This is a genomic window from Pseudooceanicola nanhaiensis, from assembly GCF_020171315.1.
Taxonomy (GTDB): domain Bacteria; phylum Pseudomonadota; class Alphaproteobacteria; order Rhodobacterales; family Rhodobacteraceae; genus Pseudooceanicola; species Pseudooceanicola nanhaiensis_A.
Genome location: NZ_JAIUZP010000008.1, coordinates 1 through 57,309 on the forward strand (window position 1 = coordinate 1; position 57,309 = coordinate 57,309).

Below are 57,309 nucleotides of genomic sequence, written 5' to 3' on the forward strand. Positions count from 1 at the left end.
GGCGGCAACGACACCCTGCTGGGCGGCGGCGGCAAGGACACGCTGGAAGGCGGCATCGGCGACGACCTCCTCACCGGCGGCGGCGGCCCGGACCTCTTCGTCTTCCACGACGACTGGGGTAACGACACGATCACCGACTTCGCCGTTGGCAACGGTGAGAAGATCGACCTCTCCGGCGTCACTGCGATCACCGGCTTCTATGACCTGCTGAACAACCACCTCGTGGATGACGGCGGGACCGCGGTGATCCAGGTCGGAAGCAATACGATCACCTTGGGCGGGGTGCTCTTCTCCGACTTCGGCTTCTCGGGCCTCTACTCGGGGAACGACTTCCTGTTCTGAGGACGTCGGGCTTCTGGTGAACCGAAAAAGGCCCGCCGTGGTGTCGCGGCGGGCCGTCCCGTCTGTGCCTCCCGCCCTGCGGCCGGGGGCTGTGTCGCCGGTGCGGATCAAGGGGACCAGCCTTTTGGGGCCTGAGCCTAGGCAAAGGTCATGTTGAAGGCTGGTACAGATCATGCGCCGGATCAGAACCGAAGCTCCGGTTTGACCGGAAGGGCCGGTTCAAATTCCGTCGGCGCGGAGAGAGTGCTCACGTCGCGAACGGTCGGCCGACAGATCACCGTCCAATTCCCTTTGAATGCACGGAAAAATCCGGCTTCAAGTGAAACGGTGAAACGATGTCTTAAGGGAAAATGGCGGAGAGACAGGGATTCGAACCCTGGAGACGGTTTCCCGCCTACACACTTTCCAGGCGTGCGCCTTCGACCACTCGGCCACCTCTCCGGTTTGGCTTCAATAGCCGAAGCACGGGGAAAGGTTCAAGAGGAGAAGCGACGCTTTCCGCAGGGAAATTTCCGTTTTTTTCGGACACCCTGAAACCGCCCCGAAATGGCCCCTCAGAGGACCGGCCCCATCATGGCGATCGTGTTGTAATAGGCCCGCTGCCACAGGCCCCAGTCGGTCACATCCTTGGCGGTCACCGGGTCAGAGACGTCAATATAGCTTTGCTGGCGGGCGCGCAGCTGCGCCGTCACGCCGCGATCTTCCAGCAGGATGTTGTTCTCGTAGTTCAGCTCGAAGCTGCGCCGGTCGAGGTTGGCAGAGCCGATAAGCGCGATCCGCCCGTCGAGGGTGAGGGATTTCGCGTGCAGCAGCCCCTCGGTGTATTCGTAGATCTGGACGCCCGCCTTCAGCAGATCGACGTAGTAGCTGCGGCTGGCGGCGGCCACGACGAAGGAATCGTTGCGCTCCGGCAGGACGAGAATCGTCCGCACCCCGCGCCGGGCCGCGCTGCAGAGCGCCGATTGCATCGGCTCCGTGGGGACGTAATAGGGCGTCGTCAGCACCAGCTCCTCGCGGGCACCGTGCATGAGCGCCTCGAAGACCTCGGGCATGGCGGTGGGGCGCACCGTGGGGCCGGTCCCGATCACCTGCGCGGTGATGCCCGGTTCGCGCAGCTCGCTGGACGGCGGGCCGATCAGGTCGCGCAGGTCGTCCTCGTGGTGGGCCATCCAGTCCTCGGCAAAGAGCCACTGGTTCTGGCGCACCACCGGACCCTCGAACCGCAGCATCAGGTCCACCCAGGGGCCGTATTTCTTCTTGGGAAGGAATTCGGCGTCGGCGCAGTTCTGGCTGCCGCAGTAGGTGATGCGCTTGTCGATCACCACGATCTTGCGGTGGTTGCGCAAATCCATACGCCCCCGAATCGGATGCAGCACCGGGTTGGACACCGGCAGCGCACGGGCCAGCCGCACCCCTGCCCCCTTCATCCGCGCCCAATGCTCGGAGCGGATCATCTTGCGCGAGCCGATGTCATCCGCCATGGCCCGGACGATGACGCCGCGCCCGGCGGCCCGGATCAGCGCCTCGACCACGGCGAGACCGCTGCGATCGGCCAGCCAGATGTAGAAGAGCACATGCACATGATCCTGCGCCGCATCGATATCGGCCACGATGCTGCGGATCGCGGCCTCTGAATCGGCCAGCAATTCCGCGCGGTTGCCACCTACCGGGCCAAAGCCGTTGATCGATTCCCCGGTGCGGAAGAGGTGCAGGTATTCGGCGCTCGGCAGGGTGAAATCCCCGCAGGGGTTCGGCGGCGTGTCGGGGTTGCGCAGGACCTCGGCCATCTCGCGGTAGCGTGCGGCGCGCCGGCTGCCGATGTTGGTCTCGCCGAAGAGCACATAGGCGAGGATCCCGAAGGCCGGCAGCGCCATCATCACGAGCAGCCACGCCATGCGGGACGAGGGTTCGCGGTTGGGGCGCAGAAGCGCGCGCAGGATGAAGCCGATCTGGATCGCGCCATAGGCCAGCAGCAGGGGCCAGCTGGTCAGGAAGGCGACGATATGCGGCCCCATCCCGCGGCCTCAGTCCAGGAGAAGCGAAACGCGGCGGTTCTGGCGGCCCTTCTTCTCGATCTTGCCGAGGCGCGCCGTGCCGATCTCGCCCGTTCGGGCGACATGGGTGCCGCCGCAGGGCTGAAGATCCACCTGTTCCGCCCCGTGGCCGATCCGCACCAGACGGATGCGTCCGGATCCGCGCGGCGGGCTGACGGACATGGTTTTCACGAGGTCGGGATTGGCGTCCAGTTCCGCATCGGTGATCCAATGCTCGGTCACCGGCAGGTCCCGGGCGATCAGCTCGTTCAGCGCGGTCTCCAGCGCGGCCTTGTCCTCCGGCGCTTCGGGCATGTCGAAGTCGAGCCGCCCCTTGCCGGCACCGACAGCGCCGCCGCTCACCGGCAGCGGGATCACGACGGAGAGCAGGTGCAGCGCCGTGTGCATCCGCATATGGGCGAAGCGCACGTCCCAGTCGAGTTCCTGCCGGACCGGCGCGCCGACGGGCGGCAGGTCCTGCGTCTCGTTCGGCACAAGGATGACCGCATCCCCCTCGCCTTTCACGGCGGTGGCGATATAGACCTCGCCCTTCTCCCAGATCACGGCCCCGCAGTCGCCGGGCTGGCCGCCGCCGTTGGGATAGAAGATCGACCGGTCGAGGATCAGCCCGCCATCGTCCGTATGCGCCACCACCGTGGCCTCGGCCTCGGCAAGGTACGGATCCGTACGATAGAGCTGCTCGGTCATCTGTCCTCTCCTCCGCCGTCGTCGGTGCCGATGTCATCGGAGGTCATATGTTGCGCTGCATCAGGCAACTTGTCCACCGCGTCGCGCTTTTCCGGGCCCTGTGCGGCGGGCGCCGGATCCGGTTGCGCCGGTCCGCTGCCGCCGGAGGTCGGCGCGGGGTGCAGTTTCTCGGGGTTGCGGATCCACAGATCGCGCTGTGCGAAGGGGATTTCGATCCCTTCCTCGGCAAAGCGTTCGGCGATGGTGTGGTTCAGCTCGGTCTGGATCGGCAGGCCCCAGAGCACGTCGCGGATGATCAGCCGCACCTCGAAGTCGAGGGAGCTTTCCCCGAAGCCCTTGAAATAGACGAAGGGCGCCGGGTTATCGAGGACCATGGGATGCGACTTGCCGATCTCCAGCAGGATCTCCTCCACCCGGCGGGTGTTGGTGCCATAGGCCACGCCCACGGTCAGGATCACCCGGCCGATGTTGTTGCCCCGGGTCCAGTTCGTCACCGTCCCCGAGATGAGATCGGCATTGGGCACGATCACGTCGGTGCGGTCGAAGGTCTCGATCCGGGTGGAGCGCACGGAGATCGACTTCACGATGCCCATCTGCCCGTTCACTTGGATCCAGTCGCCCTCGGAAATTGGCCGCTCCACCAGCAGGATGATGCCCGAGACGAAGTTCTGGACGATGTTCTGCATGCCGAAACCGATACCGACCGACAGCGCACCGGCCACATAGGCAAGCGCCGAGAGGTTGATGCCCGCGGCGGTGATCGCGATGATCGCGGCGAGGAAGATCCCGACGTAGCCGAGCCCGGTGACGAAGGCCCGCTGTCCGCCGGCGTCCAGCTTGGTCTTGGGCAGGATCGTGGTGCCGAGCGCCCCCTGCGACAGCCGCGTCAGCCCGAGGCCGATGGCGAAGACGATCACGAAGGTCAGGAAGTTGCTGGGCGAAATCGTCGTGTCGCCGAGGCTGAAGCCCTGCATGAACTGGGACCAGAGCTCGGCGAGGTCGGTGGTGCGGGCGCCCCAGATCAGCGCGAAGACCGGCAGCGAGCCGAGGACCAGCAGCGCCGCCGCCAGCACCGGCGTCAGGGCCTCGTCCACGTGGGCCCGGTTGCGGGTGATCAGGACATAGATCTCGACGACGATGCGCTGCACCACGACGATCAGCGCCAGCAGGGCCAGCGACCGGATCATCGGCATCACGAGGGCGTCGGCCATGGCGAAATAGCCGATGGCGCCGGCCAGCGGGCCCAGAACGGCGATGGCGATGGTAAACCGGCCCAGCAGGAGGACCAGCTGCATCAGGAAGCCGATGCTCTCGGAGGGGTCCTGTTCGCTGCGGGCATGGGCCATCAGCAGCTGGCCGAGGCGATAGAGGACCGGCCCTGCCGCAAGCAGCAGCGGGAAGAAGATCACGTTGCGGGCCTCGGCGGACCAGTCGGCATAGGCCCCGGCGGCCACCAGCAGCTCGTAGACGAAGAGCAGCAGCCCGAGGAAGACCGCGTAGAAACGCCCCTCCAGCCTTTGCGGGCGGCTCAGGCGCAGGGGCGGATCGGTGACGTCGGACTTCGGGAACATTTGCGTCCCGAGCCAGAAGATGATGAAAAAGTTCACCCCGCCCTTGAAGGCCGCCCCCAGCAGCGCCTCGCCCTGTGGCCCCACGAGACCGGACATGAAGGAAGCGACGAGGATCAGCCCAAGACCGGCGGCGGGCAGGATGATCTGCCCCAGCGAGATCACCAGCCCCAGAAGCCAGCGTTCGGCGGTGCGGTTGCGGTCGCGCACCTTGTCGGACCAGCGCTCGACCCAGCTGCGCCCGCGCAGCAGCACGAAGCCGGCAAGCGCCAGCGACAGCAGCACGGCGGGCAGCGACCCGCGCAGGCTCTCGCTTCCGGCGCGGCGCCAGTTGCTCTGCACTTCTGCGACCAGCCCCATGAAGCTGCCGGTCAGGCTTTCCGCGGCGGTGGGCCAGTTGCCGGGGTTCAGGGGCGTCGGCCCCAGTTCCAGCAGCTGGTTCGCCTGCCGTTCGCGCAGGATGCGGTCGATCTCGCGGATCAGGGCATCGGCGCGGCTGTAGGCGACGCCTGCAGCGGTTCCGGGCGCGCGCAGCTCTGTCAGGCGGGCGGTGATCTCTTCGCGCTGCTGCGCGATCTCGGGCGCCTCTTCCCCGGTCTCGGGCGGGGCGCCAAGCGCGTCGAGCTGCGCCTGCACGCTGGTGATCGTGCTGGCGTTGATCTGCTCCGCGCCCTGAAAATGGTCGCGCCAGCTGACCAGTTCGGCCCGCAGGTCGCTCATGGTGCTGCTGGTGGCGGCGTTGTCCTCGATCGCCGTCTCGGCGCGTTCAGCGACCTTGTCCCAGTCGGCGTAGTTGAGCGCGCCATCGCCGCTTTCCCCGTCCTGCGCCTGAACGGCGGTCGGGTGGAACGGCGAGAGCACCCCTGCCCCGGCGCCCATCAGCGCCAGCAGGAGGATCAGAAGACAGGAGCGGAGGGCCCGCGGCAGCACGCTACGGCGGGCCGGGCTCATCACTCCGAGAAGACTCCGGGGATGGAGCGGGGGCTTTCGGTCATCCATGAGGGGGTCGGCAGGCCTTGGTCTTTGAGGAAACGCGGATTGAACAGTTTGGACTGATATCGCGTTCCGTAGTCGCAAAGCACAGTGACAATCCTGTGACCCGGTCCCAGCTCGCGGGCCAGACGCACGGCGCCCGCCACGTTGATCGCCGAGGACCCGCCAAGGCAGAGCCCCTCTTCCGACAGCAGGTCAAAGACGTAAGGCAGCGCCTCGGCATCCGGCACCTGGTAGGAGAAGTCGGGCGTGAAGCCTTCGAGGTTGGCGGTAATCCGCCCCTGCCCGATGCCCTCGGTGATCGAGGTGCCTTCGGAGGCCAGCTGACCGGTGGTGTAGAAGGAATGCAGCGCCGCCCCCATCGGATCGGCAAGGGCGATCTTCACGCCCTTGGGCTGCAGCGCCATGGCCACGCCCGCCAGCGTCCCGCCGGAGCCCACGGCCGCGACGAAGCCGTCGACCTTGCCGCCGGTCTGTTCCCAGATTTCGGGGCCGGTGGTCTCGATATGGGCCTGACGGTTGGCGACGTTGTCGAACTGGTTGGCCCAGATCGCGCCATGCGGCTCAGATGCCGCCAGCTTCTCGGCCAGACGCTGGGAATAGCGCACGTAGTTGTTGGGGTTCTTGTAGGGCGCCGCCGGCACCTGGACCAGTTCTGCGCCCGCGAGGCGCAGCATGTCCTTCTTCTCCTGAGACTGGGTCTCGGGGATGACGATAACGGTCTTGAAGCCCATCGAGGCGCCCACGAGGGCAAGGCCAATGCCGGTGTTGCCCGCGGTGCCTTCGACGATCGTGCCGCCCGGCTCCAGCGTACCGCGGGCGATGGCGTCCTTGATGATGTAGAGCGCGGCGCGGTCCTTGACCGACTGGCCGGGGTTCATGAACTCCGCCTTGCCGAGGATCTCGCAGCCGGTTTCCTCGCTGACTTTCCGCAGGCGGATCAGGGGCGTCTTGCCGACGGCATCTGCCAGGTCCTTGGCCACAAACATCACTGAACTCCTTCTCACGTCGCGGATGATCTGCCCGGAAGATGTAGACCCCGCAAAGGGCTAACTCAAGCCGGTGTGCGCAATCGGGGACGCTCGCGCTGAAGCCAGAACATCAGCAGGATCAGGGGCCCGTTATCGGCCTCGCCGGAGGACACCAGTTCCATGACACGTTCAAACGGCAGAATATGTGTCCGGATGTCCTCGCCTTCCCCTGCCACCCCGAAGCCCGTTCCGCCCTCGTCGGGCAGGTCTGCAAGACCCACGTAGGTGTGCAGCAGTTCGCTGATGCAGCCGGGCGACGGGTAATAGGTGTTCACATGGCGCAGATCGGTGATCTCCAGCCCCGCCTCCTCCACCGCTTCGCGCCGGGCACAGGCCTCTGCCGTTTCGCCGGGATCGACGCGCCCCGCGACGGGCTCCAGCGACCAGGGCCAGGGGCTGCCGTTGTTGTAGGGGCCCATGCGGAACTGTTCCACCAGCAGGACGGTGTCCTTCACCGGGTCATAGGGCAGGATCACCGCCGCGTCGGGCGCGATGAAGACCTCGCGGCGCAGCACCTCGGTCATGCCGCCGGAATAGAGCGGATGGCGCAGCTGCTGCACCTTGGTGAGGTAATAGCCCGCGTGGGTCGTCTCATCGGACAGCAGTTCGACCTGATCGGCGCGCCGTTCGCGGCCCAGCGTGGGCGCGGGATCCTGGGCTGCGCGCAGGCGGCTCAACGCCCGGGCCCGCACCTGCGGATAGCGCCAGCCCAGTTCATCGGGCGGGATCTGCCCGAAGTAGCCCATGCACTCCCGTGCGGCCATGCGCGCGGCCTCGGCCCAGCCTGCCTCCCACGAAGACAGTGACCAGGGCGTTTCGCAGGCGTCCTCGGCGCTTGGCGGCAGGTAGACCGACACGGCCACCTCCGCACCTGCCGCATCGTGGGCGACGCCGGGCCAGAGGTGATAGCCGAAGGCCTCCTCGTACCAGCTCACCCTGTCGAGGGCGGCCCCCTCCAGCGAGACGATGGCGCCCTTGGCCTTCTCCCCCTCCGCCGCGAGGCAGATCGGGTAATCCTCGCCCGCGACCGAGACGACCGTGTGATCCTTCAGGAAACCGGGCCGCAGCGTGACGGGCGTGCCCGCAACGATTTCCAGCAGCGGCTGATGCCGCAGCGTCCCGTAGATGAAAATGTCCGTCATGCTACCGCCAGCGGCGACCCGCCATGTTGGTGAAAATACCGGCCAGCATCCCGCCCACGGCGAGCGTCCAGAGGATATGCATATGCAACAGGTGCTGTCCGTAGTCGCCCGCGATCGGGAAGAGCGAAAGAAGCGCCTCCATCGGGCCGTCGAAGCGGCGTTCCAGCGACAGCCGGAGCGCCTCGTTCCCCGCCTGCAGGGCCACGGCCCAGAAGACAAGGACCGCCACCGCCGTGATGCCCATCACCGCGGCATTGCCGTGGCTGAGGCTGCCGTCCGCGCGCTTGCCGAGGGTCGTCCACCCCACCAGCAGCCCCAGCACCATGTTCAGCGGAAGCATCCAGCCGAAATTGGTCTCGTCGGGCATGACTTCCTGCACCATGCCGGAGACGACAAAGGCGAGGATGAGAAGGCAGATAGCACCGATGAGGCGCGCAGCAGTGGGCATCAGGAGGGCCGTGTGATGGTGATCTGGGTCACGTCGCAGTTCTCGGCCCGGAAGGTCGCGGCGCAGGAGGTGAGGTAGAAGTTCCACATCCTCTTGAACCGGTCATCGAAGCCAAGCTCGGCCACCTGATCCCATCTCTCGTTGAAGGTGTCATGCCAGCGCCGCAGCGTCTGCGAATAGCTCTGGCCGAATTCGATGTGGCGCGCGACTTGCATCCCCGCCTTCTCCACTTCGGCCTTCAGGGCCGTGGGGCTGGGAAGCATCCCGCCCGGGAAGATGTACTTCTGGATGAAGTCCACGCCCTTGCGATAGGTCTCGAAGCGGGCGTCGGTCAGGGTGATTATCTGCAGCGTGGCGTTCTTGCCCGGGCGCAGCCGGTCGCGCACGGTCTGGAAATACTGCGGCCAGTACTTCTCGCCCACGGCCTCGAACATCTCGATCGAGGCGATGCCGTCATAACTGCCGGTCTCGTCGCGGTAATCCTGAAGCTTGAAGGTCACAAGGTCGGAAAGCCCTGCCTTTTCAATGCGATCCTGCGCAAACTTCAGCTGTTCCCTTGAGATCGTCAGCCCGGTCACCTTCAGGCCACGTTCCTTCGCGGCATATTCCGCGAAGCCGCCCCAGCCACAGCCGATTTCCAGCACGTGATCCCCGGGCTGCACGCCCATCTGGTCCACCATGGAGGCGTACTTCTGGATCTGTGCCTTCTCGAGGTCCTCCTGCCCGGTCTCGAAGAGCGCCGAGGAATAGGTCATCGTCTCGTCCAGCCAGAGCCCGTAGAACTCGTTGCCCAGATCGTAGTGGTAGGAGATGTTCTTGGCAGCCTGCTTCTTGGTGTTGCGGTTCATCCAGTGCCGCATCCGCTCGTAGAGCTGTACGAACTTCATCCCCGGGAAGCCGCCGTAGAGGTCCTCGGCGGTGGCATCGAGGATCAGGTCCATGAAGGCCTGCAGGTCCGGCGTGGACCACCAGCCCTCGATATAGGCATCGCAGAAGCCCAGATCGCCCTCGCGCACGAGGCGCGCGAAGGTGTCGGGGTTGTGGACATGGAGCTCGGCCACGCGGCCCGGTGCCTTGCCCTCGGCGCGGAACACCCGCCCGTCCGGCATCCGGAAGTCGATCCGCCCCTGCTCGATCTCCTTGGCCATCTCGAAGACCTGCGCGAAGTAGCGCGGCAGGTCTTTTTGATTTCTGGTGTCGTTCAGGATCATCTTAACAACCTGTTCATATTTCCCATTGCTAGGACGGAAGGCCGATAGGTCGCAAGCGATTGTTCCGTCACGGGGCTTTGTCGCGGGACTCGTAGGCTTCCAGTGCCCGTTTCCTTCCCGAATCTAGTGCGATGAGGCGATCCGGATAGGGCGCGTCGGGCGACATGGCCCAGGCTTCAGGGATAGCGTTGAAATAGGCGCACGCCGTCGCGGGAGGCTGCGCGGATGTCTCCGCGATCCAGGTCCGTACATAGACGCCGTCGGGGTCGAACTTATGCAATTGTGTCTCGGGATTGAAGACCCGAAAATAGGGGGCCGCATCCGGGCCGCATCCTGCAACCCATTGCCAGCCCATGGCATTCGAGGCCGGATCCCAGTCCACGAGGCAATCCTCGAACCATGCCATGCCCACCCGCCAGTGCACCATGAGGTGCTTGGTCAGGTAGGAGGCGACGACCATCCGCGCGCGGTTGTGCATCGTCCCGGTGACATACATCTGGCGCAGCGCCGCATCCACGAAGGGCTCGCCTGTCCGGCCCTGTTCCCAGGCCTGCACCTCCTTCAGGCGCCGGTCCTCGCGCCAGGGGAAGCTGTCCCACTCGGGCCGCCAGTTGTCGGTCAGCATATGGGGGGTGTGGTACATCAGGTGGTAGGCGAACTCGCGCCAGACCAGTTCCTTGAGGAAGGTCTCGGCCCCCGCCTTGCCCGCTTCCTGCGCCCGGAGCCCCGCGTGCCAGCATTGGTGCGGCGAGATTTCCCCGAGACTCAGGTGCGCCGAGAGCATCGAGGTCCCGTCCCGGTCGACCCGGTCACGGTCGGATTTGTAGCTCTCCACCCCCTGCGCCATGAAATGCCCCAGCCGGCCCTGCGCGGCCGCTTCGCCAATGGGGGCATAGGCCTCCAGCACCGCCGCGCCACGCCGCATGGGTGCCTCCAGTTGCCAGTCCTCCAGCCGGTCACTCGCGGGCCATGTGGCGGGCGCCGGGATCGTCTCGGGCTTCGGCAGCGGTGCCTCCACCTCGCGGTCCTTCACGGCCCGCCAGAAGGGCGAATAGACCTTGTAGTAGCTGCCCTGCCCGGTCTCCACGGTCCAGGGTTCGAACATCAGGTGCCCGCCGAAGCTCTTCGCCTCGATCCCCTGATCCCGCAGCGCCTCCTTGACCCGCGCGTCACGCTCCTGCGCCTCCGGGTCATAGAGCCGCGTCCAATAGACCGCCTCCGCGCCGGTCTCCGCGACCAGTTCGTCCAGCACCTCACGGGCGGGCCCTGCCCTGAGGATCAGCCGGCTGCCCGCCTTGTCCAGCGCTTCAGAAAGAGATTGCAAGCCCTTGGAAAGGCGCCACTTTGGCGCGGCGCCGAGGGTATCTACCGAACCATCGCGGATATGCACCGGGATCACCGGCCCGCCGCGTTTCACGGCAGCTACGAGCGCGGGATGGTCTGTGAGGCGCAGGTCGCGGCGCAGCCAGAGCAGCGTGGGTGCAGGATCGGTCATGGAAGGCCCTTCAGTTTAGTCGGGATACGGCCCCCGGGCCGGATCGGATCGCTTGGGCGGGCGGAAAAAGACTTTTGAAGTAAAAGTCTTGGGAAAAGTCTTGGGCAAGACTTTTCGGCGCGGAGGGTCGGGCGTGGTGCGCGGCTGCGAGGGCGTTGGGGGGCCGTCTGCCCCCCTTGGCCCTGTCGGGCCAATTCCCCCCGAGAGTATTTCGGGAAAGATGAAACGCGGCTCAGAGCACCTGATCGAGGGCGGTGATCAGCTGGGTGACCTCCGCCGGCGTGGTGTAGTGGGTGAAGCTGAGGCGCAGAACCCCTTTCGCCGGGTCGATCCCCTGTGCCTGAAGCGCACGGACGGCGTAGAAATCCCCGCCCCCGGCCATGACCTTGTGGGCGGCCAACTGGCGCGCGACGGGCTCGGCGGCGCGGTTCAGGTCGACGGCGACCGTGGGCGCGCGGCTGGCGGCCGTTGCGGGGCCGAGCAGGCGCAGATCGTTCCGGTTGCCGAGGTAATCGAGCAGCGGGGCCAGCGTCGTGACCTCCTGCGCGCGCATCAGGTCGTGGACCGCCGCCGCGCGGGTGGCCGGATCGGCGGGCGCGTCATGGTGGTGGGCATAGAGCGCGTCGATATAGTCGGCCATCCCGGCACAGGCAGCCACCTGCGCGTGATCGGGGCCTGCGGGGGTGAAGCGCTTGTAGAGCGTCTCGCCGTTGAAATAATGCGCCTGGTTCGGCAGTTCGCGCGCCAGTGCCGGGCGGATCGCCATGATCCCCTGATGCGGGCCATAGGTCTTATAGGCCGAGAAGAGATAGATATCGGCCCCGAGGTCGCCGACGTTGGGGATGCCGTGGGGCGCATAGCTGACGCCGTCCACGCAGGTGAAGGCCCCGGCCGCATGGGCGATGGCGGTGATCTCGCTCACCGGGTTGATCTCGCCCACCACGTTGGAGCAATGCGGGAAGCAGACGAGGCGCACGCTCTCATCCAGCATCTCTTCCAGCCGCTCAGGGTCGAGGTGCCCCGTCGCAGGGTCGATCTGCCATTCGCGCACCTCGATCCCCGCCTCGGCCAGCCGCCGCCACGGGCCGGTGTTGGCCTCGTGGTCCTGATTGGTCACGATGATCGCCTCGCCCGGCTTCAGCCATGCCCGGACAGCCTGTGCCAGAGCGTAGGTGTTCGCGGTGGTGGACGGGCCGAAGGACAGGTCCTGCGTGTCGATCCCCATCATGGCCGCCAGCCTTGCCCGGGCCTCGTCCATCTCGGCGCCGCCGGCCTCGGAGGCCGGATAGGGCGCGTAGGGCTGCACCTTGCGTTCGCGATAGAAGCGCGTCAGCCGGTCATAGACCGGGCGGCACATGTAGGAGCCGCCCGCGTTTTCAAAGAAGGCCCAGCCATCCAGCGAGGGCTCCTCAAAGGCCGGGAACTGTGCCCGGACGAAGTCGAGATCGAGTGTCATATCTTGGGTCATGGGGCGCATCAAAAAGCGAAACCGCCCGCTGGCGCAAGGGCCAACGGGCGGTTCAGGTGTCACATCCGTGCGGGCGTCAGCGTCGTTCGGAGGCAAGCCCCTTGATGATGGCCCAGCACATGATCAGGAGCACGATCGTGAACGGCAGACCGGTGGAGATCACCATGGACTGCAGCGAGGCCAGACCGCCCGCCGAAAGCAGCAGCACGATGGCCACCGCGCCCTCGAAGACGCACCAGAACACCCGCTGCGGCACCGGCGCATCGACCTTGCCGCCCGCTGTGATCGTGTCGATGACCAGCGAACCGCTGTCCGACGAGGTGACGAAGAAGACGATCACCAGAACGATGCCCACCAGCGAGGTGATGCCGGTCAGCGGCAGGAAGTCGAGCATCTTGAAGAGCTTCAGCTCCAGCGCCGCGTCCTGTGCCGCGGTATAGCCTTCCTGCACGACCTGCTGGATCGCCACGCCGCCGAAGACCGACATCCACAGGACGCAGACCAGCGAGGGGATCAGCAGCACGCAGATGACGAATTCCCGCACCGTGCGGCCGCGCGACACGCGGGCGATGAACATGCCCACGAAGGGCGACCAGGAGATCCACCAGGCCCAGTAGAACGAGGTCCAGCCCTGCATGAAATTCACGTCCTCGCGGCCGATCGGGTTCGAGAGCGCCGGAAGGTATTCGATGTAGGCCAGCAGGTAGTCCCCGAAGCCCGTGAGGATCGCCAGCGTATGGCCTGCCAGCAGCGTGAAGAGCAGCAGTACGAAGGCGAGGCCCATATTGATCTCGGAGAGGATCTTCACCCCGCCGTCGAGGCCGCGCAGCACCGAGATCAGCGCCACCGTCGTGATGGCCGAGATCAGGATCACCTCCGTGGTCGAGCCGATCGGCACGCCGAAGAGCTCGTTCAGGCCCGCGTTCGCCTGCGTTGCCCCGAAGCCGAGCGAGGTCGCAAGGCCGAAGAGCGTGGCAAAGACCGCCAGCGTGTCGATGATGTGGCCCGGCCAGCCCCAGACCTTCTCGCCCAGGATCGGGTAGAAGGCCGAGCGGATCGTCAGCGGCAGCCCCTTGTTGAAGCTGAAGAGCGCAAGGCTCAGCGCCACGACAGCGTAGATCGCCCAGGGGTGCAGCCCCCAGTGGAAGATCGTCGCCGCCATGCCGAGGCGGATCGCCGCGGCCTCGTCGCCCTCGGCCCCGCCGAGCGGTGCCCAGTCGGTGCGCACGCCGTTCTCGACGGTGGTGCCGCCGAGGGAGGTCGAGAAGTGGGTCAGCGGCTCGGACACGCCGTAGAACATCAGGCCGATGCCCATGCCGGCGGCGAAGAGCATCGCGAACCAGCCGACATAGGTGTAATCCGGCGTCGCCTCCGCCCCGCCGAGCCGCACCTTGCCGAGCGGCGTGACGATGAGCACGAGGCAGAAGATGACGAAGATGTTCGCCGCGCCCAGGAAGAACCAGTCGAAGGACTTGGTCACCGTGTTGAAGAGCCAGGAGAAGACGGCGCCCGCCTGCTCCGGCAGGGCCAGCGTGTAGAACACGAAGGCCACGATGGCGACGCCCGAGATCAGGAAGACGGGGTTGTGGATGTCGAAGCCGAAGGGCCCGACGCTGCCGTCGATATTGTCCTGTCCGATCTCGTATTCGGTGTCGATGGCATTCACGTGGCCCTCTGGCTCTGGAATGCCCTGATTGGTGGAGTCTTCGGCCATGGCCGGTTTCCTCTCTTGTTGTTGGTCAGCCGCGCACGACGAGGACCGAGGCCTTGGAATGGCCCGCGATGGTCCCGCCGTTCGACGGCCAGATGTAATCGGTGAGATTGGGGAGATGGCTCGCCATGATGACGAGATCGGCCCCCACATCGTCCACCGCCTTGAGAAGCGTGCGGTCGAGGTCGATCGTGGGATCGTGGCTGGTCACCGCATGGGCGGTGGCCTCGTGGCCGTATTGCGCAGCCTGAGCGGCAGCGAATGCGTCCAGCTTGGCCGCGTATTCCGCCGGGTTGTGCGCGATCGGGCCGGGTTGCGGCGAGGTGACGCCGACATAGACGACCGGCGCACCGTAATGGCGCGCAAGGTCGGCGGCACAGGCAAGAGACCGGTCGAGCCGGTCTGCGTGGGTCAGGTCAACGGGGACCATCAACTTGGTAAACAATTTACTCCCTCCTGGTCCGCGCCCGCAGGATCTGGTGTCCCGGCTGGCGGCGCATGATCGGATCCCGTGTCCGCACGGGGCGCGTGCGGATCGTGGGGGCGGATGAAATGGATCGTCCGTTAACCCTACGTCGCCCAAAGGATGGGCGGAAACACGCGCACGGCACCACATAGGGGAAAAGCGACATTCGTCATGTCGATTTTCACGTTTCCGTCGAGGAAACGTGACTTTTACTGTCCGTTTGCTGAGACGCAGCCCGGCTCAGGCCCAGGGGCCGGTTTCCGGAAGAAAGGCGAGATCCGTCACGCCGGGGTCCTTGCCGATGGCCGTGAGAAGCCCGTGAATCTGTCCGCGATGATGGGTCTGGTGGTTGAACATATGCGTGATCAACTGCGCGCGGTTGGCCCGGACATCGGCCTTGATCGATCCGGAGTACCACGTCAGCTCACCGGTCACATCGGAGGCCTCGAGGCCTGCCGCCCAACCAAGGAGCGCCGCATCCATCTTCGCCCGCTCGGCCCGCCAGTCCTGCGCAGACGCGGTCAGGCTGCCGCTCTCCTTCTGGATCAGGTCCGGCTTCGGCAGGCCGGCAAAGCGCGACATCCACATCTGATCGGCCCAGAGGATATGGTTCGCCGTGCTGAGGAGAGAGCCGAAGAAGGCGCCCCTGTCCTCGTGCAGCGCGGCGCTGTCGAGGGTGTCGAAGACCTCGGCGATCTGCCAATTCTGCCACGCGTTGTAGCGGGCCATCATGAGGCAATAGGCTGGTGTGATCATCGGCGGACCTCCGGGGCGGCTGGAGGAAATGTGAGCGATGGTGCCTCGCGGTGCAAGAGGCGCCGCGCGGGACCGGTTTGGCCGAACATGCCCTGCGCGACGTCAAGGGCCCGTCGTGCCTCGGGCGGCGCGCGCCCGTCACCCTTTGGTCGAAAACGCTCTCGAGCTCCGGATGTCCGGAGCTTGGAAGCGGCCGCCTATGACCTATTTCTTTATTTACTTCAGCGCCTTGCGAGGAGCGCGTCATCCAGCAGCTTAAGCACGGCTTCGCGCGGCACATCCGCCGTCACGAAGGCCTGCCCGATGCCGCGCGCAAGGATGAACCGCAGCTGGCCATCCACCACCTTCTTGTCCTGCGCCATCAGCGCCAGCAGCCCCTCCGCATCCGGCAGATCGCCCGGAATGTCGGCAAGGTCCACCTTCATGCTCATGTCGCGCAGATGCGCCCGCACGCGGCTCGGCGCTTCCTGTGCGCAGAGCCCCAGCCGCGCCGACAGCTCGAAGGCCAATGCACAGCCCACCGCGACGCCCTCGCCATGGAAGAGCCGGTCGGAATAGCCCGTCGCCGCCTCAAGCGCATGACAGAAGGTATGGCCGAGGTTCAGCAACGCGCGGTCGCCCTGCTCGGTCTCGTCCCGGGCCACGATCTCGGCCTTCATCTCACAGGCGCGGGTCACGGCGGCGATCCGGGCCTCGATGTCGCCGGCGGCCAGCTTCGGGCCCATCTCTTCGAGCCAGTCGAAGAAGGCCTCGTCCCCCAGCAGACCGTATTTCACCACTTCGCCGTAACCGGCGAGGAAATCGCGCGGCGTCAGCGTGCCGAGCACGTCGATATCCGCCAGCACGAGGCTCGGCTGGTGGAAGGCGCCGACGAGGTTCTTGCCCGCCGCGACGTTGATGCCGGTCTTGCCGCCGACGGAGCTGTCCACCTGCGCCAGAAGCGAGGTCGGGATCTGCACGAAGCGCACGCCGCGCCGCAGCACGGCCGCGGCAAAGCCCGCAAGGTCACCGATCACCCCGCCGCCGAACGCCACGACCACGTCGCGCCGCTCGACCTTCTGCTCCAGCAGCCATTCCACCGTGCGGGTGAAATGGGGCCAGCTCTTCGTCGCCTCGCCCGCAGGCAGGGTCAGGGCCGTCATCTCGATCCCCGCCGCGGCCAGTCCGTCGCGCAGGGCGTCGAGGTGCAGCGCGGCCACGTTCTCGTCCGTCACCACGGCGACGCGCGGGCGTTTCAGAAGCGGCGCGATCTCAGCCCCGGCCCGGGCCAGCAGGCCGGTGCCGATGCGGATGTCATAGGCCCGCTCGCCAAGCTCAACACGCAAGGTTCTGGGATCGCTCATGATTTCTCCAGCACATCGGGCCGTGTCAGCAGCGCCTGCACCACGCGGTCGCAGGTCTGTTCGATGCTGAACTCCGGCTTCGTCTCAACCGTCAAATCGGCGAGCGCATAGGTCGGCACCCGCGCCTCGTAGAGGCCCTTGAGCGTGCCATAGGGATCCGGCGCGCGCAGAAGCGGCCGGGAATCGCGGTGTTTCACCCGCCGCCAGAGCAGATCGAGATCGGCCTTCAGCCAGACGGAGATCCCCCGCTGAGAGATCATCTCGCGGTTCTGCGGCTGCATGAAGGCGCCGCCGCCGGTGGACAGGATCCGTCCGCCCGCGTCGTCAAGCTCCAGCAGGCGACCGATCACCTGGGTTTCCTTCTTGCGGAAGAATCCCTCACCGTCCCGTGCAAAAATCTCGGAGATCGTCATCTGCGCCGCGGCTTCGATCTCCGCGTCCGAATCGACGAAAGGTGCCTCAAGAGCTGCCGAGAGGGCCTTGCCGACGGCCGTCTTTCCGGCCCCCATCATCCCAACCAGCACTACCGTTTTTTTCAGCGTCCAGCCCATGCCCCCCGCGCCGTTCTCGGCCATCATTTGCCAAATTTCCGTTACTCGCGCCTCAATGACGTGATCTTGTGCAAAAGGCCAGTTATAAGTTCCCGAAAGAAGCAGGCAAACCGGGGCAGATTTCATGTGGCGAGTCATCAAGTGGCTGTTTTATCTCGTAATCCTTCTATTCATTGCACTGGTCGCCTATGCCTATATCGGACCCTTCTTCGGCGCGGACTTCTCGCCGCCGGCGGATGAGATCCGGATCCCGGTGGAGCTCGATGCCCAATAGCGCCCAAGCGCTTTTCCTGACTGCGTTTCTGGCTGCCGCGTCTTCGGCGACGGCCCAGACGTCTGCGTCTCCGGCGTCGGCCTCTCCGGCGCAGGGCCCCTCGCCGATCTCCGCGATTGAATGGCTCTCCAGCCCGGCCGCGTTGCCCAAGCTGCCCGTGCCCGCCGAACCGCCGGTCAGCCGGACGGCGACGGCCCCCGACGTGGCGGTGACGCCGCTCGACGAGGTGCATCTGGGCGCCGTCGGCCTGCTGCCGCAGAGCGTGACGGGCCTGCCCGCCGACATCTGGCAACGGTCCGAGGCGCAGGCGCTGATCCGCCAGATCGCGGCGCTCGATGTCTCGCAACTGCCCGCGATGCAGTCGCTGCTCTATACGCTCCTCCTTGCGGAGGCCGAACCGCCGCTCGATGCCGGGCGCGGGGCGCCGCTCCTGATGGCACGGATCGACAAGCTGACCGAGCTTGGCGCGGTGAACCCGGCGCTTGCGCTCATTGAACGTGCGGGTCCGGAGGGTCATCCCGGCCTCTTCCGCCGCTGGTTCGACCTGTCGCTTCTGGCCGGTCAGGAAGATCTGGCCTGCGGCACCATGCGCCAGCGTCCGGACCTGGCGCCCTCCTATGCCGCCCTGGTCTATTGCCAGGCGCGGGGCGACGACTGGAACGCCGCCGCCGTCACGCTGGTGAGCGCGGGCGCCCTCGGTGATCTGAGTTCGGCCGAGAACCGTCTGCTGGGCCAGTACCTCGACCCGGCCCTGGCGGAAGAGGCGATCCCGCTGCCGCCGCCCGCGCAGATCACGCCGCTGATCTTCGCCCTGCAGGAAGCCGTCGGCCAGCCGCTGAGCGCCGCCACCCTGCCCCGGCCCTATGCCATGTCCGACCTGCGCGGCCTGTCCGGCTGGCGGGCCGAGCTTGAGGCCGCCGAACGGCTGGCCCAGACCGGCGCCATGTCGGAAAACCGCCTGCTGGGCCTCTATACCGCCCGGCGGCCTGCTGCCTCGGGCGGGATCTGGGACCGGGTGCAGGCCGTGCAGCGGTTTGACCGCGCCCTTCAGGCCAACGACACACCCGCGATCTCCGCGGCCCTCGGCCCGGCCTACCGCGCCATGGCAGAGGCCCGGCTGGAAGTGCCCTTCGCCCGGCTTTACGGGCCGCAACTGCGCGACCTCGGGCCGCTGCCCGGCCCTGCTGGCCGCAGCGCCGCCTACCGGGTGTCGCTGCTCTCGCCGGGATACGAGGCCACCGCCGCCGCCCTGCCGCCCGAAACCGCCGAGGAGCGCTTCCTCGCTGCCCTGGCCGCGGGAACCCCGGGCGAGGTCCGTGCCACCAGCCCGCTGGGACGCGCCGTGACGGCCGGTTTCGATCCCGCCACCCAGCCTCCCGAGGAGATCACCGAGCGGATCGCCTCCGGCCATCTGGGCGAGGCGATCCTGCGCGCCATGGCGCTCTATGGCCGGGCCGCCAGGGGCGATCTCTCCGACACGCCCGCAGCCATCGCGGCCTTCCGGGCCGTGGGCCTCGAAGACACCGCCCGTCAGGCCGCGCTGCAGCTGATGCTGCTCGACCGGCGCGGCTGAGGCCCCCGTTATGGCAACGGCTGACCACTGGATTTCCGCCTTTCTGGAAGCGCAGGCCGCCGAACGGGGCGCGGCCCGCAACACGCTGCTGGCCTATGGGCGCGACCTCTCCGACGCCGCCCGCTGGCTGGAGCGCAACGGCCCCGGCCTCCTGCAGGCGCAGCGCGCCGATGTGGAGGGCTACCTCGTCTCCTGCGAGGCGGAGGGGCTGTCGCGTGCAACCCGGGCCCGGCGGCTCTCGGCGCTCAAGCAGATCTACCGCTTTGCCTTCGACGAGGGTTGGCGCGGCGACAACCCGGCGATCCAGATCGCGGGTCCGGGCCGGGACAAGCGCCTGCCCAAGACGCTGACGGTGGAGGATGTCTCTGCCCTGCTCACCGCGGCCCGGGATCATGGCCGCAGCGCGCCCGACGCCATTCGCAACACCTGCCTCGTGGAACTGCTCTATGCAACAGGCATGCGGGTGACCGAACTGGTCTCGCTGCCGGTCTCGGCGGCCCGGGGCGATCCCCGGATGCTGCTGGTCATGGGCAAGGGCGGCAAGGAACGGCTTGTCCCGCTCTCCGATCCGGCCCGCGCGGCGCTCGCCCGCTGGCTCGTCACCCGGGACGCGGCGGAAGAGGCCGCGCGCCTCAAGGGCAAGACGGCCTCGCGCTTCCTCTTCCCCTCGCGCGGCAAGGAAGGCCACCTGACCCGCCACCGGTTCTACCTCTTGATCAAGGAAATCGCCCTCGTGGCCGGGATCAACCCCGACCGGGTTACGCCGCACGTGCTGCGCCATGCCTTCGCCACGCATCTGCTGGCCGGCGGCGCCGACCTGCGGGCGATCCAGACCCTGCTGGGCCATGCCGATCTCTCGACGACGGAGATCTACACCCACGTCCTCGACGAGCGCCTGCGCGAGCTGGTCGAAACCCACCACCCGCTCGCCCGCGATCCGCAGACACCGGACGGCGACTGATCTGCCCCCGGGGGAACGTGGCCTCAGCGCCACCTCTGCCCCCCTGCCTCACCCACGACCTTGAACGCCGCCGCCCCCGGCCCCATAACCGGGTGAGCCTCACGCACCTTTTTCGGGACCGACATGGAAGACATCACCTCTCAGATCGACACTGCCTTCTGGCTCACGACCGCGGCGATCCTCGGGCTTCTGGTGCTGTCCGCCTTCTTCTCAGGCTCCGAAACGGCGCTGACCGCCGCCTCGCGCGGCAAGCTGCGGGCGCAGGCCGACAAGGGCTCGCGCGCCGCCGAACAGGCGCTCTCCATCACCGAGGACAACGAGCGGCTGATCGGCTCGGTCCTCTTGGGCAACAACCTCGTCAACATTCTCTCCACCTCGCTGGCCACCGCGCTCTTCACCCGGGTCCTCGGCGACGGCGGCGTGGCGCTTGCCACGCTGGTGATGACGCTCCTCGTGCTAATCTTCGCCGAGGTGCTGCCCAAGACCTATGCCATCACCAATGCCGAGGTCGCCGCCGCCCGCGTCGCGCGCCCGATCTCGATCATCGTCAAGCTCTTCGCCCCCATCGTGGCGGCGGTGCAGATCCTCGTGCGCGGCGTGCTGCGGCTCTTCGGCGTACGGATCGACCCGGACAGCAACGTCCTCGCCGTGCGCGAGGAAATCGCCGGCGCCCTGAATCTCGGCCATTCCGAGGGCGTGGTGGAAAAGGAAGACCGTGACCGCATCCTCGGCGCGCTCGACCTCTCCGACCGCACGGTCGAGGAAATCATGCTGCACCGCTCCCAGATCGAGATGGTGAATGCCGACGACTCGGCCGAGGCGATCCTCGCCCAGTCGATCGAAAGCCCCCACACCCGCCTGCCGGTCTACAAGGGCGAGCCCGAGAACGTCATCGGCGTGGTCCACGCCAAGGACCTCGCCCGGCTCATGCACCGCCTTGCCATCGAGGCCAGCGATCTTGCCTCCAGCCTGAAGAACTTCTCGCTGAACGACGTGATGATGAAACCCTACTTCGTCCCCGACACCACGACGCTGGACGAACAGATGCGCCAGTTCCTGCACATGCGCTCGCACTTCGCGCTCGTGGTGGACGAATACGGCTCGCTCCGGGGCCTGATCACGCTGGAAGACATCCTCGAGGAGATCGTGGGCGAAATCACCGACGAGTTCGACCCGCTGGCCGAACATGCGATCCGCAAATCCGAGGACGGCCAGTTCGTCGTCGACGGTGCCATGACGATCCGTGACCTGAACCGCGCGATGGAATGGAGCCTGCCCGACGACGAGGCCAACACGATCGCGGGCCTCGTGATCCACGAGGCGCAGTCGATCCCCACCGTGGGTCAGGTCTTCTCCTTCCACGGCTTCCGCTTCGAGGTGCTCGGCCGCAAGGACAACCGCATCTCCCGGCTGAAGATCCGCCCCCTCCCGGTCGCGCTCTCCACCGACTGACATCCACTGTTCCCAAATATCCTCGGGGGTGAATTGCGGGCGGAGCCCGCAAGAGGGGGCCGATGGCCCCCAAAATTCTTCGAAGAATTTTGAGAAGAATTTTCGAAAATTCTTCTCGCCTCCGGGGAGAGAACCCGCAGCCCCAAGGGCCGCACCCCGCTCCCGGCCTTGCCCGTTTTCTTCGAAGAAAACGGACCGGAAAATGCGCATTTTCCGGCCAGTCTTCTCAGGTCAGCGCGCCAGGTGACGCGCCCGGATCACCCGCGGTTGGTGATCCAGCGGCACTGGTAGGGTGCGAAGGGAATGGGCCCGCCGGTGGGGTCGATTTCCTCGTCGCTCAGGATGTCGACCCAGGATTCCCCGTCGATCAGGTTGATGCTGCTGGGTTCCAGCTCCAGCGCCTCGTCCGAGACGTTGTGCAGGGCAAAGATCGACTGGTCGCGGTCGATCGACTGGCGCCAGAGGCCGAAGATCCGGTCATCCAGCTGCAGCGTGAACTGGGTCGCATTCGGGTGGAACCCGCGCTGACGGCGGCGGATCGCGATCCGCCGCTTCATCTCGGTCAGCACCCGGGCCTGGGTGCTCTCGGGGTCTTCCAGCAGCGCCTGCAGCCGCTCGTAGTCCCAGCGGTGCCGGTTGATCGCGCGGTTGTGGCCGGTCTTCTCGACGCCCTCGATGTCATTGGGCGTGCCAAGCAGAGAGTGGATGTAGAAGGCCGGGATCCCCTCCAGCGCCATGACCAGCGTCTGGGAGGCGAGGAAGCGCTCGAACTGGTGCCCGTCCTCGCCCTTGAAGGTGCCCTTCATGGCCTCGAACCAGGTGATGTTCAGCTCGTAGGGGCTCTCGCCGCCACCGGGCAGCGCCCGCATCGAGACCCGCCCGCCGTTGTCGCGCACGGTCTGGATCACCTGCTCCTGCTCCTCGGGCTTCAGGATGCCCTCGGCCGGGCGCATCCCGATCCCGTCGTGGGAGGCGGTGAAGTTCAGGTAGGCACAGCCCATCTGCGCCGGCGGCATCGAGCCCTGCCAGCGGATCAGCTTCTTCGCCGTGCCTGACATCATCGCATGCAGCACCAAGGGCGGCAGCGAGAAGTTGTAGACGGCATGGGCCTCGTTGCGGTTGCCGAAGTAGCTCAGGTTTTCCTGGTTCGGCACGTTGGTCTCGGTCAGCAGGATCAGCGGCTCGACCGCGAAATCCGCAAGGTGGCGCATCAGGCGCACGATGGCATGGGTCTGCGGCAGGTGGATCGACTTGGTGCCAATCTCCTTCCAGATGAAGGCCACCGCATCCAGCCGCACGATCCGCACGCCGTTCTGCATGTGCAGGCGCATGACGCGCAGGAATTCCAGCAGCACTTCCGGGTTCCGGAAGTCGAGGTCGACCTGATCGTGGCTGAAGGTGCACCAGACGTGGCGCGTGCCCATGGCGGTCTCGACCTCGCGCAGTAGCGGATGGGTGCGCGGACGGACGACCATCGACAAGTCATCCTCGGGCGAGGCTTCGAAGAAGAACTTGTCGTAGGGCGGATGGCCCTGCCGGTAGGCGTTGAACCAGTTCGACTGCGATGAGACGTGGTTCAGCACGAGGTCCGACATCAGCAGGAACTCGGTCCCGATGCGCTTGATGTCGCTCCATTCCCCCAGCACCGGGTTCACCGCCCGGTAATCGGTGACCGAGAAGCCATCGTCCGAGGTGAAGGGGAAGAACGGCAGGATATGCACGCCGTTGATCACGCCCGCCAGATGGGCGTGCAGGAAATCGCGTAGCAGATCCAGCGGCTTGTGCTGACCGTCGACGATGGAATTGCCGTAGGTGATGACGAGCGCGTCGCGTTCCGACCACTGGCGGTTGCCGGGCACCCGGCCCCGCTTGCGCATGGTCGTGCCCTCCGGCCAGAAGGCCTCCACGATCTTCTCGGCCAGCTCCCCGGTGTTCTCGTCGGGGTAGATCTGGCCCAGCAGGGCCGCGAGCTTGGCGTCGAAAGTGGAGGTGAGGTCTGCCATGTCTCTGGCGCTCCGTTGTTTTTTACTGAGTCTCAAAAGTCCCGGGGGGTTGCAAGGCTTTCCCATGGACGGGTCTGCAACTCAAGGCGACAGCGGACAAAACGGTCATTGCAGCGCCGCAAAGGCAGGGAGCCGCGCATCGCGCGCAAAAATCAGGAGCAGGGAAACCAGACAGGACAGCCGAAAGGGCCGGAAGCTCAAATCGGGCCGGACCCGGCGCAAAAGCGCCGGAGACGGCAGCTCCGGGCGAAGAATGGGCCCGGGGTGGTCCGGCGCGGGCTGCGCGCCGGACCTGTCAGGCAAAGCCTTAGCCGACCAGTTCGAGGCCGGAGAAGAAGTAGGCGATCTCGACAGCCGCGGTTTCCGGTGCGTCGGAGCCGTGGACCGAGTTCTCGCCAACCGATTCAGCGAATTCGGCGCGGATGGTGCCGGCGGCTGCGTCGGCGGGGTTGGTTGCGCCCATGACTTCGCGGTTCTTCGCGATGGCGCCTTCGCCTTCCAGCACCTGCACGACGACCGGGCCGGAGGCCATGAACTCGCACAGTTCACCGTAGAAGGGACGCTCGGCGTGCACTTCGTAGAACTTGCCGGCTTGGGCTTCGGTCAGCTGGATGCGCTTCTGGGCGACGATGCGCAGGCCAGCGTCTTCGAACTTGGCGTTGATCTTGCCGGTCAGGTTGCGCTTGGTTGCATCGGGTTTGATGATCGAGAGGGTGCGTTCGGTGGCCATGGTCTGCCTCTTGTCCATAGATGAGAGGGCGGGCCCTTTGCCCACCCCTGAAATAGCGTGGCCCGCGTAGCATGGCCCGCCGCGTTTGAAAAGCCCGCCAGAGGGGGGAGTTGGGGTATCGGCAGACATGGAGCAAGTGTTCCCGGGCTCGGGTCTGAAGAGGCGCTGACGCATCCGCCTCACTGTCCCTCCACGGCCGCCAAGCCGCGCATCGACGGCGCGCGCGGGGGCGATCCAGACTTCTCTGGCTTCCACTTTATGGCCGCCAAGCTCGTCCCGCCCTCTCAAGGGACCACCCAGCCTCACCAAATCGCCGCCGCGTGGGGGCGCGCCGGCGATGCGCGGCGGCCTGCGGCCTTGTCCCGCGCTGTCGAGAGACAGGACCGGTGATGGAATATGTGCCCCTGCCCGCCTCTCTGTGGCCAAAGCCCTTCACCGCATGTTGCCGGTCTTCCCGGGGCGCCAAACCAATCCTCTAGGCCAAACGAAAACGGGCGGCCCGTGAGCCGCCCGCTTCCTGCATCAATCAGCCCCCATCAGGGGCCAAAACCCTTAGAACACCGGCTGCGCCGTGGTCTCGCCGCAGGCATCCGCCAGCAGGTCGAAGACATAGCGCGCCACCGAGCGGAAGCAGACCAGCTCGAAGACGCCCTCCTCGACCATGATGAAGGCGGCGGCCACCTGCCCCACGCGGGTGCGGCGCAGGTCTCCGGGCCCGAACTGGCCGGGCGCAATGTCCACCGGCGCCAGCCGCGCCAGCACTTCACGCGCGGCCACACCGGGCGCGGAGAGCCGGAACAGCGCCCGCGCATCGCTCACGTCGGCGGCGAGATGGTGCACGCCCGCCAGCTTCTCGGCCAGCGTCTCGAGTGCACCGGCCACGCTGCCCGCGGGCAGCATGAGCATCAACTCGTCCGGGGTCATCCAGAGCACCGCATTGCCGCCCGAGAAGGAGGCCTTGCGCTGCGCCGGAACCGTGCAGCCGGTGACCGCCTCGACCGCCGCCGCGAAGGTGGCGTCCGAGAGGGTGCCGCGCAGGGTGATCATGCCGCGCGGGCCGATCTCCTGCACCGTGGCGATGCCGTCGAATTTCGCGCCCTGCAGGGGCGTCACGGATTTCGCGTCAGACATTCTGCTTGTCCCCGTCCTTGTCGAAGAAGACCTGATCCACGATCTTCGCCTTGATGAAGCCGCCCTTGCCGTCGGCGAAGTCCAGCACCTCGCCCATCCGGTCGGGCCCGTGCAGCACGAGGCCCATCGCGATGCCCCGGCCCAGCGTGGGCGAATGATAGGTCGAGGTCACACGGCCCTGCGTGTTGCGCTGACCGTTGGCATTGTCGCCCTCGGCCACCGCGAGGGCGCCCTCCGGCAGGACCGAGCCATCGACGGTTTCCAGACCCACCAGCGACCAGCGGTTCGGATTGTCCATGAAGCTGCGCGCCTGAGCCCGCTTGCCGATGTAATCCTCTTTCTTCTTCGAGATCGCCCAGTGCAGCCCCAGATCCTGCGGGATCACGGTGCCGTCGGTCTCGTCGCCGATCATGATGAAGCCCTTCTCGGCCCGCAGCACGTGCAGCGCCTCGGTGCCATAGGGGGTGATCCCGAACTCCTGACCGGCGTCCCAGATCGCTTCCCAGAGCGCGAGGCCCTTGGAGGCCGGCACGGCGATCTCGTAGCTGAGCTCGCCCGAGAAGGAGATCCGGAAGGCCCGCACGGCGATCCCGCCGAGGGTGAGGTCCTTCATGGTCATGAAGGGGAAGTCCTCGCCCGAGACGCCCTGCCCGCCCAGCTTCTCCAGAAGCTTGCGCGCCTTGGGGCCGACCACGGCGATCTGCGCGTATTGCTCGGTCACGTTGGCGGTGTAGACCTTCCAGTCCCACCACTCGGTCTGAAGCCACTCTTCCATGTGGGCGTGGATATGCTCCGCCCCGCCGGTGGTGGTGTGGCAGAGGAAGGTGTCCTCATCCAGCCGCACGACCACGCCGTCGTCCATGAGGAAGCCGTTCTCGTTGCACATCAGGCCATAGCGGCAGCGCCCCGGTTTCAGCGTCGACATCATGTTGGTGTAGAGCATGTCCATGAAACGGCCCGCGTCGGGGCCCTTCACGAGGATCTTGCCCAGCGTCGAAGCATCCAGCAGGCCGAGGCTGGCGCGGGTGGCCTTCACCTCGCGGTCCACGGCCGCGTGACGGCTCTCGCCCGCTTTCGGGAAGCAGAAGGGCCGCCGCCACTGGCCGACCGGCTCCCAGTCCGCGCCGTGGCTGTCGAGCCACTCGTGGATCGGGGTCCGGCGCAGGGGCTGGAAGACGTCGCCGCGGGCAGCCCCCGCGATCGCCCCGAAGGAGATCGGCGTATAGGGCGGCCGGAAGGTGGTGGTGCCCACCTGCGGGATCGGTGCGTTCAGCGCCTGCGACAGCACCGCCAGACCGTTGATGTTGGAGAGTTTCCCCTGATCCGTGGCCATGCCGAGCGTGGTGTAACGCTTGGTGTGCTCGACGCTCTCGTAGCCCTCGCGGGCCGCCAGTTGCACGTCCGACACCTTCACGTCGTTCTGGAAGTCGAGCCAGGCTTTCGCGCGCAGCTTGTACTCGGCGCCCTGCGGCATCATCCAGACCGGCTCCAGCGCGCTCTCGGCGGCGATATCAACCGGAAGCACATCGCCTGCAGCGGCGGTGAAGCCCGCGCCGGTCACGGCCTGAGCGCCCACCTCGACCGCATCGGCCAGAACCTCGGCCAGACCCATCGGGCCCGAAGCGCTGCCCGCGGTCAGCACATAGCCCTGCCCGTCGGCCCCCAGCGGCGGACGCGCGGGATCGGGGCGGAACATGGCCGTGGCATCGTCCCAGAGCAGCTTGCCACCGCAGTGCGACCAGAGGTGCACCACGGGCGACCAGCCGCCCGACATGGCGATGGCGTCGCAGGGGATCGTCTCCAGCACGGCGCCTTCGCCGGCCTGCGCGCAAATCGCGGCACCGGTGACGCGCTTGCCGCCCTCGACCTTGGCGATGCCCATCCCCTTGCGCACGGAGATGCCCGCGGCCTCGGCCTCGGCGGCCAGAACACCGCCGCCGTTGGGACGGGCGTCGATGATCGCGGGCACCGTCAAGCCGGCGGCCTTCACCGCAAGCGCGGTCCGATAGGCGTCGTCGTTGTTGGTCACCACGACCACCCGGTCACCGGGCGAAACGGCATAGTTCACCACGTAGTCACGCAGCGCCGAGGCCAGCATCACGCCGGGCACGTCGTTGCCCGCGAAGGCCAGCGGCCGCTCGATGGCGCCGGTGGCCGTCACGATCCGCGCGGCGCGGATGCGCCACAGGCGGTGACGGGGGCCGATGTTGCGCGGCGCGTGATCGGTCAGACGCTCGTAGCCAAGCGCATAGCCGTGATCGTAGACGCCGGAGCCCATGCAGCGCAGGCGCATGGTCACGTTGGGCAGCGCCTCCAGCTTCGAGACGAGCGCGTCGATATGGGCCTGCGCCGCGACGCCGCCGATCGTGCCGCCGTCCACCGGCGTGCGCCCGCCCCAATGGGAGGTCTGTTCCATCAGGATGACCCGGGCCCCTGCCTCACCGGCGGCCAGTGCCGCCGTCAGGCCCGCGATCCCGCCACCGATGACCAGCACGTCGCAGAAGGCATAGAAATGCTCGTAGCGATCCTCGTCGAGGTCCTTTGGCGCCGCGCCGAGGCCCGCCGAGTGACGGATGATCGGCTCGTAGAGGTGTTTCCAGAACGGCCGGGGCGCGATGAAGGTCTTGTAGTAGAAGCCCGCGGGCAGGAAACGCGAGAGCGAATTGTTCACCACGCCCACGTCGAAATCGAGGCTCGGCCAGTGGTTCTGGCTGCGCGCCTTGAGCCCGTCGAAGAGCTCGGTCGTGGTGGCGCGCTGGTTCGGTTCGAAGGTCGCGCCTTCGCCGAGGCCGACCAGCGCATTGGGCTCTTCCGCGCCCGAGGCGACGGGGCCGCGCGGGCGGTGATACTTGAAGCTCCGCCCCATCAGCAGCTGGTCGTTCGCCAGCAGCGCCGAGGCAAGCGTGTCGCCCTCGTAGCCGCGGAAGGACGCGCCGTTGAAGGAGAAGGAATACGCGGCGCCGCGGTTCAGCAGGCGGCCGCCGGTGGCCAGTCTGGTGCTCATGCCGGGGTCCCCTTTGTGGTCTTGGTGTTCAGGTGAAGGGCCATCAGGTCTGCTGCCTCAGGAAAAGTCGCGCCAGGACCAGCCCGGACGTTTCTGGCGAATGATGTCCAGCAGCGCCTCGGGGGGCTGATGGGTCTGCGCGGGATAGGTGCCGAAAACCTCGAGCGTCGCGGTGCAGCGGGCGGCGTGGAACCACTTGCCGCAGCCATAGACATGGCGCCAGCGTTCGAAGTGCACGCCCTTCGGGTTCACCCGGTTGAACATGTAATCCTCGAAATCCGCGTCAGAGGAGCCGGGCCCGTAGCGCTTGAGATGCGCCTCGCCACCGGCGTGGAACTCGGTTTCCTCGGCAGTGACGCCGCAATGGGGACATGTGAGGATCAGCATGGGCGATCTCCGGTCTTGAGAGAGGTCTGGGAAGGGATGTGCGGACGCAAAAAGGGGCCGACGCACGCGGCGCCGGCCCTTAAGGTCAGGTAAGGGACAGGGAAAAGATCAGTTGCCGTTTGGCAGGTCGATCTGGATTTCAGGCTCATCCGCGCCGGGGACGTCCCCGCCGGAGAATATGAACCAGACAAGGCCCGCAACGACGACGACAAGCGCGCCGACGATGAAACCGAGCGTGGTGTTGGAGCCGTTACCAGATTGTGCCATTCGTAAACCTCCGTCTTCCCAGGCAGTAAAGGGAGAACGCGAGGGTCACGGGCAAAGTTCCCGGAAAGGTTCAGTTTTTTCATGTCCGCGCGGAAAGGCAGACGTGCTTCGGGGCCCCGGACCATCGGTCGGGACCCCGTGACGATTGCAGCAATCGTAAGGCGCGCGCGCAGGCGCAGCCCGGTGGTCAGGTGATCAGTTGCCCGAGGCGCCAGCGGCCGCGGTTGCGCCATCGCTGCCGGTTGCCCCGGCTGCGGCTTCGGCGCCGTCCGAGCCGCTTTCGGCTGCGGCTGCGCCATCGGTGCTGCCGGCAGAGCTGTCCGCGGTTGCGTTGATCTCGATCTTGTCGCCGGTAGGCGCTGCGCGTTCGCCGCCCATCGAGCCGCCGCCAAAGAGGACGTAGGCGATGATGCCGACAGCGACGACAAGGCCGCCGACGATGAAGGCAATGACGGCGCCGCCGCCGGAACGCTGCTCGGTCGTGTTGTGGTACTCGGCCATGAAGTGGGGCCCTCCGGTGTGGTTAGCTTCGACACCGAAACGTGATCCTCCCCGCCCCGGTTCCCCGTGCAGCCCTGATCGAGGCCCCGACGCAGCGAAACTCCGCCGATCCGGGAACCTTTCGCATAAGTTGCGCGTTCTGCCAAAGAAACAGGCAAACCGCGAGCGGAGCAACAGTTTTTGCGGCCCGCGTTAACAACTCTACAACATTTTGTGGCATCATGATCGGCAGAGACACGCACATAATCGGGCACTGGCAGGGAGAGCATGCCATGACGACCGAAACGACCACCGATACGACCCACGACCGGACGATCAGCTTCACGACCGCCCCGCCACGGGAGCGGCGCGTGACCTTCCGGGTCTACTCCTCGCTGCGGGACCTGCCACAGGCCCCCGGCCTCTACGTTCTTCTGGCCCGACTGCCCGGCCGCGCTGATGAGGCGCGGCCTTTGTATTTCGGGCTGGCCCCCAACGGGCTCGACCGCGATGTTCCGCGAAGCGAGATCTTCCATACGGCAATGCGCAACGGGTTGACCCAGTTCGCCGCCGTGGCGATGCCGGGCCTCGCCCTCAGCGATCACGACGCCATGCTGGACCTGGCCCGCACGCTGGGGCGCGACAACCACGCCTCGCTCAACGCGGCCCGGGAGGCGCTCAGAAACATCGACGCCGTCCAGCGCGCCCGCAGCACCGCGCGCGCAGCGCGGTCCGACGGCGACGACGGTCCGATCGCGGCGGAGTGACCGCCGCTGGCTGAGCGCCGCATCGTGCATCAGTGCGCGACCCCTGCGGCCACGCTTTCGTCGATGAACCGGCCCTGACGGAACCGGTCGAGGCCGAATTCGGCCGCCAGCGGCCCGGGGGTGCCCTTGGCCATCATGTCGGCCATCGCCCAGCCGGAGCCCGGGATCGCCTTGAAGCCGCCGGTGCCCCAGCCGCAGTTGATGTAGGTGTTTCCCAGCGGCGTCTGCGAGATGATCGGCGAGCGGTCGCCGGTCATGTCCACGATCCCGCCCCACTGGCGCAGCATCTTGAGTCGCGAGATGACCGGGAAGGTCTCGATCAGGGCGCGCACCGTCTCCTCGATATGCTGGAAGGAGCCGCGCTGCGTGTAGTTGTTGAACTGGTCCGCGCCGCCGCCGATCACCATCTCGCCCTTGTCGGATTGCGACATGTAGCCGTGCACCGTGTTCGCCATGACGACGATGTCCATGCAGGGCTTGATCGGTTCGGAGACGAGCGCCTGAAGCGCCACGGATTCCACCGGCAGACGGAAGCCTGCCATCTCGGCCAGCACGCCCGAGTGACCGGCCACCACGATGCCGAGGCGGGAACAGCCGATGTCGCCCTTCGTCGTCTCGACGCCGGTGACCTTGCCGTTTTCCTGCCGGATGCCGGTGACTTCGCACTGCTGGATGATGTCCATGCCCATGTCGGAGCAGGCCCTTGCATAGCCCCAGGCCACGGCATCGTGCCGGGCGGTGCCGCCACGGGGCTGCCACTGGCCACCCAGAACCGGGTAGCGCGGCCCGTCGAGGCGGATGATCGGGCAGATCTCCTTGACCTTCTCGGGGCCGACGAATTCCGTCTCCACGCCCTGCAGCGAGTTGGCGATGGCCGTGCGCTTGTAGCCGCGGACCTCGTGTTCGGTCTGGGCCAGCATCAGCACGCCGCGCGGGCTGAACATGACGTTGTAGTTCAGGTCCTGGCTGAGGCCCTCGTAGAGGCTGCGCGCCTTCTCGTAGATCGCGGCCGAACTGTCCTGCAGGTAGTTCGAGCGGATGATCGTCGTGTTCCGCCCGGTGTTGCCCCCGCCGAGCCAGCCCTTTTCGATGATCGCGACATTCTTGATGCCGTGGTTGCGGCCCAGGTAGTAGGCCGTCGCCAGACCGTGACCGCCGGCGCCGATGATGATCGTGTCATAGGACTTCTTCGGCGTGGGCGAGCGCCAGGCGCGCTCCCAACCGGTGTGGTGACGGGCCGCTTCGCGGGCGATGGCAAAGGCAGAATATCGTTTCATCGGCAGAGGGACCTTTCTTGCGGGCGATTCCCCGGTCCGGGGCCGCATTGGCAAACTGGCGTTTTCGGCAAGCATACCCCCGCCGCAAACCGTCACAATATGCTGCACTTGCGACACGTGTCGCAAACGGGACGCTGTCCGCGCATTTTCCGCATGGCGGAGCGGGACGGGCCGCGCTGCTTCACGAAGCCGCAAGAGGCCGGTTTATGCCTTTTGCCGCGCGGGCCTGTCGGCTACACCGGGCGCCGAAGCTGCGCGGAGACGAGTGTTTATGCTGTTCTGGATCCTGATCGGTGTCATGGCCCTTGCCGTGGCGGTCGTGCTGGGCCTTGCCCTCCTGCGCCGTCCCGCGACGCAGGATCAGGATGCGGCGGACTATGACATCCGCGTCTACCGTGACCAGCTGGCCGAAATCGAACGCGACGCCGCCCGGGGCGTGATCCCCGCCGAGGAGGCCGAACGGATCCGCAACGAGGTCTCGCGCCGCCTGCTTTCGGCGGATGCCAAGCGCGGCACCTCCGGTGGGGCCGCTACGCTGCCCCGCGGGGTGATGCTGATCGCGGTCGCGCTGACCATCGGCGGCGCCGTGGCGCTCTACTGGCGGATCGGCGCACCGGGCTATGGCGACCTGCCGCTGGCGGGCCGGATCGAGACCGCGCGCGAACTGCGCGAGAGCCGCCCGGATCAGGCCACCGCCGAGGCCTCGATGCCTGCGGCACCTGCCACCGATGCCCCGGCGGAGTACAAGGACCTGATGGCCCGCCTGCGCGAGGCCGTGGCCCAGCGTCCCGGAGATGAGCAGGGTCTGCGCCTGCTGGCCCGCAACGAAGGCGCGCTCGGGAACTTCAAGGCCGCCTATACCGCGCAGGAGAAACTGCTGGGCGTCCTCGGCGCGCAGGCCACCGCGGTGGATTACGCTGATTACGCCGACATGCTGGTGCTGGCCGCCGGAGGCTATGTCTCGCCCGAGGCGGAGCGCGCGGTGCGCGCCGCCCTCGCCCGCGATGCCAAGAACGGCGCCGCGCAATATTACCTCGGCCTGATGATGCGCCAGACCGGCCGGCCCGATCTGGCCTTCCGGATCTGGGACGGGCTGCTGCGCCAGAGCGGCCCACAGGACGCATGGGTGCCGCCGATCCGCGCGCAGATCATGGAGGTTGCGCAGCTTGCGGGCCGCGACGACTACCAGCCGCCCCTGCCCGCTGCCAACCTGCCCGGCCCCTCCGAGGATGACATCGCCGCCGCGGGCGAACTTGACGACGAGGGTCGCCAGGCGATGATCCAGGGCATGGTCTCGGGTCTGGCCGAACGGCTGGCCAACCAGGGCGGCAGCGCCGACGAATGGGCCCGCCTGATCCGCGCCTATGGCGTCCTTGGCGATGCGGACCGTGCGCGCGCGATCCGCGACGAGGCGCTTGGCGTCTTCACCACGGATCCGGCGGGGCTGAAACTCATTCAGCAAGCCGGACAGGATGCGGGGCTCGACGGATGATCCACGACGAGATTGAAAGCTTCATCGCCGCCCTGCCCCCGATGCAGGCGCTCGCCGGGCTCGACCTTGGCGACAAGACCATCGGCGTGGCGGTCTCCGACACCTTCCTGTCGGTCGCGACCCCGCTCGAGACGGTGCGGCGCAAGAAGTTCGGCGTCGATGCCGCGCAGCTGCAGCGGATCATCGCGGAGCGCCGGATCGGGGGCCTCGTGCTCGGCCTTCCGCGCAACATGGACGGCACCGAGGGCCCGCGTTGTCAGTCGACCCGGGCCTTTGCGCGCAACTTCAACCGGTTGGAGGGGATGGCGGACCTGCCGATCACCTTCTGGGACGAGCGCCTCTCGACCGTCGCGGCAGAACGCGCGCTGCTGGAGGCCGACACCTCCCGCCGCCGCCGGGCCGAGGTGATCGACCACGTGGCGGCCTCCTACATCCTTCAGGGCGCCCTTGACCGGATCCGCAACATCAAGGCCGGTGCATGACGGACGAGATCTGGAAGCGCGACGAGGTAGACAGCCCCTGCGTGAAGATCTGCGTCATCCACCCGGAAGAGAAGCTCTGCATCGGCTGCCTGCGCACGCTGGACGAAATCGCGGGCTGGAGCGCCATGACGCGGGACCAGCGCTGCGAGATCATGCTGGGCCTCGCCGCGCGCAAGCCCCGGCTGGCCAAGCGACGCGGTGGGCGCAGCCGGACCCACGGCGCGGACTGACCGCGCGGATTGTGGGGGCCGGTTCGGCGGGTCACACGACGCGCCAGACCGAAGCCCGTTTGCCTGCTCCTCATGAACCCTCAGCTCAAGGCACATGAAAACGGGCCCCGCGGGGCCCGTCCGTGTCTGCACGAGAGGTCACGCGGCTACGCTCAGGCGGCGGCGTCGACGTCCATCTCGTTGAAGGGAACCAGTTCGATATGACGCAGGGACACCCGTCCCAGCCCCTCGGGCACGATCGCGACGATCGCCCCGTTCAGCAGCACGCGCACGTCGCCCAGCCGGTCGGGGTCTTCCTGAAACTCGATCCGGGCCGCGCCATCCTCGGGGTCGTAGCCGACAACGATGCGGTCTTCCTCGGGGTTGAAATCCTCGATCACCGCGGCGGAGAGGTAGGAGGGATCGGGCACTGGCTGCATGACGGTCTCGGTGGCATAGCCTTCAGCCGCCAGCGTCTCGCTCACGCGGCGTTCGATGTCATCGACCGCGCTCTCCTCGACGCATTCCTCGAAGGGCCGCACCGCGGTGCCGTGGCCCAGAGGCTCCGCCCGCTTGCGTCCCAGCTTGCGCGCGATGTCGAGGCCGAAGATCCCGAGACCGCCTTCGGTCTCCTCGCCGCGCGTCTTCTTGCGGCGCCGTCCGCCATTGCGTGCGGCCTCCGCCTCGAGGTTCGAGGTGAAGACGATGCCGATGGTGGCCAGCCCGACGATGACAAGAAGCTCGATCATGAGACATCTCCCGATATTGCCTGCACAGAAGAGCCTGCGAATGTGGCTGCCCCGGGGCAGACGTCGGGAGATTGCGGGGAATTTCGCCAGCCGGATTGTGGCCAACTGCGAAACCAATTGTCTCCGAAAATGAAAACGCGCCCTGCCGGGATCAGGCAGGGCGCGAGGCATGTCGTCTATCCCTTTGCGGAGACAGCGTTTTCAGCGGGCGTTGTGGATCAGCCCATCAGCGCCTTGCGCAGCATGTTCAGCGCGACCAGCAGCAGGAAGATGGCAAAAATGCGGCGCAGCAGCTTGGGGTCCGTGGCGTGCGCCAGCTTGGCCCCCAGCGGGGCGGTGAGCGTCGTCATGCAGATCACGATCAGGAAGGCGGGCAGGTTCACGGCCCCGACGGTATAGGGCGGCGTCGCTTGCGGATCGATCGGCAGCAGCATGAAGCCGAGCACCGAGGGCACGGCAATCGTCAGGCCGAAGCCCGCCGCCGTGGCCACCGCGCGGTGGATCGGTCGGCCGTAGAGCGTCATCAGCGGCACCCCGAAGGAGCCCCCGCCGATGCCCATCAGGGTCGAGAGGAAGCCGATCATCGGCGACAGAACGATCCGCCGGATCCCGCCGGGCATCTCTTCCCCCAACCGCCAGTGCTGGCGCCCCAGCAGCAGGTAGAGGCCGATGACCAGCCCGATGCAGCCGAAGAGCAGCTGCAGCTCGCGCGAGCGCAGCGCCGAGGCCACCAGCACCCCGATCAGCGCCCCCACGACGATGCCGGGGGCCCAGCGTTTCAGGATGTCCCAGTCCACCGCGCCCTTCTTGTTGTGCGAGGCGAGCGACCGCATGGAGGTGACGATGATCGTCGCCAGCGAGGTGCCGAGGCAGACCTGCATCAGCTGCTCGTTGCCATAGCCGAGCGCGGTGAAGGCATAGAAGAAGCCCGGCACCAGCACGATCCCGCCACCGACACCCAGAAGCCCGGCCAGCACCCCGGCAAAGGCCCCGATCCCGATCAGGAGAAACAGCATTTCGATCAGCAACCCGGTGTCCGGCATCGTCTTTTCCTTGAACAGTGTACAATGGCCCCTAACCATGTTGCGGGGCGCGGCACAAGGGCCGCGACGCGCCGGGCGGGCGCAAAGCTGCCTTGCGGAAATGGCCTGCCCCTTTGTGCGCCGATGCGCCTTTCGCGGCGGGGCGGCCCGGGGTAGAAGCCGGGCAAAGGCACCCTGCCCGCTCCCCCTTCCTTGACGTCCTTTCAGCCGCACAGGTTTCTCATGTTCCGTTTTGCCCTCATCCTGGGCCTGCTCTCCATGGTGGGCCCCTTTGCCATCGACATGTACCTGCCCGCGCTGCCCAATATCGCCGCCGAGTTCGGCGCGACCGAGGCCGCCACGCAGATCACCCTCACCGCCTATTTCCTCGCCTTCGGCGTGGCGCAGCTGGTCTATGGCCCGATGGCCGATGCCGCCGGACGCCGCCTGCCGATCGTGATCGGGCTGGTGATCTTCGGGCTGGGATCGGCTGGCGCGGCCTTTGCGGACAGCGTGGCGCAGCTGGCGCTGTGGCGGGCCGTTCAGGGGCTTGGCGGGGCCGCCGTCATGGTGGTGCCGCGCGCCATCGTGCGCGACCGCTACACCGGCAATGACGCCACCCGGCTGATGGCCATGGTCATGCTGGTGATCTCGATCTCGCCCATGCTGGCGCCGCTGGCGGGCTCCACCGTCATGGCCTTTGGCGGCTGGCGCGAGATCTTTGGCCTGCTCTGCGCCGTAGCCTGCCTGTCGCTGGCGCTGACGCTCTTCGTCCTGCCCGAGACGCTGGCGCCCGAGGACCGCGAACCGATGAAGGCCGGGGCCATGCTGCGCGCGGCCCGCGTGCTGGTCACCGACCGGGTCTTCATGGGGATGACGCTGGTGGGCGGCTTCGGCATGGCCAGCTTCTTCGTCTTCATCTCCTCGGCCAGCTTCGTCTACGTGGACCAGTTCGGCCTCTCCGCGACGCAGTTCTCACTGGCCTTCGCCCTCAACGCGATCGGCTTCTTCACCGCCTCGCAGTTCGCGGCCCCTCTGGGCCGGCGGATCGGGATCACCCGGGTGATCCTCGTGGGTGTCTCGGGCTTCGCGGCGCTGACCGTGCTGCTTTTCGCGTTGCTGGCCGCGGGCTTTGGCTCGCTGCCGCTGATCCTCGCCGGGCTCTTCCTCGCCAACAGCTTCCTTGGCGTGGTGATGCCCACGACGATGGTGGTCTCGCTCGACGATCACGGCGATATCGCGGGCATGGCGGCATCGCTCGGCGGGACGCTGCAGATGCTGGTGGGCGGGCTGACCATCGTGGTGGCGGGCACCTTCTTCGACGGCACCGCGACACCGATGGTGGGTGCCATCGCCCTTTGCGGATCGCTGGCCTTCGTGTTGGCGCAGCTGACGCCGCGCCGCGAAGTCACCGTCTGAACAGGGCGCGGCGGTTCAGGCCGCCGCGCGACACTGGCTCAGGCCGCCTCGGGCCGGACGGAGGCGAGCGCCTCTTGCACCAGCTCGGGCCCCGCGCCGGGCCGGTGCGCCCCTTCCGAGAGCACGCGGCGCCAGACCCGCGCGCCGGGCCGCCCGGCAAAGAGCCCCAGCATGTGCCGGGTAACCTGCGCCAGCTTGCCGCCCGCCGCCAGATGCGCCTCGATATAGGGGAGCATGGCAAGCACCGCCGCGATCGGATCGCTGTCCGGGCCGGTCGCGCCATAAAGGCGCCGGTCCGCGGCGCAGAGGATATCCGCCGGCTGGTGATAGGCCGCCCGCCCGATCATCACCCCGTCAAGCCCCTGCGCCAGCAACTCTTCTGCCAGGTCGAGGCTGTCGATGCCGCCGTTGATCGAGATGTGCAGCTCCGGGAAGGCCTGTTTCATCCGCACCACCAGCGGATAGTCGAGCGGCGGGATGTCCCGGTTTTCCTTGGGGCTGAGGCCCTGCAGCCAGGCCTTGCGCGCGTGGATCGTGATCCGCCGCACCCCGGCCGCCGCGACCTTCTCGATGAAATCAGGCAGCACGGCCTCCGGCTCCTGATCGTCGACGCCGAGGCGGCATTTCACCGTCACTTCGGTCTCGACGGCCGCGATCATCGCCGCGACGCAGTCGGCCACCAGCTCGGGCTGTTTCATCAGCACCGCGCCGAAGGTGCCGGACTGGACCCGGTCCGAGGGGCAGCCGCAGTTCAGGTTGATCTCGTCATAGCCCGCATCGGCACCAAGTTTCGCCGCCTGCGCCAGTTCCGCCGGATCCGAGCCGCCGAGTTGCAGCGCCACGGGATGTTCCTCGACCGAATGGTCGAGCAGATGCACGGCCCCGCCCCGGACGAGCGCAGGGGCGGTCACCATCTCGGTATAAAGCAGCGTCTCACGGCTCAGCAGCCGGTGAAGGTACCGGCAATGGCGGTCCGTCCAGTCCATCATGGGGGCGACGGAGAGGCGGGCGGCGCGGTCGAGCTCTGCAGTCCGATGGGGCATGGGGCGTCCGGGTGATGGCGTTTCGGGGACCGCCCGGCGCGACGAATGCCGGGGCGATCCTGCGGTCGCAGGTCCGGACGGCAGGCAGCATCGGGGGCGCGCGGTATGTAACAGCCCCGGCGCGGGGTTTCAATCGCGCCGTGCCGGGCCTCTCGCCAGCCGGTAAGCAGGGAGGCGGAGACGGTGACTGCCCGGGGTCGCTGGCCTGGCGCCCCCGGGCAGTCCTGTGCCGGCGTCATCGGCTTCCCACGAAACCGGGCCGACGAAACGCGGTCCATCCCCTGAATCCCGCGTCTCAAAAGTGCGGCGGCGCCTTGGGGCAAACCCGCCGCACGTCATCAGCTGCGCAGGGCTCAGTAGCCCATGGCACAGCCGTCCTTGCGCGGCTCGGAGCCGCCGATGAGCAGCCCGCGCTCGTGGTCGATCCAGATCGCCTGGCCGCCGCCCACCGGGAACTGCGACTTCACGTCGTGGCCGCGGGCGCGCAGGCCTTCCCAGATCTCGGGCTTGAACGTGTCTTCCAGCAGCATCTCGCCGTTGTAGGCAAAGCTGCGCGGGGCCGCGATCGCCTCCTGCGGGTCGAGCCCGAGGTCGAGGATGTTGCTGATCAGCGCGGCATGGCCCACCGGCTGGTATTGGCCACCCATCACGCCGAAGGGCATGATCATCTTGTCGCCCTGCCCCAGCATCCCGGGAATGATCGTGTGCATCGGACGCTTGCGCGGCGCGATGGCATTGGGATGGCCTTCGATCAACCGGAAGGAGGAGCCGCGGTTCTGCAGCACCACGCCCGACTTGGGCGCCGTGATGCCCGAGCCGAAGCCCGAGAAGAGCGAATTGATGAAGGAGAGCGCATTGCGATCCTTGTCCACCACGGTCATGTAGGTGGTGTCACGGTGCACGAAGCGGTCCGGCTCGCCCTGCGGGGCGGCGCGGGTCATGTCGATCTTGGAGCGGATGAAGTCCGCCTCCTCCTTCGACAGCAGCCGTTCCACCGGGACGGGGCCGAAATCGGGATCCCCGATCAGCGCGTCGCGGCGGGCATAGGCATGTTTCGCGGCCTCGGCGAGGATATGCACGCGGTCGAGTTCGGACAGCGACGCATAGTCATAGCCTTCCAGCACGTTCAGGATCACCTGCGCGGTGACGCCCTGCCCGTTCGGCGGGATCTCATAGACCTGATGACCGCGGTAGGTGGTGCTGATCGGCTCGACGTAGCTTGGCTCGGAGGCTTCGAAATCCTCCAGCGTGTGCAGACCGCCCACCGATTTCAGCTTGGCGACGATGTCCTCGGCGACCCAGCCCTTGTAGAAGCCGTCACGGCCTTTCGACGCGATCTCGCGCAGGGTCTTGGCCAGCTCGGGCAGCTTCACCCGGTCGCCGACCTTGGGGGCCTTGCCGTCGAAGAGATAGCGCGCGGTGCTGTCCGCATCGCGCGAGAGTTTCGAGACGCATTCGACCCAGTCGCGCGCCACGCGGGGCTGGACGATATAGCCCTCTTCCGCCGCCTTGATGGCGGGGGCGAGGATCTGCGCCATGTCGAGCTTGCCGTGATCCGCGTGGATCCGGCACCAGCCGTCCACCGCGCCCGGCACGGTGACGGCATGGGCGGTGGGCACCTCGATTTCCGAGATGCCCGCTTCCTTGTACCACTCCAGCGTCGCAGCCGCGGGCGCCCGGCCCGAGGAATTCAGCCCGATCGGCTTGCCCACGCCCCCCTTGGAGAGGATCATGAAGCAATCGCCGCCGAGGCCGGTCATCGCCGGTTCCACCACGCAGAGCGTGGAGATCGCCGCGATGCCCGCGTCCACGGCATTGCCGCCCGCGCGCAGAATGTCGAGTGCGGCCTGCGTGGCCACCGGGTGCGACGTCGCCGCCACCCCGTTCTCGGCATAGATGGCGGAGCGTCCGCCGGTGTAATCCTGTCGGTTGTTCAACTGGTGCATCTTTTCCTCCTCAGCCGCGTGCCGGCAGCCAGGTTCCCGGCTCCAGCACGAGGGCTTCCATGCCGGCGGCCTTCACCGCGGCAACGCCCTCGGACGTGGTAATGAACCGCGACGGCATCGGGAAGACCACACCGTTCTCCATGATGCGCTTGCCGTTGGAATAGGCCAGAACCGGCTCCAGCTTCTCCATGTCCAGCACGGTGACGTCGGCATCGGCGCCCACGGCAAGGTGACCCTTGTCGCGCAGGCCCAGCATGACGGCCGGGGTCCAGCTCGACTTCATGACGAATTCGCTGATCGTCAGCGCCGTCATCCGCACCAGCGGCAGGCCGCGCTGCACGATGTCGTTGCGGGGGATGCCGCCGCCGTCGGTGGCAAGGCAGTCGATGAAGAAGGAGCCGTCCTTCTTCTTCTTGGTGACGAGGTGCATCCGGGGCTCGGGCGGGTTCACCATGAAGGAGCAACCGGTCTGCATCTCGACCGATTTCCAGAAGTCATAGCCTTCCTGCCCGGTGGCCAGCACGATCTCGCCGTCCACGACGGCGTGGATGTGGGTCCAGCCGCCGAGGATCGACTCTTCCATGCCCGCCTGCGTCGGCTCGAAGCCGCCAAGGGCCACGCCGCGCTTGGTGGCGTTCGATTCCGGCACGCCGTTGGAGCAGAGCGCCGAGGTGCCGTTGAAGGGGGCAAGGTAGCTTTCCGACCAGATGTGCGGATGCTCGGCCAGCTTGTCCATGACCTCCTCGCCGCCCATCACGCCCTCGTTCCGGCAGTAGGAGTTCACGTGCGGCATGTGCAGCGGACGGCCCTCGGCCAGCTCGCAGGCCTCGGCCATGGTGGCGGGCGCGGGCGGCGGGGTTTCCAGCGTGCCGGCGTGGAAGGCGACATAGGCGCCGGTGTCGGCGCAGACCTTCATCACCCGGGCCGAGGCGTCCTTGGTCAGCGGGAAGTGCCCGCCGAGGATCTTGAGGCCGATGGCCCCTGCCCGCTGGCTCTTGGCCAGAACGTCCTTCAGCTCGTCCTCCAGCGGGTTCGCCGTGTCGACGGTGTGGCCCGGACGGACGTAGTTGATCGAGGCGATGTTCAGGCCCGCCCCGTGGGAGCCCGCCAGTTCCACCACGCCCTCGATCGGGCCGGCCATGTCCAGTGCCGTGGTGACACCGGCCTTGGCCATCATCTTGTGGCCTTCCTTGCCACCGACCCAGCGGGAGATGTGGACGTGGGTGTCGATGATGCCGGGCATCACCACCTTGCCGGTCAGGTCGTGCTCGCGCTCGGCGCTGCCCTCGATGGTTTCGGCAACCATGACGACCTTGCCGCCGCTGATCGCAATGTCACGCTGCGCCTCGATCCCGTTCTTGGGATCCACGAGCGTGCCGTTGCGCAACAGCACATCGAATTTCTCAGCCATTTCAGAATGTCCTTTGGTTATTTGACGCCCGGGGTCCAGACCGTTTCCGGATCGAGAGGCACGACCGGGCGTGGGAGATGCTTGAAGTCGAGGCGCGAGAAATTCGCGCTGACAAGGCCCGGCACATCGACCTCGAAGGTCTGCTCGGGCGGGAAGAATTCGTCGAAACCGGCGCGGAAGTGGCCGCGGCTCTTGACCACGACGCAATGCAGCTTGGCGATATCGATGCCGTGCATTTCCAGCATACGCGGTTCCAGAAGCTGACGGCGCAGAGAGCCCACAACCACCAGCAGGCCGCTGTCGGTCAGGCGCAGCAGGCCCGCGTCGCCGAGGTCGAACTTGCGCCCCGCCAGCGTGCCCCGGCGGCCGATGTCGTTGCCGTCGGTCAGGCAGAGGATTTCGGCTTCGGCCTCGAAGGTGTCGGAGTAGAGCCCCGGTTCACGGTTGAAGACCGCCTTGAACGTGGTGCCGACGCCCTTCTCGTGCATCTCGGCGGCAAGCGCCGGATCGACCAGCACGCCGAAGGCGCAATCGGGCACCTTGGCCTCGTGGAAGGCGCGCAGCACGTAGGTGGTGTTGCCGCGTCCGCCGCCACCGGGGTTGTCGGCGACATCAGCAAAGATGACCGGCTTTTCGGAGGAGAGCGCCAGCGAAACGGCGTCCTCCAGCTCCATCATGTTGGTGACATAGGAGCCGCGGTCATCCCAAAGCTCCTGCGCCAGATCGGTGCAGACCTGATCGGCGAGCGCCTGATCGCCCCATGTGGTGACGTTGACCGTCATGCCGCATTTCGACAGGTCGCTTTGGGCAAAGCCGCCGGTGATCGAGACATTGGCGATGTCGTCGCGCTGCATCACCTCTTCGGCGCGGCGGATCATGCGGGCATAGGGCCCGCGCGCGGTCAGCAGCGTGACCGAGGGCGGCACGAGCGGCAGGCGGATGAAGGCATTCGCAACCTTCTGGCCGCCCAGCATGGCGCGCAGCACATCGGCGCTTTCGGACGCGATCTGGCGCATGTCCACATGCGGGTTGGTCCGGTAGGCCAGCAGCGCATCCGCGGCGTCGGTCAGTTTTTCGGAAATATTGCAGTGCAGGTCGTGGCTGACCACGATCGGAATATCGGGGCCAACGATCTCGCGGGCGAGCGCGACGAGCGTGCCGTCGCTGTCTTCCAGCCCGTCGACGGCCGAGGCGCCGTGGCTGGCGACATAGATCGCATCCACCGGCAGGGCCGCGCGCAGCATCTCTTCCATCCGGTCCTTGATCCGGGCGAAGAGCGGCGCTTCGATGGGGCCGCCCGGAGGGGCGGCCACCATGATGAGGGGGACCGGTTCCCAGTCGCCGGTCTCATCCATGCGTTCGTAGAAGCCCGGGAGTTCGGACGGCAGCTTGCTGACCTCCCGCGCCCCCTTTGTGATTTCCTCGCCTTCTGCCCAGCAAAGGGCGCGGAAATCCTCCTCCACCGTCGGCGGTGCAAAGGCGTTTGCCTCAAGGTGCAGGCCGAAGATGGCGATACGGGGCGCGGGCATGGTGGTCTCCTTAGTACTTGCCGCCGACCTTGTGTCGGGCAACGAAATGGCCCGGTCCGACCTCGACCAGCGGTTCGACAATCGGATCGTCGCCAAGGGCCCGTGTGGGGCTGGGCAGATCCGAAGTGTCGCGCAGGCGGTCAGGCCGCTTCCGGGACGGGTCGGCCACCGGAACGGCCGACATCAGACGCTTGGTATATTCGTGCTGCGGGTTCTCGAAGACAGCACGGCGCGGACCGATCTCGACGATCTGGCCAAGGTACATCACGGCCACGCGGTGGCTGATCCGTTCCACGACGGCCATGTCGTGCGAGATGAAGAGGAAGGCGATGTTGAACTCTTCCTGCAGGTCCATCAGCAGGTTCACGATCTGCGCCTGGATCGACACGTCGAGCGCGGAGACCGCCTCGTCCGTGATCACGACCTTGGGGTTCACCGCAAGGGCACGTGCGATACAGATACGCTGACGCTGACCGCCCGAGAACTCGTGCGGGTAGCGGTTCGCCATCTCGGGCGCGAGGCCCACCTTCTCCATCAGCCAGGCCAGACGGTCCTTGGCTTCCGGGGTCCGGATCGAGCCCATGGGCCGCAGCGGCTCAAGGATCGAGTTGCCGATCGACTGGCGCGGATCCAGCGACGAGAACGGGTCCTGGAACACGAACTGCATGTTCCGCTGGAGCACCTTCTTGACGTCCGGGCTGTTCGGCTGGCTGACGTCCTTGCCCTCGAACAGCACCGTGCCCGAGGTCTTTTGCGTCAGGTTCAGCAGCGACCGGCCGGTGGTGGTCTTGCCGCAGCCGGATTCGCCCACGATCGACAGGGTTTCCCCCGGGTAGAGATCGAAGGAGACCTGTTCGACCGCGTGCACCTTGTGGGTGACGCGCGACAGGATCCCGCCGCGGATGTCGAAGTGGGTCTTGAGGTCGCGCACCTTGAGGATCGGCTCTGCCGCCGTGGGCGCCGCCACCGGCTTCTCGGCCGTGGCCACGTCGGGGTTCGACATGGTCAGCAGCGGGAAGCGCGCCGGAACGTCGGTGCCCGTCATGGCCCCCAGCTGCGGCACGGCCGACAGCAGAGCGCGCGAATAGGCGTGCTCGGGGTTCTTGAACAGGCTGACGGCGTCCTTTTCCTCGACCTGATCGCCGCGGTACATGACCAGCACGCGATCCGCGACCTCCGCCACCACGCCCATGTCGTGGGTGATGAAGATCACGCCCATGTCCATCTCCTTCTGGAGTTCACGGATCAGGGTCAGGATCTGGGCCTGCACGGTCACGTCGAGCGCGGTGGTCGGCTCGTCCGCGATCAGCAGAGAAGGTTTGCAGGACAGCGCCATCGCGATCATGACCCGCTGCCGCATGCCGCCCGAAAGCTCGTGCGGGTAACGGCGCAGGATCGCGCTTGCGTTCGGGATGCGCACCCGGTCCAGCATGTCCTTCGCTTCGCGCAGGGCATCGTGCTGGCTGACGTTCTGGTGCAGGCGGACCGCTTCCGAGATCTGCTGGCCCACGGTGAACACCGGGTTCAGCGAGGTCATCGGCTCCTGGAAGATCATCGCCATGTCGGCGCCGCGCATCTTGCGCAGCAACTGCGGGCTGGCGGCCCGCAGGTCCACCACCTCGTTGTTGCGGCGGCGGAAGCGCATGTCGCCCTTGATGATCCGGCCGCCGCCGTTTTCCACGATGCGCATCAGCGCAAGCGAGGACACGGATTTGCCCGACCCGGATTCCCCCACGATCGACAGGGTTTCCCCCCGGTCGACGTGGAAGGTGAGGTCGCGCACGACGTCCGCAGGCTTGGCGTCCGAGCCGAAGCGGATGGTCATGCCATTCACATCGACGAGGCGTTGCGGCGGCAGCTCCAGCTTGGTGTCGGGACGGATGAGGGTTTGAGTATCGCTCATGTCTCTCAGTGCCTCCGGGTGCTCATGCGCGGATCAAGCGCGTCGCGCAGACCGTCGCCCAGCATGTTGATGGCCAGAACCGTGATCGACAGCGCAATTGCCGGGAAGGCGATGATATGCGGCTTGATCTGCCACAGCGCCCGGCCCTCGGCCATGATGTTGCCCCAGGACGGCGTGGAGGGCGGAACGCCCGCACCGATGAACGACAGGCTGGCCTCGGAGATGATCGCGACAGCGCAGATATAGGTCGCCTGCACCAGCAGCGGTGCAAAGGTGTTGGGCAGGATGTGGCGGAAGATCACGCCCGGCATCGAGATACCTGCGATCTGGGCCGCGCCCACATAGGGTTCGTCCCGCAGCGACAGCACCACGCCGCGGACCAGACGCACGGTGCGCGGGGTCTCGACGATGGTGATGGCGAGGATCACGTTCCAGATCGAGGCGCTCGACAGGGTGATCAGCGCGATGGCCAGCAGGATCGAGGGGATCGACATCAGCCCGTCCATCAGGCGCATCACGATCGCGTCGACCCAGCGGATGAAGCCGGAGAAGACGCCGATCAGCGCGCCCAGCACGGTCGAGCAGATCGCCACGAGGAAGCCCACCGTCAGCGAGACGCGGGTCCCGTAGACAACGCGCGACCAGAGGTCACGCCCCAGCATGTCGGTGCCGAACCAATGTTTGGCCGAGGGCGTCTGGGTACGTTCGAAGGGCGACACGGCCTTGGGATCGACGGTGCCGAGGAGCGGCGCGAAGATCGCCATCAGCACGAGGAGCAGCAGGACCGTGAGGCCGAAGAGAACAGCCGGGTTCCGGCGCAGCCATGTCCAGCTGCGCGACAGACCGGACCGCGGGGGATCAATGGTAGAGACGGTCAATAGCGGATCCTCGGGTCGAAGACGGTGTAAAGGATGTCGACGATCAGGTTCACCATCACGTACATGAAGCTGAAGATCAGGATCACGCCCTGGATCACCGGGTAGTCACGGCGCAGGATAGCGTCGACGGTCAGACGACCGACACCCGGGATCGCGAACACGGTCTCGGTCACGATGGCGCCCCCGATCAGCAGGGCGACGCCGCTGCCAACGGTGGTGATGATCGGAACGGAACAGTTCTTGAGCGCGTGCTTGAAGACGATGAGGGATTCCTTCACGCCTTTTGCACGGGCCGTCCGGGTATAATCCTGGCTGAGGCTTTCCAGCATGGTGGCACGGGTGATCCGCGCGATCAGGCCGACATAGACGGAGCCGAGCGCCATCGCCGGCAGGGTCAGCGAGCGCATGGCGGCATAGAGACCATCGGACCCGATGGACTTGTAGCCCTGCACCGGCAGCCAGCTGAGCTTGAGCCCCAGCGAATAGGCCAGCAGGTACCCGACCACGAAACTGGGCACGGAGAAGCTGAGGACCGCGATGATCATGACGATCCGGTCGACAATGGTATTGTGTTTCCAGGCGGCGACAGCCCCCATGGGAATTGCGATGATGACCGAGAGGACGAGGGTCATCGACATCAGCAGGAAGGTCGGTTCGAGGCGCTGGACGATCATCTTGAGAACGTCTTGCTTGGTATACATCGACGTACCGAAGTCGCCGTGCAGGATGCCTCCGACCCAAGAGCCGAAACGTACGAGGAAGGGTTGATCGAGCCCAAGGGTTTCCCGAATGCGCTCGATGTCCGCCGTGGTGGCTGCATCCCCGGCCATGATCGCCGCGGGGTCCCCGGGTGCTAGATATAGCAACCCGAAGACGAAGAACGCGACCAGGATCATGACCGGGATCGCCGCCAGAAGGCGTCGAATGACGTAGGCAGTCACCTGAGGTTAGCCTGCCGGTTTCATGGTGTAGTAGAGCGGCATTTCCTTCGGCATATCAGCCCACTCCTTGGTGTAGGCGGTGATCTGCGTGTAGGCGCCCATCGGGACGTAGGGAACCTTGTCGAAGGCCGTTTCCTGGATCTTCTCGATGATCGCGGTCCGTTCGGCCGCGTCTTCTGCGAAGAACCAGTTCATCCGCATCTCTTCCATCTCGGGGTTGTCCGGCCAGCCGAACCATGCGTCGCCACCGTTGCCGCGCAGGCCGAGGTGACCGGCAGGGTCGAGGTTGTTCGGGCCCGAGAGCGAGGTGACGAAGACGTTCCAGCCACCCTCGTCCGGGGTGCCTTTGACCGGACGACGGGTCATCATCGTGCCCCAGTCCATGGTCTGCAGGTCGACGGTCATGCCCAGCTGTTCCAGCAGGTTCGCGGTCAGCATGGCGCCGGCGTGGATCCAGGCCTGGTCGGAGGGGTCGAGAACGACGACGGGGGTGCCGTCATAGCCAGCGTCGATGATCGCCTGCTTGGCCGCGTCGATGTTGGCCAGCGAACCGATCTTGTCCTTGCCGGCGTCCACGTCGTTCGGGGTGCCCGGGGTGAAGTAGCCGACGTTGGTCGCCCAGGAGGCCTTGTTCTCTTCGCCGAAGATGGCGGTCATGAACGCTTCCTGATCGACGGCCGAGGCCACGGCCTGACGGATCGCCTGGTTGTTGAACGGCGGCTGCAGGTGGTTGAAGCGGATGATGCAGAGGTAGAACAGTGCACGGGCAACCGAGGTGATGTCGGGGTCTTGCGTCACGATCGAGACGAAGTCCGGTGCCACGGCTTCCAGCGAGTCCACTTCGGCCGACTTCAGAGCGGCATAGGCGGTCGAGCTGTCGTTGATGACCGGCCATTCGACGCGGTCGACATAGGCGATCTTGGCGCCAGCGGTGTATTCGCCGGGCTCTTCGCGCGGGATGTAGTCTTCGAACTTCTCGTAGACGACCTTCGAGCCGGAAACCCACTCGTCCGCCATGAACTTGAAGGGACCGGAGCCGATGCACTCGGGGATCTGCTCGTGCGGGCTGGTGGCGGCAAGACGGGCCGGCATCATGGCGCACATGTTGCCCGACGGCTTGGCGAGAGCGTTCGGCAGCATCGAGAACGGACGGTTCAGGGTGAAGACGATGGTCTTCGCGTCGGTGGCTTCGAGGGTGTCGGTGACGCTTGCCAGGGTCTGGCCCAGCGTGTCACGGATCCACCAGCGCTTGATCGAGGCCACGCAGTCTTCCGCGGTGACCATCTCGCCGTCGTGCCACTTCAGGCCGTCGCGCAGAACCAGGGTCCAGGTCAGGCCGTCCTCGGAGGGCTCACCGGATTCGAGCATCTGCAGCTGCGGCTGGAACTTGCTGTCCAGACCGTAGAGCGTGTCGAAGACGCAGTTCGAGTGGATCGCGGTGATCATCGCGGTGGTCCAGATCGGGTCGATCGAGGCCAGGTCGGACTGCGGAACGCTGGTGAAGATCGTCGAGCCCTGGGCGCGGGCGGCGGTCAGGCTGAAGCCCGGTGCCACGCTGAGCGCCGCGAAGGCGGCAGAGCTTTTCAGAAGGTCACGTCTTTTCATAGAGTAAGTTTCCCTGTTTTTGTGATCCGTCTTGGGAGGACTAAGCGTCGGATCGGGTTGTCCCGACCCCTCGCGGGGCCGGAAATCGTGGATCAGCAGGCCGGTATGGCCTCCTGCATGAAAGTCGAACGGTAGGCGAAGAGCCCGGCGGAGCCGCCAGTGTGGAGGAAGACCACCTTCTGCCCCTTGGTGAACCGGCCCGCGCGCACGGCAGCGATCAGCCCCGCGGCACCCTTGCCGGAATAAACGGGATCGAGGAGGATCCCCTCGAGGCTGGAGAACATGCGCACCGCCTCGATCATCGCAGGCGTCGGCACGCCGTAGCCGCCGCCGACCTGCGTGTCGTCGGCCTCGATCAGCGCGGCGTCGATGTCGCCCGCGTAGCCCAGCACCTCGGCCGTGGCCCGGGTCAGCGCCAGCACGTTGGCTTCCTGCTTCTCCTTCGGCGCGCGCACGGAAATGCCCAGAACCGGGATGCCCGCATTGGCCGCCGTCAGCCCCGCGACCAGACCGGCCTGCGTGCCGGTGGAGCCCGTGGCCGTGACGATATGGTCGATGGCGAGGCCCATGGCGTCGGCCTGCCCCAGCATCTCATAGGCACAGGCCACATAGCCGAGCGCGCCCGTGGTGTTGGAGCCGCCGCCGGGAATGACATAGGGCGTATCGCCCATGTCTTTCAGATCGGCGGCAAGTGCATCCATCTCGGCCTGCATGTCCGTGCCGGCGGGATAGGTCCGCAGTGTGCAACCCATCAGTTCGTCCAGCAGGATGTTGCCGTTGCCGAGGTAATCGGGATCGTTGGTTTCCACGCGCTGTTCCAGCAGCGCAGTGCACTTCAGCCCGTGCTTTGCCGCCGCGGCCGCGGTCTGGCGCACATGGTTGGACTGATGCGCCCCTTGGGTGATGACGTGGTCTGCCCCGGCGGCGAGCGCCGCACCGATGAGAAATTCCAACTTGCGGGTCTTGTTGCCGCCGGAGGCCAGACCGGTGCAGTCGTCACGCTTCACCCAGATCTCGGGCCCGCCGAGCGCTTCGCTCAGCCGTGACATAGGCTCAAGAGGAGTGGGCGCGTGGCAAAGGCGCACACGCGGGAAGCGAGAAAGCTGCATGGAGGGAACCGTGAGTGGTCGTCTGTCGTTTTCGTATTACAATCAGCCTAGGAGCCGCTGTCAGCCGGAAACAAATGCCACTTTGGCATGGATAGGTGCCGGATCGGCATTGGCGCTATCAAGCGTCAGGCCCTCACCCCCCTCCAAATGACGCCAAAGCCGTTCCAAACGTGGGTTTTTGGCGTCCTTGCGCCGGTAGAGGCGCACCTCCAGCGGGGCCGACCAGGGCGAGGTCTCCAGCTCATCGAATTGGCAAGGTGCCGCAGAAACGAGCAAACCGAGCTTCAGTTCACGCCGGATCGCCGAGAGCGGCAGCCACCCCATGCCCCGGCCAGAGAGGATCATCGTCTTCAGCGCCTCGGCCATGTCCGAGGAGTATTCCCGCTTAAGGTGTAGCGCGCCCTCACAACTCTCCAATTTGGCGTTCACGGCCCGGCCTATCACGATGGCCGAGGCATAGCCAAGGTAGTTCACCGGCGCATCGGGCGTGCCGGGCAGCGCATGGCGCGCCGCCCCGGGCGCGTCCGACATCGGCGCAGAGACCGGCACCATCACGTCGCGGGCGACCACCTTGTAGGGGTTCGCCACCATCGCCGCCGAGGCCCGGTCCATCCCGCCGTAGTGATAGCTCAGCGACAGATCCGCCTTGCCGTCCACCAGCTCCAGCACCGCCTCGTGGGAATTCGCCACCGCCACGTTGAAGTTCACGTCGAGATCGGCGTTTTCGATCTCCTCCACGAACTCGGGGCAGAAATGCACCGCCAGCGTATGCGATGCCACCAGCCGCAGGGCGTTGTTGGACCGCCCCCTGTCCCCGGTCAGTTGCGAGCGGACCTCGCCGATCTGGTCGATCATCTTGACCGCCACCTCGAGGAAGAGCTTGCCTTCCGCCGTCAGGCACAGGCGGCTGCAGTCGCGATCCACCAGGGGCACGCCCAGCCAGTCCTCAAGGGCGCGGATGCGCCGCCCGAAGGCCGGTTGCGTCACGTTTCGTCGCGCTGCCGCTTCCGAGAAGCTGTGCATCTCCGCCAGGGCGACGAAATCCTCCAACCACTTGAACTGCATGGGCCTATCTCCGGTAAGACGAAAGGGGCACCGGCTCATGGCCGGTCGCCCCCTCTACAGGGTCAGTTTACACCCAAAGGGGGGGGCTGCGATCCCTCACTATGAGGGGGTGCCCACGAAATGCTCACTGCCCGGTGAACTGCCCATAAAAGCGACGGCAATTTCGAAGCAAATGGCCGTGCCACACCGCGTGGGGGCGAAATTGGCCCCGCGGTGGTCGCGCGCCTGCCCGGAATGTTCCGCGCACGCTCGCGCGCGATTCTTTCTAGCACTTTTGTGCGGGGCTTTCGGGGCCCTGCCGGAGCCGCCCGATGGGGCGTTCAGTCCGGCTCCGCCGCGCGCCGGTCGTAGAACGCGCGGGGGACGTGCCGATAGGGCAGAAGCGACATGTCCACCGGGGCGAGGCCGGGGCAATCCACCTCGACGATCTGCGCCAGGAGCAGCTCGAACCCGGCGCGGAAATGGTTCTTGGCCTTGATCCCGAAAATCGCCACCTCGGTCAGGTCGATGCCGTGCAGATCGCACCAGGCCGGGTCATTCGCGCTCTGACAGGTCTCGCAGATCACCACCCGCAGGGGGCCGCTGCGCAGCACCGCCGTGCGCCCGAGGTCGATCTCGCGCCCGAATTCCATCGGGCCACGGTTGCGGAACCGCCCGTCCGTCAGCCGCTCCACCATGCCCTCGAAGGGGATGGGTGCGCCGAACTCGGGCGCGATCCGCCCGCCGAGCGTGCAGGACATCCGCGCGCCGTGCCCCAGATCATGGGCCCGCGCCACGAGGTCCGGATCGTAGAAGAAACAGAACAGCACCGGCAGGTCTGTCCCCGCCTCCACGAGCGCCCGGAAGAGCGCCGTCGTATCCCCGATCCCACCGGAGAGCGGGTTGTCCGCCGCATCGACCAGCGCGATCGGCCCCGCGCCGCCCTGCTTCAGCCGGTCCAGCGCATCGGCTACGGCGGTCTGCGCATCGGGGAGCGTGATTGCGAAGTCGTCGCGCCGGGCCGTGTAGGCCGTGCTCAGCCGCGCCACTGCCGGGCCGGGATCGACATCCGGCCCATGGGTCGCGGTAACAATCGCCCGCGTATGGGGCGTGTCCGCATAGGTGAAGCCCCCGAAGAGCGAGACATCCAACAGCCCCTCCGATGCACCGACCTCTGTGGCGATCTGTTCCAACTCGGCCATCGGGCCGGAGGCCGTGCGCATCCCATGGGAGAGTGGCGCGAAATCAAGCGGATGCACCACGCAGCGCGGCCGGAGGCCGGTCTCAAGCGCCCGGTCCAGCATGGTCAGCGCGCGCAGCGCGGTCGCGTCCATATCGACATGCGGATACGTATGGTACGCCGAGAGGATATCTACAGAACGGGTCAGCGCCGGGTCAAGACAGGCGTGCAGATCGAAGCTGACCGCCAGCAGCGGCTCCGGCCCAATCGCCTCGCGGACCTTCGCAAGGAAACTGTAGTCCGGCGACAGGTCATCCTCGGCCACCATGGCGCCATGGAGCGACAGGTACACGCCGTCCCAGGGCTGCCCCGAAAGGTCGCCCAGGATTTCCTCGGTGATCGTCGCGATGGCCTCGGAGGTCACCGGCCCCAGCGGCGGCGCCGAGGTGCAGCGCGAGACGGTGACGTCCCAATACGGGTGCGTATCGAGAAAGGACACCAGCCCGCCCAGTTCCGTGGCCGTGCCCCGTGCGGCCTCCAGCGCTTCGGGCCCCTTGGTCCATTCCCGGCGTTGGAAATCCTCCAGCGTGGTCTTCACCGGGTTGAAGGAATTGGCCTCGTGCCAGATGCGGGCGACGGCGATGCGACGGCGGGTCATGAGTGTCTCCGGGTGGGGCCGCTCAGCCGCGGCGCGTGGGAATGTCACTGGCGTAGGTGTCGAGGCCCTGAAGGTGCCGGTCAGCCTCCTGCAGGGCGCGCAGGGCCCTGTCACGGTCCCGGTCGGCCAGCAGTCCGCAGAGCACCTCGGACACCGCAAGCGCCGGGGTCAGCGTGTGGAAGAAGGTCTCGCTCTCGGTGGCGCAGATCACCACCTCCTCCGCCACGCGGGCCAGCGGCGAGACCTCGCTGTCGGTCAGTGCCACGATGCCGACGCCCTTGTCCTGCGCCAGCCCCACCAGTTCGAGGGTCTGCCGCGCGTAGGGGTTGACGGAGATCACCAGCATCACGTCCTGCGGGCCGGCGCGGCGCATCCCGTCCACGCCGGTGCCCGCGGGCCCGTCGAGGTGCACCGTCTTTTCGCCCAGCAGGGTCATCACGTAGTGGAAATGCCAGGCGACCGAGTGGCAGGACCGCAGGCCAAGGACATAGACCCGCCCTGCCCCCGCAAGCCGGTCGGCTACCCGCTCCAGCCGGGCCAGCGACTCCGGCGCCTGCAGGCGGGCGATCTGGGACGACAGCATCTGGAGCATACCGTAGGCGAGGCCGCTGCCGCTGGGGGCGTCTGCCTCGCGCGCCTGCGCCCGGGCCGCGAACCCGTCGGCCTGAAGCCGCAGCGCCTGCGAATACTGCGCCCGGATGTCCTCGTAGCCCCCGAGGCCGAGGAACTGCGCCAGCCGTGTCATGGTGGCGGGCTGCACCCGGGCATTGCGGGCCAGTTCGCGCATCGAGACCAGCGCCACCTCCTGACCGTTTTCGAGGATGTAGCGCGCCGCTTTCTGGAGTTGCGGCGACATCTCGTCGAACCGGGCGACGATCCTGTCGGTCAGCTCCTGACTTTGCAACATGTGTTTCAAATTCTTCCATCCCGAAGCGATCCGGGACGCTGCCGCGTCTCGGAGGGCAATCGCCTTTGCTGGCGCCACGTGCCTGCCTGCGGAAGGATTGGCTGTTTCCAAGGCGGCGGTAAAGCCCTTTCGGGTCATCGCGCGCGATATTGAAACACTTGTTGCAAACCGGCCCGCCCTGCCTCTATCCCAGACACAGACCGGCCCGCCCCGGCGATTCCCTGCACCGCGAGATGCCCCATGACACGCCTCCTCCACCGCACCATCGGCTCCGACCTGCCCCGCGCCGTTTCCGGCCAGGGCATCACCATCACCGACGCCGAGGGGCGCGCCTATATCGACGGTTCCGGCGGTGCGGCGGTCAGCTGCCTTGGCCACAACGATGCCGAGGTGGTGGCCGCGATGAAGGCGCAGATGGACCGCATCTGCTATGCCCACACCTCCTTCTTCACCACCGATGTGGCGGAAAGCCTGGCCGAGCGGCTGACGGCCCATGCGCCCGATCCGCTGAACCATCTCTACATGGTCTCCGGCGGGTCCGAGGCGGTGGAGGCCGCGCTGAAGATGGCGCGGCAGTATTTCGTCGAGATTGGCCAGCCCCAGCGGCGCCACATCATCGCCCGGCGGCAGAGCTACCATGGCAACACGCTGGGGGCCCTTGCCACCGGCGGCAACGCCATGCGGCGGGTCCAGTTTCAGCCGATCCTGCCCGAAACCCACCATGTCTCGCCGGTCTATGCCTACCGCGATCAGCGCGTGGGCGAGAGCCCGGAGGCCTATGCCGCCCGCCTTGCCGACGAACTGGAGGCCAAGATCCGCGACTTGGGCGAGGATCAGGTCATGGCCTTCGTGGCCGAGCCGGTGGTGGGCGCGACCCTTGGCGCGGTACCGGCCGTGGCGGATTACTTCCAGCGGGTGCGCGCGATCTGTGATCGCTACGGCGTGCTGCTGATCCTCGACGAGGTGATGTGCGGCATGGGGCGCACCGGCAGCCTTTTCGCCTTCGAGCAGGAGGGCATCGTGCCTGACCTCGTCACCGTGGCCAAGGGCCTTGGCGGGGGCTTCCAGCCGGTGGGCGGCGTGCTGCTGTCCGACAGGATCTTCGAGGCGTTCCGCGACGGCTCGGGCCTCTTCCAGCACGGGCACACCTACCTTGCGCATCCCATCGCCTCGGCCGCTGCGGACAAGGTGGTGGAGATCCTCACCCGCCCCGGCCTGATGGCGCAGGTCCGCCACCTTGGCGAGCGGCTCCAGTCCGGGCTCGAGGCGCGCCTCGGCCAGTCGCCCTTCGTGGGGGACATCCGCGGGCGCGGCCTCTTCCGCGGGATCGAGATCGTGGCGGACCGGGACAGCAAGACCCCCTTCGACCCGGCGCTGAAGACCCATGCGAAGATCAAGAAGGCCGCCATGGCGCGCGGGCTGCTCTCCTATCCGATGGGCGGAACGATCGACGGCATCCACGGCGATCACGTGCTGCTGGCGCCGCCCTACATCTGCACCGAGGCCGAGATCGACCAGATCGCGGACCGGATTTCCGACGCGATCCTCGCGGTCACCGCCGACGTGGCCAAGGGGGCCTGAGCCATGCGCCGCATCGCCTTCGCCGGGTTCAACCTCGAATCCGTCACCGCCGTGCCGCAGGTCTCCACCCGCGCCGATTTCGAGCGCGTGACCTATCGCGGCGCGGAGATCCCGGCGCAGTTCCGGGGCACGAATACCGTCGCGGGCGGCACGCTGAAGGTACTGGAGGCCGCGGGGGCCGAGATGGTGCCGCTCTACCATGCGCTGCTCGGAGCGCTCGGCCCGGCGGCGGATGACGCGATCATCGCCTTCGGGGATGAGCTGGAGGCCGGGCTGACCGGGAACGGGCCGCTGGATGGACTGGTGCTCTACCTCCACGGGGCCTGCTGGGCGCCGGGGTTCGAGGATGTCGAACGCTATGTGATCGAACGCGCCCGTGCCGCAGCGCCCGATCTGCCCATTGCTGTGCCGCTGGATTACCACGGCAACGTGGACGCGCGGACCTTCGCGGCCGCCGATATCGCCGTCGCCTATCGCCATTCGCCCCATATCGACATGGGCGAGACCGGGGAACGCGCTACCACCGCCCTGCTGCGAATGATCGAGACCGGGGTGAAGCCGGGGCTGGCCGTGGCCCGCCCGGGCGTCGTCATCTCCTCGATCATGTCCGCCACGCGGCTGGAACCGCTTTCGGAGATCATCGCAGAGGCGCGCGCGCTGGAGGCGGCGTCCGATTGCGACATCTCGGTCATGGGGGGCTTTGCCTATGCCGACAGCCCCAACACCGGCATGTCGGTGATCTGTCTCGACTGGGACGGCCAGCCCGCGGCGGAGGCCAAGGCCAAGGCGCTCTCGGACCGGCTCTGGCAGGCCCGCGCCGATCTGACCGGGGCGATCCCGGTCTGGTCGATGGAGGCCGCGCTGGAGGATGCCGCCGCGCATCGCGGCACCGGGCGGCCCATCGTCCTGCTGGAACATGCGGACCGGATGAATGACAGCACCCACCTGCTGCGCGCCATGCTGGAGCCCGCCATCGCGCAGAGGCTGGGCCGCGTGATGGTGCCCTTCCTGCTCGATCCCGCAAGCGCTGCCGCAGCCCATGCGGCGGGTGCAGGCGCAGAGATCACGCTTGAGCTTGCGGGCAAGAGCGCGCCCGAGACCGGCGGCCCGCTCCCGATCAGCGCCCGCGTACTCTGGACCGGCGAGAAGCGGTTCACCGTTTCGGGCCGCTACCAGCAGGGCGCGCCGGTGGACCTCGGCCTGACGGCGCTGATCGAGGTGGGCGCGATCCGCATCTCTGTCGTCAGCCATTTCGCCTTCGCGGTGGACGGCGATCCGTTCTACATTTTCGTTGAAAAGCCAGAGGATTACGACGTGATCCTGCTGCGCTCCAAGACCCATTTCCGCGACTTTTACGAGCCGCTGGCGGAAAGCATCCTTGTCACAGATACGCCCGACCTCGGCCCGGCGGATGTGCGGCTGATCCCCTTTGCCCAGCTAGAGACCGCCGGGGTCTACCCTTGGTGCGCGGATGGCGGGGCCTGACCAACGCCCCCGGACCCCGCGCCACTGAAACGCCGCACGCTCGACCTTACCCGCGTGGCGCGCTATCGCTGCGACACCGGCCTTTGCCCTGAAACGTGACCTGTCCCGTCCGGCCCTTTCAGCCAACCACGCCACCCCCGAGGAGACATTCCATGACCAACAGCCCCTGCCCGCCCGTCACCGATGCCGACTGGCCCGAGGCGATCGCCGACCTGCGCGACGGTTTCGCCGGTCAGCTCAACGTCTATCGCACCATGGCGCATCACCCGGCGCTGGTGAAGGCCTGGGCCCCGCTGCGCCAGCACGTGGTGAAGGACACCACCCTCGGGCTGGAGCGGTCCGAGATCGTGATCCTGCGCACCGGCGTGCGCCTCGGCTCGCCCTACGAATGGGCCCACCACGTCAGCCGGGCCCGCAAGCTTGGCATGTCGGACGCCCGCATCGCCGCCGTCCGCGAGATGCCCGAGGGCGAAGACGGGCTGATCGTGCGCGCGGTGGATGCGCTGATCGACGACAAGCGCCTCGCCCCCGAGCAGGAGGAAGAACTGGCCGCCGCCATCGGGCGCACCGCCGTCTTCGACCTGATCGCCACGGTCGGCTTCTACTCCGTCCTCGGCTACATGCTGAACACCTACCGCACGCCCGTCGACCCAGCGATCGCGGCAGAGCTGGAAGAGGCGCCGCTGTAACGCGGCCCCGGCGAGAGGCCCGCGCGCAGGCCCGCATCGGGGCCAGTTCAGGCGCCTCTCGCGGGTTTCTCACGGGCCCCATCCCGCACGGCCCGGCAGGGTCATTTGCACGCGAAAGAAAATTGCGCGGACTTGCGCTGCGCAGCACTTCTCCGTAGAAGGCGCGTGCCATGAGAGCGACCCGGATCCCGGGTCGGGAGTTTGGGGAGACCTCCGCAGATGAGCAGTCACCAGGAAATCCGCGCCCTGACGCCGGGCGACATCCGCGCCCGCAAGGGCGGCGATCCGCTGGTCTGTCTGACCGCCTATACCACGCCGGTGGCGCAGCTGGCCGATGCGGAGTGTGACCTCGTGCTGGTGGGCGACAGCGTGGGCATGGTGCTCCACGGTCTGCCGACGACGCTTGGCGTGACCATGGAGATGATGATCCTGCACGGTCAGGCGGTGGCGCGGGG

The 57,309-nt window shown here is 66.9% G+C and carries 49 protein-coding genes and 1 tRNA gene (1 of these 50 only partly in view); 13 read left to right on the plus strand and 37 right to left on the minus strand.

All coding sequences use genetic code 11. From position 1 onward, the window contains the following. Window positions 1-342 (plus strand): type I secretion C-terminal target domain-containing protein (locus LCM32_RS14155; protein WP_224821731.1); only part of this gene is annotated, 342 nt, incomplete at its 5' end. Window positions 343-693: 351 nt separating this feature from the next. On the opposite strand, the gene LCM32_RS14160 is transcribed toward LCM32_RS14155, so the two are convergent. The 15 genes from LCM32_RS14160 to LCM32_RS14230 form a co-directional block, all read right to left on the minus strand. Continuing rightward, window positions 694-783 (minus strand) — tRNA-Ser (locus LCM32_RS14160). 113 nt (window positions 784-896) lie between these two features. Next, on the minus strand, window positions 897-2,357 hold the full coding sequence (gene cls / locus LCM32_RS14165; RefSeq protein ID WP_224821732.1) for a cardiolipin synthase: 1,461 nt from the start codon (window positions 2,355-2,357) through the stop codon (window positions 897-899). Window positions 2,358-2,366: 9 nt separating this feature from the next. Next, window positions 2,367-3,083, minus strand: coding sequence for an alanyl-tRNA editing protein (locus tag LCM32_RS14170; protein WP_224821733.1), 717 nt, complete (start codon window positions 3,081-3,083; stop codon window positions 2,367-2,369). Beyond that, on the minus strand, window positions 3,080-5,602 hold the full coding sequence (locus LCM32_RS14175; protein ID WP_224821734.1) for a DUF3772 domain-containing protein: 2,523 nt from the start codon (window positions 5,600-5,602) through the stop codon (window positions 3,080-3,082). Before LCM32_RS14175 ends, LCM32_RS14170 begins: the two co-directional genes overlap by 4 nt. Further along, the gene (locus LCM32_RS14180; protein WP_224821735.1) at window positions 5,602-6,633 is read right to left on the minus strand and encodes a cysteine synthase A; all 1,032 of its coding nucleotides are present in this window, start codon (window positions 6,631-6,633) and stop codon (window positions 5,602-5,604) included. The genes LCM32_RS14175 and LCM32_RS14180 overlap by 1 nt, the downstream gene beginning before the upstream one ends. Window positions 6,634-6,698: 65 nt before the next feature. After that, entirely contained in the window at window positions 6,699-7,817 is a 1,119-nt protein-coding gene (locus tag LCM32_RS14185) for an NUDIX domain-containing protein (RefSeq protein WP_224821736.1), read from the minus strand. 1 nt (window position 7,818) lies between these two features. Beyond that, window positions 7,819-8,265 carry a TrgA family protein gene (locus tag LCM32_RS14190; RefSeq protein ID WP_224821737.1) on the minus strand — a complete coding sequence of 149 codons (447 nt, stop codon included), beginning with the start codon at window positions 8,263-8,265 and terminating at the stop codon, window positions 7,819-7,821. Beyond that, window positions 8,265-9,476, minus strand: a complete 1,212-nt coding sequence (locus tag LCM32_RS14195) for an SAM-dependent methyltransferase (protein ID WP_224821738.1) — start codon at window positions 9,474-9,476, stop codon at window positions 8,265-8,267. The genes LCM32_RS14190 and LCM32_RS14195 overlap by 1 nt, the downstream gene beginning before the upstream one ends. A gap of 67 nt (window positions 9,477-9,543) precedes the next feature. Next, window positions 9,544-10,971 carry a cryptochrome/photolyase family protein gene (locus LCM32_RS14200; RefSeq protein WP_224821739.1) on the minus strand — a complete coding sequence of 476 codons (1,428 nt, stop codon included), beginning with the start codon at window positions 10,969-10,971 and terminating at the stop codon, window positions 9,544-9,546. 232 nt (window positions 10,972-11,203) lie between these two features. Next, window positions 11,204-12,427, minus strand: a complete 1,224-nt coding sequence (locus tag LCM32_RS14205; RefSeq protein WP_224821740.1) for an aminotransferase class V-fold PLP-dependent enzyme — start codon at window positions 12,425-12,427, stop codon at window positions 11,204-11,206. Between the two features lie 88 nt (window positions 12,428-12,515). Beyond that, entirely contained in the window at window positions 12,516-14,153 is a 1,638-nt protein-coding gene (locus LCM32_RS14210; protein ID WP_224821741.1) for a BCCT family transporter, read from the minus strand. Between the two features lie 25 nt (window positions 14,154-14,178). Then, entirely contained in the window at window positions 14,179-14,595 is a 417-nt protein-coding gene (locus LCM32_RS14215) for a universal stress protein (RefSeq protein ID WP_224821742.1), read from the minus strand. A 261-nt stretch (window positions 14,596-14,856) separates the two neighbouring features. Beyond that, complete coding sequence (locus LCM32_RS14220; RefSeq protein ID WP_224821743.1) at window positions 14,857-15,372, minus strand: DinB family protein; 516 nt, start codon at window positions 15,370-15,372, stop codon at window positions 14,857-14,859. A 221-nt stretch (window positions 15,373-15,593) separates the two neighbouring features. Then, a complete protein-coding gene (aroB, locus tag LCM32_RS14225) occupies window positions 15,594-16,715 on the minus strand; it encodes a 3-dehydroquinate synthase (RefSeq protein WP_224821744.1) in 1,122 nt (373 codons plus the stop codon). Next, window positions 16,712-17,290 (minus strand): shikimate kinase, encoded by a 579-nt coding sequence (locus tag LCM32_RS14230; protein WP_224821992.1) that lies wholly within the window; start codon window positions 17,288-17,290, stop codon window positions 16,712-16,714. Before LCM32_RS14230 ends, aroB begins: the two co-directional genes overlap by 4 nt. Window positions 17,291-17,682: 392 nt before the next feature. Between LCM32_RS14230 and LCM32_RS14235 the strand changes: the two genes are divergently transcribed. The 3 genes from LCM32_RS14235 to LCM32_RS14245 all read left to right on the plus strand — a co-directional run bounded on the left by LCM32_RS14235 (window position 17,683) and on the right by LCM32_RS14245 (window position 21,526). Then, window positions 17,683-19,113 (plus strand): hypothetical protein, encoded by a 1,431-nt coding sequence (locus tag LCM32_RS14235; protein WP_224821745.1) that lies wholly within the window; start codon window positions 17,683-17,685, stop codon window positions 19,111-19,113. Window positions 19,114-19,123: 10 nt separating this feature from the next. Then, complete coding sequence (locus LCM32_RS14240; protein ID WP_224821746.1) at window positions 19,124-20,074, plus strand: site-specific tyrosine recombinase XerD; 951 nt, start codon at window positions 19,124-19,126, stop codon at window positions 20,072-20,074. 123 nt (window positions 20,075-20,197) lie between these two features. Continuing rightward, the gene (locus LCM32_RS14245; RefSeq protein ID WP_224821747.1) at window positions 20,198-21,526 is read left to right on the plus strand and encodes an HlyC/CorC family transporter; all 1,329 of its coding nucleotides are present in this window, start codon (window positions 20,198-20,200) and stop codon (window positions 21,524-21,526) included. 257 nt (window positions 21,527-21,783) lie between these two features. Here the strand turns inward: LCM32_RS14245 and LCM32_RS14250 are convergent, their stop codons facing one another. From LCM32_RS14250 to LCM32_RS14280, 7 genes are all read right to left on the minus strand, one after another. Next, window positions 21,784-23,529: a sugar phosphorylase gene (locus tag LCM32_RS14250; protein ID WP_224821748.1), complete on the minus strand. Its 1,746-nt coding sequence runs from the start codon at window positions 23,527-23,529 to the stop codon at window positions 21,784-21,786. Between the two features lie 307 nt (window positions 23,530-23,836). After that, the gene (gene ndk, locus LCM32_RS14255; protein ID WP_224821749.1) at window positions 23,837-24,259 is read right to left on the minus strand and encodes a nucleoside-diphosphate kinase; all 423 of its coding nucleotides are present in this window, start codon (window positions 24,257-24,259) and stop codon (window positions 23,837-23,839) included. A 552-nt stretch (window positions 24,260-24,811) separates the two neighbouring features. Next, on the minus strand, window positions 24,812-25,390 hold the full coding sequence (locus LCM32_RS14260; protein WP_224821750.1) for a sarcosine oxidase subunit gamma: 579 nt from the start codon (window positions 25,388-25,390) through the stop codon (window positions 24,812-24,814). Then, window positions 25,383-28,394, minus strand: a complete 3,012-nt coding sequence (locus tag LCM32_RS14265; protein WP_224821751.1) for a sarcosine oxidase subunit alpha family protein — start codon at window positions 28,392-28,394, stop codon at window positions 25,383-25,385. Before LCM32_RS14265 ends, LCM32_RS14260 begins: the two co-directional genes overlap by 8 nt. A 57-nt stretch (window positions 28,395-28,451) precedes the next feature. Further along, complete coding sequence (locus LCM32_RS14270) at window positions 28,452-28,781, minus strand: sarcosine oxidase subunit delta (protein ID WP_224821752.1); 330 nt, start codon at window positions 28,779-28,781, stop codon at window positions 28,452-28,454. Window positions 28,782-28,889: 108 nt separating this feature from the next. After that, window positions 28,890-29,048, minus strand: a complete 159-nt coding sequence (locus LCM32_RS14275; protein ID WP_224821753.1) for a hypothetical protein — start codon at window positions 29,046-29,048, stop codon at window positions 28,890-28,892. Between the two features lie 195 nt (window positions 29,049-29,243). Further along, a complete protein-coding gene (locus tag LCM32_RS14280; protein WP_224821754.1) occupies window positions 29,244-29,549 on the minus strand; it encodes a hypothetical protein in 306 nt (101 codons plus the stop codon). Between the two features lie 272 nt (window positions 29,550-29,821). Here LCM32_RS14280 and LCM32_RS14285 point away from each other — a divergent pair, with 272 nt between their 5' ends. Then, window positions 29,822-30,295, plus strand: a complete 474-nt coding sequence (locus tag LCM32_RS14285) for a hypothetical protein (protein ID WP_224821755.1) — start codon at window positions 29,822-29,824, stop codon at window positions 30,293-30,295. Between the two features lie 29 nt (window positions 30,296-30,324). Here the strand turns inward: LCM32_RS14285 and LCM32_RS14290 are convergent, their stop codons facing one another. Then, a complete protein-coding gene (locus LCM32_RS14290) occupies window positions 30,325-31,572 on the minus strand; it encodes a sarcosine oxidase subunit beta family protein (protein WP_224821756.1) in 1,248 nt (415 codons plus the stop codon). A gap of 271 nt (window positions 31,573-31,843) precedes the next feature. On the opposite strand from LCM32_RS14290, the gene ccmI reads away from it, so the two are divergent. Genes ccmI through LCM32_RS14305 form a run of 3 tightly spaced genes read left to right on the plus strand, consistent with a single transcriptional unit; the run spans window position 31,844 to window position 33,776 of the window. Continuing rightward, window positions 31,844-33,064, plus strand: a complete 1,221-nt coding sequence (ccmI, locus tag LCM32_RS14295; RefSeq protein WP_224821757.1) for a c-type cytochrome biogenesis protein CcmI — start codon at window positions 31,844-31,846, stop codon at window positions 33,062-33,064. After that, a complete protein-coding gene (gene ruvX / locus LCM32_RS14300; protein ID WP_224821758.1) occupies window positions 33,061-33,546 on the plus strand; it encodes a Holliday junction resolvase RuvX in 486 nt (161 codons plus the stop codon). Before ccmI ends, ruvX begins: the two co-directional genes overlap by 4 nt. Then, window positions 33,543-33,776: a DUF1289 domain-containing protein gene (locus tag LCM32_RS14305; RefSeq protein WP_224821759.1), complete on the plus strand. Its 234-nt coding sequence runs from the start codon at window positions 33,543-33,545 to the stop codon at window positions 33,774-33,776. The genes ruvX and LCM32_RS14305 overlap by 4 nt, the downstream gene beginning before the upstream one ends. Window positions 33,777-33,928: 152 nt before the next feature. Here LCM32_RS14305 and LCM32_RS14310 read toward each other — a convergent pair whose 3' ends face one another. Both LCM32_RS14310 and LCM32_RS14315 read right to left on the minus strand, forming a co-directional pair. Next, on the minus strand, window positions 33,929-34,504 hold the full coding sequence (locus LCM32_RS14310; RefSeq protein ID WP_224821760.1) for a hypothetical protein: 576 nt from the start codon (window positions 34,502-34,504) through the stop codon (window positions 33,929-33,931). Window positions 34,505-34,722: 218 nt separating this feature from the next. After that, on the minus strand, window positions 34,723-35,547 hold the full coding sequence (locus LCM32_RS14315) for a sulfite exporter TauE/SafE family protein (protein WP_224821761.1): 825 nt from the start codon (window positions 35,545-35,547) through the stop codon (window positions 34,723-34,725). 222 nt (window positions 35,548-35,769) lie between these two features. Here LCM32_RS14315 and LCM32_RS14320 point away from each other — a divergent pair, with 222 nt between their 5' ends. Continuing rightward, window positions 35,770-36,945: a multidrug effflux MFS transporter gene (locus tag LCM32_RS14320; RefSeq protein WP_224821762.1), complete on the plus strand. Its 1,176-nt coding sequence runs from the start codon at window positions 35,770-35,772 to the stop codon at window positions 36,943-36,945. Between the two features lie 38 nt (window positions 36,946-36,983). Here the strand turns inward: LCM32_RS14320 and dusA are convergent, their stop codons facing one another. The 12 genes from dusA to LCM32_RS14380 form a co-directional block, all read right to left on the minus strand. Further along, window positions 36,984-37,988, minus strand: coding sequence for a tRNA dihydrouridine(20/20a) synthase DusA (gene dusA / locus LCM32_RS14325; RefSeq protein ID WP_224821763.1), 1,005 nt, complete (start codon window positions 37,986-37,988; stop codon window positions 36,984-36,986). Between the two features lie 353 nt (window positions 37,989-38,341). Beyond that, window positions 38,342-39,934 (minus strand): gamma-glutamyltransferase, encoded by a 1,593-nt coding sequence (gene ggt / locus LCM32_RS14330; protein WP_224821764.1) that lies wholly within the window; start codon window positions 39,932-39,934, stop codon window positions 38,342-38,344. Between the two features lie 10 nt (window positions 39,935-39,944). Beyond that, the gene (locus tag LCM32_RS14335; protein WP_224821765.1) at window positions 39,945-41,345 is read right to left on the minus strand and encodes a dihydroorotase; all 1,401 of its coding nucleotides are present in this window, start codon (window positions 41,343-41,345) and stop codon (window positions 39,945-39,947) included. A 17-nt stretch (window positions 41,346-41,362) separates the two neighbouring features. After that, window positions 41,363-42,874, minus strand: coding sequence for a M81 family metallopeptidase (locus LCM32_RS14340; RefSeq protein ID WP_224821766.1), 1,512 nt, complete (start codon window positions 42,872-42,874; stop codon window positions 41,363-41,365). 10 nt (window positions 42,875-42,884) lie between these two features. Then, the gene (locus LCM32_RS14345; protein WP_224821767.1) at window positions 42,885-44,777 is read right to left on the minus strand and encodes a dipeptide ABC transporter ATP-binding protein; all 1,893 of its coding nucleotides are present in this window, start codon (window positions 44,775-44,777) and stop codon (window positions 42,885-42,887) included. Window positions 44,778-44,782: 5 nt separating this feature from the next. Then, on the minus strand, window positions 44,783-45,655 hold the full coding sequence (locus LCM32_RS14350) for an ABC transporter permease (protein WP_224821768.1): 873 nt from the start codon (window positions 45,653-45,655) through the stop codon (window positions 44,783-44,785). After that, window positions 45,652-46,596 (minus strand): ABC transporter permease, encoded by a 945-nt coding sequence (locus LCM32_RS14355; protein WP_224821769.1) that lies wholly within the window; start codon window positions 46,594-46,596, stop codon window positions 45,652-45,654. Before LCM32_RS14355 ends, LCM32_RS14350 begins: the two co-directional genes overlap by 4 nt. Window positions 46,597-46,602: 6 nt before the next feature. Continuing rightward, entirely contained in the window at window positions 46,603-48,201 is a 1,599-nt protein-coding gene (locus LCM32_RS14360) for an ABC transporter substrate-binding protein (RefSeq protein ID WP_224821770.1), read from the minus strand. 92 nt (window positions 48,202-48,293) lie between these two features. Beyond that, window positions 48,294-49,310: a D-cysteine desulfhydrase gene (locus LCM32_RS14365; RefSeq protein ID WP_224821771.1), complete on the minus strand. Its 1,017-nt coding sequence runs from the start codon at window positions 49,308-49,310 to the stop codon at window positions 48,294-48,296. Window positions 49,311-49,370: 60 nt separating this feature from the next. Then, on the minus strand, window positions 49,371-50,375 hold the full coding sequence (locus LCM32_RS14370) for a LysR family transcriptional regulator (protein WP_224821772.1): 1,005 nt from the start codon (window positions 50,373-50,375) through the stop codon (window positions 49,371-49,373). 320 nt (window positions 50,376-50,695) lie between these two features. After that, window positions 50,696-52,192: a M81 family metallopeptidase gene (locus tag LCM32_RS14375; protein WP_224821773.1), complete on the minus strand. Its 1,497-nt coding sequence runs from the start codon at window positions 52,190-52,192 to the stop codon at window positions 50,696-50,698. 22 nt (window positions 52,193-52,214) lie between these two features. Further along, window positions 52,215-53,099 carry a MurR/RpiR family transcriptional regulator gene (locus LCM32_RS14380; RefSeq protein ID WP_224821774.1) on the minus strand — a complete coding sequence of 295 codons (885 nt, stop codon included), beginning with the start codon at window positions 53,097-53,099 and terminating at the stop codon, window positions 52,215-52,217. Between the two features lie 240 nt (window positions 53,100-53,339). Between LCM32_RS14380 and LCM32_RS14385 the strand changes: the two genes are divergently transcribed. From LCM32_RS14385 to panB, 4 genes are all read left to right on the plus strand, one after another. Further along, window positions 53,340-54,680: an aspartate aminotransferase family protein gene (locus LCM32_RS14385; RefSeq protein WP_224821775.1), complete on the plus strand. Its 1,341-nt coding sequence runs from the start codon at window positions 53,340-53,342 to the stop codon at window positions 54,678-54,680. A 3-nt stretch (window positions 54,681-54,683) separates the two neighbouring features. Next, window positions 54,684-56,165: a M81 family metallopeptidase gene (locus LCM32_RS14390; protein WP_224821776.1), complete on the plus strand. Its 1,482-nt coding sequence runs from the start codon at window positions 54,684-54,686 to the stop codon at window positions 56,163-56,165. Window positions 56,166-56,317: 152 nt separating this feature from the next. After that, window positions 56,318-56,854 (plus strand): carboxymuconolactone decarboxylase family protein, encoded by a 537-nt coding sequence (locus LCM32_RS14395; protein WP_224821777.1) that lies wholly within the window; start codon window positions 56,318-56,320, stop codon window positions 56,852-56,854. Between the two features lie 219 nt (window positions 56,855-57,073). Next, window positions 57,074-57,309 carry the beginning of a 3-methyl-2-oxobutanoate hydroxymethyltransferase gene (panB, locus tag LCM32_RS14400; RefSeq protein ID WP_224821778.1) on the plus strand. Its footprint extends 586 nt past the window's final position, so only the first 236 of its 822 coding nucleotides appear in the window; it begins with the start codon at window positions 57,074-57,076; its stop codon lies off the right edge, out of view.

Bases quoted from the DNA above. Each gene is read 5' to 3' on its own strand.
- LCM32_RS14200 (WP_224821739.1), bottom strand. From the start codon at position 10,971: ATGACCGATCCTGCACCCACGCTGCTCTGGCTGCGCCGCGACCTGCGC.
- aroB (WP_224821744.1), bottom strand. From the start codon at position 16,715: ATGAGCGATCCCAGAACCTTGCGTGTTGAGCTTGGCGAGCGGGCCTAT.
- LCM32_RS14195 (WP_224821738.1), bottom strand. From the start codon at position 9,476: ATGATCCTGAACGACACCAGAAATCAAAAAGACCTGCCGCGCTACTTC.
- LCM32_RS14175 (WP_224821734.1), bottom strand. From the start codon at position 5,602: ATGAGCCCGGCCCGCCGTAGCGTGCTGCCGCGGGCCCTCCGCTCCTGT.
- LCM32_RS14305 (WP_224821759.1), top strand. From the start codon at position 33,543: ATGACGGACGAGATCTGGAAGCGCGACGAGGTAGACAGCCCCTGCGTG.
- LCM32_RS14375 (WP_224821773.1), bottom strand. From the start codon at position 52,192: ATGACCCGCCGTCGCATCGCCGTCGCCCGCATCTGGCACGAGGCCAAT.
- LCM32_RS14335 (WP_224821765.1), bottom strand. From the start codon at position 41,345: ATGGCTGAGAAATTCGATGTGCTGTTGCGCAACGGCACGCTCGTGGAT.
- LCM32_RS14190 (WP_224821737.1), bottom strand. From the start codon at position 8,265: ATGCCCACTGCTGCGCGCCTCATCGGTGCTATCTGCCTTCTCATCCTC.
- LCM32_RS14370 (WP_224821772.1), bottom strand. From the start codon at position 50,375: ATGCAGTTCAAGTGGTTGGAGGATTTCGTCGCCCTGGCGGAGATGCAC.
- LCM32_RS14220 (WP_224821743.1), bottom strand. From the start codon at position 15,372: ATGATCACACCAGCCTATTGCCTCATGATGGCCCGCTACAACGCGTGG.
- LCM32_RS14245 (WP_224821747.1), top strand. From the start codon at position 20,198: ATGGAAGACATCACCTCTCAGATCGACACTGCCTTCTGGCTCACGACC.
- LCM32_RS14230 (WP_224821992.1), bottom strand. From the start codon at position 17,290: ATGGCCGAGAACGGCGCGGGGGGCATGGGCTGGACGCTGAAAAAAACG.
- LCM32_RS14340 (WP_224821766.1), bottom strand. From the start codon at position 42,874: ATGCCCGCGCCCCGTATCGCCATCTTCGGCCTGCACCTTGAGGCAAAC.
- LCM32_RS14210 (WP_224821741.1), bottom strand. From the start codon at position 14,153: ATGGCCGAAGACTCCACCAATCAGGGCATTCCAGAGCCAGAGGGCCAC.
- LCM32_RS14360 (WP_224821770.1), bottom strand. From the start codon at position 48,201: ATGAAAAGACGTGACCTTCTGAAAAGCTCTGCCGCCTTCGCGGCGCTC.
- LCM32_RS14260 (WP_224821750.1), bottom strand. From the start codon at position 25,390: ATGTCTGACGCGAAATCCGTGACGCCCCTGCAGGGCGCGAAATTCGAC.
- LCM32_RS14380 (WP_224821774.1), bottom strand. From the start codon at position 53,099: ATGTTGCAAAGTCAGGAGCTGACCGACAGGATCGTCGCCCGGTTCGAC.
- LCM32_RS14320 (WP_224821762.1), top strand. From the start codon at position 35,770: ATGTTCCGTTTTGCCCTCATCCTGGGCCTGCTCTCCATGGTGGGCCCC.
- cls (WP_224821732.1), bottom strand. From the start codon at position 2,357: ATGGGGCCGCATATCGTCGCCTTCCTGACCAGCTGGCCCCTGCTGCTG.
- LCM32_RS14290 (WP_224821756.1), bottom strand. From the start codon at position 31,572: ATGAAACGATATTCTGCCTTTGCCATCGCCCGCGAAGCGGCCCGTCAC.
- ndk (WP_224821749.1), bottom strand. From the start codon at position 24,259: ATGGCCACCGAACGCACCCTCTCGATCATCAAACCCGATGCAACCAAG.
- LCM32_RS14180 (WP_224821735.1), bottom strand. From the start codon at position 6,633: ATGTTTGTGGCCAAGGACCTGGCAGATGCCGTCGGCAAGACGCCCCTG.
- LCM32_RS14310 (WP_224821760.1), bottom strand. From the start codon at position 34,504: ATGATCGAGCTTCTTGTCATCGTCGGGCTGGCCACCATCGGCATCGTC.
- LCM32_RS14285 (WP_224821755.1), top strand. From the start codon at position 29,822: ATGACGACCGAAACGACCACCGATACGACCCACGACCGGACGATCAGC.
- LCM32_RS14185 (WP_224821736.1), bottom strand. From the start codon at position 7,817: ATGACGGACATTTTCATCTACGGGACGCTGCGGCATCAGCCGCTGCTG.
- dusA (WP_224821763.1), bottom strand. From the start codon at position 37,988: ATGCCCCATCGGACTGCAGAGCTCGACCGCGCCGCCCGCCTCTCCGTC.
- ccmI (WP_224821757.1), top strand. From the start codon at position 31,844: ATGCTGTTCTGGATCCTGATCGGTGTCATGGCCCTTGCCGTGGCGGTC.
- ruvX (WP_224821758.1), top strand. From the start codon at position 33,061: ATGATCCACGACGAGATTGAAAGCTTCATCGCCGCCCTGCCCCCGATG.
- LCM32_RS14315 (WP_224821761.1), bottom strand. From the start codon at position 35,547: ATGCCGGACACCGGGTTGCTGATCGAAATGCTGTTTCTCCTGATCGGG.
- LCM32_RS14365 (WP_224821771.1), bottom strand. From the start codon at position 49,310: ATGCAGCTTTCTCGCTTCCCGCGTGTGCGCCTTTGCCACGCGCCCACT.
- LCM32_RS14385 (WP_224821775.1), top strand. From the start codon at position 53,340: ATGACACGCCTCCTCCACCGCACCATCGGCTCCGACCTGCCCCGCGCC.
- LCM32_RS14270 (WP_224821752.1), bottom strand. From the start codon at position 28,781: ATGCTGATCCTCACATGTCCCCATTGCGGCGTCACTGCCGAGGAAACC.
- LCM32_RS14280 (WP_224821754.1), bottom strand. From the start codon at position 29,549: ATGGCCGAGTACCACAACACGACCGAGCAGCGTTCCGGCGGCGGCGCC.
- LCM32_RS14240 (WP_224821746.1), top strand. From the start codon at position 19,124: ATGGCAACGGCTGACCACTGGATTTCCGCCTTTCTGGAAGCGCAGGCC.
- LCM32_RS14395 (WP_224821777.1), top strand. From the start codon at position 56,318: ATGACCAACAGCCCCTGCCCGCCCGTCACCGATGCCGACTGGCCCGAG.
- LCM32_RS14265 (WP_224821751.1), bottom strand. From the start codon at position 28,394: ATGAGCACCAGACTGGCCACCGGCGGCCGCCTGCTGAACCGCGGCGCC.
- LCM32_RS14390 (WP_224821776.1), top strand. From the start codon at position 54,684: ATGCGCCGCATCGCCTTCGCCGGGTTCAACCTCGAATCCGTCACCGCC.
- LCM32_RS14275 (WP_224821753.1), bottom strand. From the start codon at position 29,048: ATGGCACAATCTGGTAACGGCTCCAACACCACGCTCGGTTTCATCGTC.
- LCM32_RS14250 (WP_224821748.1), bottom strand. From the start codon at position 23,529: ATGGCAGACCTCACCTCCACTTTCGACGCCAAGCTCGCGGCCCTGCTG.
- LCM32_RS14170 (WP_224821733.1), bottom strand. From the start codon at position 3,083: ATGACCGAGCAGCTCTATCGTACGGATCCGTACCTTGCCGAGGCCGAG.
- LCM32_RS14205 (WP_224821740.1), bottom strand. From the start codon at position 12,427: ATGACACTCGATCTCGACTTCGTCCGGGCACAGTTCCCGGCCTTTGAG.
- LCM32_RS14345 (WP_224821767.1), bottom strand. From the start codon at position 44,777: ATGAGCGATACTCAAACCCTCATCCGTCCCGACACCAAGCTGGAGCTG.
- ggt (WP_224821764.1), bottom strand. From the start codon at position 39,934: ATGCACCAGTTGAACAACCGACAGGATTACACCGGCGGACGCTCCGCC.